This window comes from Arthrobacter sp. StoSoilB22 (assembly GCF_019977315.1).
In the GTDB taxonomy this organism is placed as follows: Bacteria; Actinomycetota; Actinomycetes; order Actinomycetales; family Micrococcaceae; genus Arthrobacter.
This window is the reverse complement of record NZ_AP024652.1, coordinates 2,059,585-2,116,034: the sequence shown is the minus strand read 5'-3', so window position 1 is coordinate 2,116,034 and position 56,450 is coordinate 2,059,585. Positions and strand designations below refer to the sequence as shown.

Annotated in this window: 55 protein-coding genes (2 of these 55 only partly in view); 31 read left to right on the top strand and 24 right to left on the bottom strand. The window is 60.9% G+C overall.

Annotated features, from left to right (window positions below; genetic code table 11):
- Both LDN70_RS09935 and LDN70_RS09930 read right to left on the bottom strand, forming a co-directional pair.
- A protein-coding gene (locus LDN70_RS09935; RefSeq protein ID WP_223942492.1) for a zinc-dependent alcohol dehydrogenase family protein crosses the window boundary here: on the bottom strand, window positions 1-166 show its start. Its footprint begins 902 nt before the window's first position; only the first 166 of its 1,068 coding nucleotides appear in the window; its start codon is at window positions 164-166; its stop codon lies off the left edge, out of view.
- Window positions 167-308: 142 nt separating this feature from the next.
- A complete protein-coding gene (locus LDN70_RS09930) occupies window positions 309-779 on the bottom strand; it encodes a pyridoxamine 5'-phosphate oxidase family protein (protein ID WP_223942491.1) in 471 nt (156 codons plus the stop codon).
- 148 nt (window positions 780-927) lie between these two features.
- On the opposite strand from LDN70_RS09930, the gene LDN70_RS09925 reads away from it, so the two are divergent.
- Complete coding sequence (locus tag LDN70_RS09925; protein ID WP_223942490.1) at window positions 928-2,643, top strand: sensor histidine kinase; 1,716 nt, start codon at window positions 928-930, stop codon at window positions 2,641-2,643.
- Between the two features lie 3 nt (window positions 2,644-2,646).
- Here the strand turns inward: LDN70_RS09925 and LDN70_RS09920 are convergent, their stop codons facing one another.
- Complete coding sequence (locus LDN70_RS09920) at window positions 2,647-3,342, bottom strand: response regulator (protein ID WP_142939388.1); 696 nt, start codon at window positions 3,340-3,342, stop codon at window positions 2,647-2,649.
- A 254-nt stretch (window positions 3,343-3,596) separates the two neighbouring features.
- On the opposite strand from LDN70_RS09920, the gene LDN70_RS09915 reads away from it, so the two are divergent.
- Together LDN70_RS09915 and LDN70_RS09910 are read left to right on the top strand one after the other, a co-directional pair.
- Window positions 3,597-4,982 (top strand): MBL fold metallo-hydrolase RNA specificity domain-containing protein, encoded by a 1,386-nt coding sequence (locus tag LDN70_RS09915; RefSeq protein WP_223942489.1) that lies wholly within the window; start codon window positions 3,597-3,599, stop codon window positions 4,980-4,982.
- Between the two features lie 99 nt (window positions 4,983-5,081).
- Window positions 5,082-5,945, top strand: a complete 864-nt coding sequence (locus LDN70_RS09910; RefSeq protein WP_166842064.1) for a universal stress protein — start codon at window positions 5,082-5,084, stop codon at window positions 5,943-5,945.
- Between the two features lie 91 nt (window positions 5,946-6,036).
- Here LDN70_RS09910 and LDN70_RS09905 read toward each other — a convergent pair whose 3' ends face one another.
- The gene (locus LDN70_RS09905) at window positions 6,037-6,480 is read right to left on the bottom strand and encodes a universal stress protein (RefSeq protein ID WP_223942488.1); all 444 of its coding nucleotides are present in this window, start codon (window positions 6,478-6,480) and stop codon (window positions 6,037-6,039) included.
- Window positions 6,481-6,605: 125 nt separating this feature from the next.
- On the bottom strand, window positions 6,606-7,808 hold the full coding sequence (locus tag LDN70_RS09900) for a GAF domain-containing protein (RefSeq protein ID WP_342211722.1): 1,203 nt from the start codon (window positions 7,806-7,808) through the stop codon (window positions 6,606-6,608).
- Between the two features lie 384 nt (window positions 7,809-8,192).
- Here LDN70_RS09900 and LDN70_RS09895 point away from each other — a divergent pair, with 384 nt between their 5' ends.
- The 9 genes from LDN70_RS09895 to LDN70_RS09855 all read left to right on the top strand — a co-directional run bounded on the left by LDN70_RS09895 (window position 8,193) and on the right by LDN70_RS09855 (window position 15,193).
- Window positions 8,193-8,522, top strand: coding sequence for a DUF3040 domain-containing protein (locus tag LDN70_RS09895; protein WP_223942487.1), 330 nt, complete (start codon window positions 8,193-8,195; stop codon window positions 8,520-8,522).
- Window positions 8,519-8,986: a flavodoxin family protein gene (locus tag LDN70_RS09890; RefSeq protein ID WP_223942486.1), complete on the top strand. Its 468-nt coding sequence runs from the start codon at window positions 8,519-8,521 to the stop codon at window positions 8,984-8,986. The genes LDN70_RS09895 and LDN70_RS09890 overlap by 4 nt, the downstream gene beginning before the upstream one ends.
- A complete protein-coding gene (locus tag LDN70_RS09885; protein ID WP_142939395.1) occupies window positions 8,986-9,432 on the top strand; it encodes a universal stress protein in 447 nt (148 codons plus the stop codon). Before LDN70_RS09890 ends, LDN70_RS09885 begins: the two co-directional genes overlap by 1 nt.
- On the top strand, window positions 9,429-10,835 hold the full coding sequence (locus tag LDN70_RS09880; protein WP_223942485.1) for a DUF4389 domain-containing protein: 1,407 nt from the start codon (window positions 9,429-9,431) through the stop codon (window positions 10,833-10,835). Before LDN70_RS09885 ends, LDN70_RS09880 begins: the two co-directional genes overlap by 4 nt.
- A 203-nt stretch (window positions 10,836-11,038) precedes the next feature.
- A complete protein-coding gene (locus LDN70_RS09875) occupies window positions 11,039-11,509 on the top strand; it encodes a pyridoxamine 5'-phosphate oxidase family protein (protein ID WP_223942484.1) in 471 nt (156 codons plus the stop codon).
- A 24-nt stretch (window positions 11,510-11,533) separates the two neighbouring features.
- Window positions 11,534-12,490, top strand: a complete 957-nt coding sequence (locus LDN70_RS09870; protein ID WP_223942483.1) for an ABC transporter ATP-binding protein — start codon at window positions 11,534-11,536, stop codon at window positions 12,488-12,490.
- A gap of 20 nt (window positions 12,491-12,510) precedes the next feature.
- Complete coding sequence (locus tag LDN70_RS09865; protein ID WP_223942482.1) at window positions 12,511-13,665, top strand: ABC transporter permease; 1,155 nt, start codon at window positions 12,511-12,513, stop codon at window positions 13,663-13,665.
- Window positions 13,662-14,828: an ABC transporter permease gene (locus LDN70_RS09860; protein WP_223942481.1), complete on the top strand. Its 1,167-nt coding sequence runs from the start codon at window positions 13,662-13,664 to the stop codon at window positions 14,826-14,828. The genes LDN70_RS09865 and LDN70_RS09860 overlap by 4 nt, the downstream gene beginning before the upstream one ends.
- A gap of 8 nt (window positions 14,829-14,836) precedes the next feature.
- Entirely contained in the window at window positions 14,837-15,193 is a 357-nt protein-coding gene (locus tag LDN70_RS09855) for a DUF5655 domain-containing protein (RefSeq protein ID WP_223942480.1), read from the top strand.
- Between the two features lie 14 nt (window positions 15,194-15,207).
- Here LDN70_RS09855 and LDN70_RS09850 read toward each other — a convergent pair whose 3' ends face one another.
- The 3 genes from LDN70_RS09850 to LDN70_RS09840 form a co-directional block, all read right to left on the bottom strand.
- Window positions 15,208-16,056, bottom strand: a complete 849-nt coding sequence (locus LDN70_RS09850; protein WP_223942479.1) for a pyruvate, water dikinase regulatory protein — start codon at window positions 16,054-16,056, stop codon at window positions 15,208-15,210.
- Window positions 16,057-18,459, bottom strand: a complete 2,403-nt coding sequence (gene ppsA, locus LDN70_RS09845; protein ID WP_223942478.1) for a phosphoenolpyruvate synthase — start codon at window positions 18,457-18,459, stop codon at window positions 16,057-16,059. It abuts the gene before it with no gap.
- 233 nt (window positions 18,460-18,692) lie between these two features.
- Window positions 18,693-19,634 (bottom strand): LysR family transcriptional regulator, encoded by a 942-nt coding sequence (locus LDN70_RS09840; protein ID WP_223942477.1) that lies wholly within the window; start codon window positions 19,632-19,634, stop codon window positions 18,693-18,695.
- 119 nt (window positions 19,635-19,753) lie between these two features.
- Between LDN70_RS09840 and LDN70_RS09835 the strand changes: the two genes are divergently transcribed.
- From LDN70_RS09835 to LDN70_RS09815, 5 genes are all read left to right on the top strand, one after another.
- Complete coding sequence (locus LDN70_RS09835) at window positions 19,754-20,746, top strand: DUF1852 domain-containing protein (protein ID WP_142939405.1); 993 nt, start codon at window positions 19,754-19,756, stop codon at window positions 20,744-20,746.
- A 20-nt stretch (window positions 20,747-20,766) separates the two neighbouring features.
- The gene (locus tag LDN70_RS09830) at window positions 20,767-21,813 is read left to right on the top strand and encodes a methionine synthase (protein ID WP_142939406.1); all 1,047 of its coding nucleotides are present in this window, start codon (window positions 20,767-20,769) and stop codon (window positions 21,811-21,813) included.
- A 2-nt stretch (window positions 21,814-21,815) separates the two neighbouring features.
- Window positions 21,816-22,388 carry a flavin reductase family protein gene (locus LDN70_RS09825; protein WP_142939407.1) on the top strand — a complete coding sequence of 191 codons (573 nt, stop codon included), beginning with the start codon at window positions 21,816-21,818 and terminating at the stop codon, window positions 22,386-22,388.
- Between the two features lie 152 nt (window positions 22,389-22,540).
- Window positions 22,541-22,984, top strand: coding sequence for a hypothetical protein (locus tag LDN70_RS09820; protein WP_223942476.1), 444 nt, complete (start codon window positions 22,541-22,543; stop codon window positions 22,982-22,984).
- 225 nt (window positions 22,985-23,209) lie between these two features.
- On the top strand, window positions 23,210-23,890 hold the full coding sequence (locus LDN70_RS09815) for a hypothetical protein (protein WP_223942475.1): 681 nt from the start codon (window positions 23,210-23,212) through the stop codon (window positions 23,888-23,890).
- Between the two features lie 552 nt (window positions 23,891-24,442).
- On the opposite strand, the gene LDN70_RS09810 is transcribed toward LDN70_RS09815, so the two are convergent.
- Window positions 24,443-25,672, bottom strand: coding sequence for an amidohydrolase (locus tag LDN70_RS09810; RefSeq protein ID WP_223942474.1), 1,230 nt, complete (start codon window positions 25,670-25,672; stop codon window positions 24,443-24,445).
- A gap of 25 nt (window positions 25,673-25,697) precedes the next feature.
- Entirely contained in the window at window positions 25,698-27,152 is a 1,455-nt protein-coding gene (locus LDN70_RS09805; RefSeq protein ID WP_223942473.1) for an MFS transporter, read from the bottom strand.
- Window positions 27,153-27,266: 114 nt separating this feature from the next.
- Here LDN70_RS09805 and LDN70_RS09800 point away from each other — a divergent pair, with 114 nt between their 5' ends.
- The 6 genes from LDN70_RS09800 (at window position 27,267) to LDN70_RS09775 (ending at window position 34,242) form a co-directional block, all read left to right on the top strand.
- Window positions 27,267-28,259 carry an Lrp/AsnC family transcriptional regulator gene (locus LDN70_RS09800; RefSeq protein ID WP_223942472.1) on the top strand — a complete coding sequence of 331 codons (993 nt, stop codon included), beginning with the start codon at window positions 27,267-27,269 and terminating at the stop codon, window positions 28,257-28,259.
- 45 nt (window positions 28,260-28,304) lie between these two features.
- Window positions 28,305-29,198: a LysR family transcriptional regulator gene (locus LDN70_RS09795; RefSeq protein WP_223942471.1), complete on the top strand. Its 894-nt coding sequence runs from the start codon at window positions 28,305-28,307 to the stop codon at window positions 29,196-29,198.
- A 130-nt stretch (window positions 29,199-29,328) separates the two neighbouring features.
- Window positions 29,329-30,699, top strand: coding sequence for an L-serine ammonia-lyase (locus LDN70_RS09790; protein ID WP_223942470.1), 1,371 nt, complete (start codon window positions 29,329-29,331; stop codon window positions 30,697-30,699).
- A gap of 441 nt (window positions 30,700-31,140) precedes the next feature.
- Window positions 31,141-32,397, top strand: coding sequence for an ABC transporter substrate-binding protein (locus tag LDN70_RS09785; RefSeq protein ID WP_223942469.1), 1,257 nt, complete (start codon window positions 31,141-31,143; stop codon window positions 32,395-32,397).
- A 145-nt stretch (window positions 32,398-32,542) separates the two neighbouring features.
- Window positions 32,543-33,385 carry a carbohydrate ABC transporter permease gene (locus tag LDN70_RS09780; protein ID WP_223942468.1) on the top strand — a complete coding sequence of 281 codons (843 nt, stop codon included), beginning with the start codon at window positions 32,543-32,545 and terminating at the stop codon, window positions 33,383-33,385.
- A gap of 341 nt (window positions 33,386-33,726) precedes the next feature.
- Window positions 33,727-34,242: a carbohydrate ABC transporter permease gene (locus tag LDN70_RS09775; protein ID WP_244296440.1), complete on the top strand. Its 516-nt coding sequence runs from the start codon at window positions 33,727-33,729 to the stop codon at window positions 34,240-34,242.
- A gap of 102 nt (window positions 34,243-34,344) precedes the next feature.
- On the opposite strand, the gene LDN70_RS09770 is transcribed toward LDN70_RS09775, so the two are convergent.
- From LDN70_RS09770 to LDN70_RS09730, 9 genes are all read right to left on the bottom strand, one after another.
- Window positions 34,345-34,797, bottom strand: coding sequence for a VOC family protein (locus LDN70_RS09770; RefSeq protein ID WP_223942467.1), 453 nt, complete (start codon window positions 34,795-34,797; stop codon window positions 34,345-34,347).
- A 45-nt stretch (window positions 34,798-34,842) separates the two neighbouring features.
- Window positions 34,843-35,592 carry an SDR family NAD(P)-dependent oxidoreductase gene (locus LDN70_RS09765; protein ID WP_110504157.1) on the bottom strand — a complete coding sequence of 250 codons (750 nt, stop codon included), beginning with the start codon at window positions 35,590-35,592 and terminating at the stop codon, window positions 34,843-34,845.
- Between the two features lie 136 nt (window positions 35,593-35,728).
- Window positions 35,729-36,763, bottom strand: a complete 1,035-nt coding sequence (locus LDN70_RS09760) for a Gfo/Idh/MocA family protein (RefSeq protein ID WP_223942466.1) — start codon at window positions 36,761-36,763, stop codon at window positions 35,729-35,731.
- A gap of 29 nt (window positions 36,764-36,792) precedes the next feature.
- Complete coding sequence (locus LDN70_RS09755) at window positions 36,793-37,983, bottom strand: MFS transporter (RefSeq protein ID WP_223942625.1); 1,191 nt, start codon at window positions 37,981-37,983, stop codon at window positions 36,793-36,795.
- A 124-nt stretch (window positions 37,984-38,107) separates the two neighbouring features.
- On the bottom strand, window positions 38,108-39,100 hold the full coding sequence (locus LDN70_RS09750; RefSeq protein WP_223942465.1) for a Gfo/Idh/MocA family protein: 993 nt from the start codon (window positions 39,098-39,100) through the stop codon (window positions 38,108-38,110).
- A complete protein-coding gene (locus tag LDN70_RS09745) occupies window positions 39,100-39,999 on the bottom strand; it encodes a sugar phosphate isomerase/epimerase family protein (RefSeq protein WP_223942464.1) in 900 nt (299 codons plus the stop codon). The genes LDN70_RS09750 and LDN70_RS09745 overlap by 1 nt, the downstream gene beginning before the upstream one ends.
- Before the next feature lie 4 nt (window positions 40,000-40,003).
- On the bottom strand, window positions 40,004-40,570 hold the full coding sequence (locus LDN70_RS09740; protein ID WP_223942463.1) for a VOC family protein: 567 nt from the start codon (window positions 40,568-40,570) through the stop codon (window positions 40,004-40,006).
- Window positions 40,567-41,562 carry a LacI family DNA-binding transcriptional regulator gene (locus tag LDN70_RS09735; protein WP_223942462.1) on the bottom strand — a complete coding sequence of 332 codons (996 nt, stop codon included), beginning with the start codon at window positions 41,560-41,562 and terminating at the stop codon, window positions 40,567-40,569. Before LDN70_RS09735 ends, LDN70_RS09740 begins: the two co-directional genes overlap by 4 nt.
- Complete coding sequence (locus LDN70_RS09730) at window positions 41,555-42,475, bottom strand: Gfo/Idh/MocA family protein (protein WP_223942461.1); 921 nt, start codon at window positions 42,473-42,475, stop codon at window positions 41,555-41,557. Before LDN70_RS09730 ends, LDN70_RS09735 begins: the two co-directional genes overlap by 8 nt.
- A gap of 207 nt (window positions 42,476-42,682) precedes the next feature.
- Between LDN70_RS09730 and LDN70_RS09725 the strand changes: the two genes are divergently transcribed.
- The 7 genes from LDN70_RS09725 (at window position 42,683) to LDN70_RS09690 (ending at window position 49,182) form a co-directional block, all read left to right on the top strand.
- Complete coding sequence (locus LDN70_RS09725; RefSeq protein WP_018778619.1) at window positions 42,683-43,330, top strand: bifunctional 4-hydroxy-2-oxoglutarate aldolase/2-dehydro-3-deoxy-phosphogluconate aldolase; 648 nt, start codon at window positions 42,683-42,685, stop codon at window positions 43,328-43,330.
- Window positions 43,330-43,872: a P-loop nucleotide/nucleoside kinase family protein gene (locus LDN70_RS09720; protein WP_223942460.1), complete on the top strand. Its 543-nt coding sequence runs from the start codon at window positions 43,330-43,332 to the stop codon at window positions 43,870-43,872. Before LDN70_RS09725 ends, LDN70_RS09720 begins: the two co-directional genes overlap by 1 nt.
- Window positions 43,873-44,184: 312 nt before the next feature.
- A complete protein-coding gene (locus tag LDN70_RS09715; protein ID WP_018778621.1) occupies window positions 44,185-45,603 on the top strand; it encodes an MFS transporter in 1,419 nt (472 codons plus the stop codon).
- Window positions 45,604-45,730: 127 nt separating this feature from the next.
- Window positions 45,731-46,543, top strand: a complete 813-nt coding sequence (locus LDN70_RS09710; RefSeq protein WP_223942624.1) for a sugar phosphate isomerase/epimerase family protein — start codon at window positions 45,731-45,733, stop codon at window positions 46,541-46,543.
- A gap of 113 nt (window positions 46,544-46,656) precedes the next feature.
- Window positions 46,657-47,445, top strand: a complete 789-nt coding sequence (locus tag LDN70_RS09705) for an SDR family NAD(P)-dependent oxidoreductase (RefSeq protein ID WP_223942459.1) — start codon at window positions 46,657-46,659, stop codon at window positions 47,443-47,445.
- Window positions 47,446-48,236: 791 nt separating this feature from the next.
- A complete protein-coding gene (locus LDN70_RS09695; RefSeq protein ID WP_502773809.1) occupies window positions 48,237-48,560 on the top strand; it encodes a hypothetical protein in 324 nt (107 codons plus the stop codon).
- Window positions 48,561-48,651: 91 nt separating this feature from the next.
- Window positions 48,652-49,182 carry a hypothetical protein gene (locus LDN70_RS09690; protein WP_223942456.1) on the top strand — a complete coding sequence of 177 codons (531 nt, stop codon included), beginning with the start codon at window positions 48,652-48,654 and terminating at the stop codon, window positions 49,180-49,182.
- 402 nt (window positions 49,183-49,584) lie between these two features.
- Here the strand turns inward: LDN70_RS09690 and LDN70_RS09685 are convergent, their stop codons facing one another.
- A complete protein-coding gene (locus LDN70_RS09685; protein WP_223942455.1) occupies window positions 49,585-50,091 on the bottom strand; it encodes a single-stranded DNA-binding protein in 507 nt (168 codons plus the stop codon).
- A gap of 15 nt (window positions 50,092-50,106) precedes the next feature.
- Window positions 50,107-50,466 (bottom strand): hypothetical protein, encoded by a 360-nt coding sequence (locus LDN70_RS09680; protein ID WP_286198881.1) that lies wholly within the window; start codon window positions 50,464-50,466, stop codon window positions 50,107-50,109.
- A gap of 639 nt (window positions 50,467-51,105) precedes the next feature.
- Here LDN70_RS09680 and LDN70_RS09675 point away from each other — a divergent pair.
- Window positions 51,106-51,690 carry a hypothetical protein gene (locus LDN70_RS09675; protein WP_223942453.1) on the top strand — a complete coding sequence of 195 codons (585 nt, stop codon included), beginning with the start codon at window positions 51,106-51,108 and terminating at the stop codon, window positions 51,688-51,690.
- 1,356 nt (window positions 51,691-53,046) lie between these two features.
- Here the strand turns inward: LDN70_RS09675 and LDN70_RS09670 are convergent.
- The 3 genes from LDN70_RS09670 to LDN70_RS09660 form a co-directional block, all read right to left on the bottom strand.
- On the bottom strand, window positions 53,047-53,772 hold the full coding sequence (locus LDN70_RS09670; protein ID WP_223942452.1) for a GNAT family N-acetyltransferase: 726 nt from the start codon (window positions 53,770-53,772) through the stop codon (window positions 53,047-53,049).
- A gap of 184 nt (window positions 53,773-53,956) precedes the next feature.
- Window positions 53,957-55,153 carry an MFS transporter gene (locus tag LDN70_RS09665; protein ID WP_223942451.1) on the bottom strand — a complete coding sequence of 399 codons (1,197 nt, stop codon included), beginning with the start codon at window positions 55,151-55,153 and terminating at the stop codon, window positions 53,957-53,959.
- Between the two features lie 272 nt (window positions 55,154-55,425).
- Window positions 55,426-56,450, bottom strand: partial view of an MFS transporter gene (locus tag LDN70_RS09660; protein WP_223942450.1) — the 3' portion only. The gene runs 367 nt beyond the window's last position; the window shows 1,025 of its 1,392 coding nt (coding positions 368-1,392); its start codon lies beyond the right edge, outside the window — the gene reads right to left on this strand; its stop codon occupies window positions 55,426-55,428.

The window sequence follows — 56,450 nt, the reverse complement described above, 5'->3', positions numbered from 1 at the left end:
GTCCCGGCTGGACCGCAGGGACGTCCCCTTTGAGGATGTGCAGATCGGTACCGCAAATGGTAGTGGTGTCTATACGCACGATTGCGTCTGTGGGATGCAGGATGACAGGATCCGGCACGTCCGCCCAGGACTTTTCTCCGGGGCCACCGTAAACGAGTGCCTTCATGGTGTTGTTCCGTCCTTGTGATGTCCGTCCACCAGGATGGCCGGACGGGCACAGTTGCTCTGCTCCAGCACGTTCCGGCATTCGTCCGGGGCGTGACGTGCGGCGGCGGCGCTTGGCTGTGTTTTCAGTCCAAACCCGGTTTTCATTCCAAACCCGCCCTGGTGGCGTCGTCGAGCGGACTCCACCACGTCAGCGGCGGGGTCACCTTGAAGCGGCGTCCGGTCAACGAGGTGGGAACGATTCGGACAAAATGGTCTTTTCGCCCGGCCTGCCATGGGAAAAGCAACAGACCGACAGTGTCCAGCACTTCCTGGGTCAGCTTGATGCTCTCTGCTTTTCCCTTGACCACGACGCTCCAGGCGACGCCCGTATTCGGGTCGACTCCGTCCGCTTCCAGTGCTACAGGCGTGGCGCTGAGGGCGGCGTGGAGCTTACTCCCCTCGCCAGTGCGGAAGACCAGCGTGCCGTGGTCTGCTTTGTAGTTGATGGGAAAGATGTCGGGGTGGTCGTGCGCCCAAACTGCGAGGCGGCCCACTGAGACGCTGCGCAGCAGCTCCCAACACTGCTTGTTGTCCAGGATCTCAGCTTCCGGAACCGTGGGTTTGTTCGTCATGGTTAGACCGTAGGTCTGGTGGCGCCGGGACAACAGGGCACAAAGGCCCACATGCGCCGTAGCCGCTTCAGAGGCGCCAGAGTAGTCTGGCATCAAAGGAGCCCTGCGGCCCCGAGGCAGGATCTCGTACGTTCGTCGAAAGGTACTGGTGAACCCATCCGAAACTCCTGAGCCCCGCAAGCCGAAGCTTGAATCGCGGATTCCGATTGAAGACCTTTTGAAGGACTTCGTTGGGCGCGCCGGGGAGCTTCTACAGGCACAGGAAAGAACGCGGGGTCTGCTCGAAGCAGTTGTGGCCGTCGCGGAGGACTTAAGCCTCGAGGCCGTGCTCGACCGTGTGGTGACCTCCGCCTGCCACTTGCTTCACGCCCGCTATGGGGCCTTGGGCGTCATTGGTGAGGACAACGCGCTCAGCCATTTCATCACCGTCGGGATAGACAGCGAGCAGGCCACCCGGATCGGCCCCCTCCCCACCGGACACGGTGTGCTCGGCCTACTCATCACCGAGCCTGTGCCGCTTCGCCTCCACGATCTGCGCCAACACCCGAAGGCCTACGGATTTCCCCAACACCACCCGCCCATGAAGTCATTCCTCGGAGTTCCTGTACGGGTGAGAGACGTGGTGTTCGGCAACCTCTATCTGACGGAGAAGGACGGTGGCGGGGACTTCACGCCGGAGGACGAGGACCTTGCCGTGGCGTTGGCAGCGGCGGCCGGTGTGGCAATCGAGAACGCCCGGCTGTATGAAGACGCCCGACGGCGGACGTCCTGGCTCGAAGCATGCATGGACGTCACAGGGAGAATGCTCGGTGGTGACCAGGTGGACCGGGCCGAGAATTCAGCGCTGAACTTGATCGCTGCCAGGGCTTTGCGGGAATCGGCATCCCATCTGGCCTTGATACTGGTCCCGTCCTCTCCGGGAGGCGCGTATGAAGTCGCGGGCACGGCAGGGGAACGCGGAGATGATTTCGCTGGCAAATCACTGCCAATGGATGCCGCCGGAGTCCATGAAGTGGGACGAGAAGGGAAGCCGCTCTGCCTCGATGACTCCACGGAACTCCTTGGTATTGCCGGGCATGCAGGGCCAGCCAAGCTCCTCATCATCGACCTCACCGCCCAAGGAGCCCATCATGGGCTTTTGATCCTGGCACGTGATCCTGGTACAGGAAATTTTTCCAAGACGGATGTGGAGATGGGTGCGGTCTTCGGTTCGCATGTGGCACTCGCGCTGGCACTCGAACGGATTCACAGGCTCCGGGAACAAGTAGTGGTGTTCTCGGACCGCGACAGGATCGCCCGGGACCTCCATGACTTGGTGATCCAAAGGCTTTTCGCCGCGGGGTTGAGTATTCAGAGCCTTCGGCGTTTTACCACTGGCGAGTCTGCTCTGAACAGGATCGACTCCGTCACCGAAGAGCTGGACACCAGCATCCGCGATCTCCGCAACACCATTTATTCGCTTCAGGCCAGTACCCACGAGCGCGAGCCGTTGAGCGGCCGCATCCTTCAGTCGATTCAAGCCGGTGCCAAATCCTTGCCCTACGCGCCGCATCTGACCTTGGCCGGCCCCGTTGACTCCCTCACCGACGAAACCACCATAAAACACCTGCTGGCCGTTCTCACAGAGAGCCTCAGCAATGCGGCGCGTCATTCAGGAGCCACGTCCGTCAATATTTCCGTGGCGGTCCACGAAGGCCGGCTGACACTTGAAGTGGCGGACGATGGATGCGGTTTTAAGGATCCGGCGCCGGGGAACGGCCTAACGAACCAGGCGCGCAGGGCAGCGGAAATGAATGGCACTTATAGCGTCACCAGCGCACCAGGCAAGGGGACGTCGCTAACATGGTCGGTCCCGCTGTCCTGATCCTCAGTGCCGGTTCCCGGCATCCTCTTCGGAAGAATGAGCCATGAAAACCGCCGCCTGGGTTCGGCGTTCGAACCCGAGTTTGGCCAAGAGGGATGAGACGTAGTTCTTGACCGTCTTCTCTGCCAGGAGCATTTCCTCTCCGATCTGGCGGTTGGTCATACCTTGCCCAACGAACTCGAGGACCCGGCGCTCCTGTGGTGTGAGGGACGAGACTCGGGGATCCTGTTTCTTCGGCTCCGTGAGGCCCTGAATGATCCTCGTCTTGACGGCCTCATCGAACAGCGACTCGCCCCTGGCAGCCTTGCGCAGGGCGCCAAGCAAATCCATTCCGCCGATTTCTTTCAGGACGTACCCGGCGGCACCGGCAAGGACGGCGCCGCGGAGGGCTTGTTCGTCGTCGTAGCTGGTGAGTATGAGACAGTTCAGCGAAGGGTCAACTGAACGCACGTCACGGCATACCTCAATTCCCGTCCCGTCGGGCAACCGTGCGTCCAGCACAGCGACGTCCGGGTGCAACGCAGGAATCCGGCGCGTCGCTTCCTCGGCGGACCCGGACATGCCGACCACCACGAAGCCTTCACCTTCCAAGAGTTCTTGGAGCCCCCGACGAACCAATTCGTGGTCGTCGAGTATGAACACGCGGATTGGTTCTCCTGGGGAATCGGTCCTGTGGCCGGATGTTTCTCGGCGATCCATGACTCTCCTGTCCGACGGTCGGTGACCGCATACTCCGGGGCCTGTGCGGGCGGCTCTGCCAAATTCTTGCTGACGGGCGCCTTGGCCACAAGGGTCCAAGGACCCTTCATCAGCACGTGACTTTTGGCCCTGTCCAGAACGGTCCAATGTGCCGACGCTGGAAGAACAAGCCCGCAGAAGCACTCGGCTAAAAGTGCAACGTCGGACATCAAGAAGGAGCCAGCCGTGCCCTGCCTTAAGGATGAAGCATCGTCATGAGCACCAAAAACCCCTCTACGCTCCGCTTTCTTGGCGCAACGGACACCGTTACCGGCTCGCGCTACCTTGTGGACTTCCACGGAACTCGAATCCTTGTGGACTGCGGGCTCTTCCAGGGCTACAAACGGCTGCGCCTGCGGAACCGGCAGCCCTTCCCAGTATCCCCTGCCTCCATTGATACCGTCCTGCTGACGCACGCCCATCTGGACTATACGGGCTATGTTCCCAAGCTGGTGAAGGATGGTTTCAGAGGTCCTGTCTACGCCACTCACGGGACGAATGAACTGTGCAAACTCCTGTTGCCCGACAGCGGACACCTGCAGGAAGAAGAGTCCAGGTACGCCGATCACCGTGGGTCCTCTATCCACACCCCTGCTTTGCCGCTCTATACAGCGGCCGATGCCGTGAAGTCGCTCAACAGCTTCCACCCCGTTGCGTTCGATGAGCCCCTCGACCTCGGCAGCGGCGTCGAGGCCACGTTCGTACCCGCCGGCCACATTTTAGGAGCAGCCCAGCTTCAGATCCGGGTGGGCGGCAACTCCCTTCATTTCACCGGCGATCTGGGCCGCGACGATGACCCCCTCATGTATCCTCCCCGGCAGCTGGAGGCAGCCAACGTGTTGGTGACGGAGTCCACGTACGGCAACAGGACGCATCCAGCCAGCAGCCCGGAAGTTGAACTCGGCGAGGTGATTTCCCGGGTGGCCAAGCGGGGAGGAGTGATTCTGGTAGCGGCATTCGCCGTTGGCCGGGCCGAAACGCTCATGCTTCAGTTGGCAAGGCTTCGCAGAAAAGGTGCCATACCGGACATTCCCGTCTATCTGAACAGTCCCATGGCCATAGACGCTTCCTATATGTACCAGAAGCATCCGGACGAACACCGCCTGCGCCCGGATGAATTCAAGGATATGTACGGGGTGGCCGTCATGACCCGGACGGCGGACGATTCCAAGCTCCTGAACCTCAGGGGTGGCCCCATGATCATCATCTCCGCAAGCGGGATGTTGACGGGTGGACGGATTCTGCATCACATCGAGGCGTACGGCAATGACCCCAACAATGCGATTGTCCTGAGCGGATACCAGGCCGCCGGCACCAGGGGTGCAGCGCTGGCGGCAGGTTCGCGTGAACTGAGGGTCTATGGGCAGGACGTCAAGATCAGGGCCGAGGTGGTCCAATTGGAAGGTTTCAGCGCACACGCCGATTCCGATGCCATCCTCCGATGGATGCATTCAGCCGCGCAAGCCCCACGAATGACGTACATCACCCATGGAGAGCCGGATGCATCTGAAGCCCTTCGCCTCCGCATCAAATACGAATTGGGGTGGAAGGCCCGTGTACCGGAATATCAAGAGACCGTCTCCATCGCCACACCGGAATAAGGACTTCCGGCCCTAACCGGTCCTATGAACCCGGTACAAACTGGCAACAAGGCCCCGGCAAAGGTCCGGGGAACTCGTCAACGAAGAACGGGCCCAGCCATGAATGAAGCAATTGTCGTAGGTGTCAACGATTCACCCAGCAGCGAGGCTGCCATGGGATGGGCCATGCATCGAGCAGCCACCTTGAAGCTGCCGGTTCAGCTTGTCCACGCCGTGGACGACCGCTGGGCGTACGATTCTGTGGGGTACAACGAATGGATCCGGGAATCCGGCATCAACTTTCTTGCAGCCGCCAAGGACCGGGCCGCCAAGATGGAACCCACCGTCAAGGTCACCACCGACCTCGTCTCGGGTGGTGCCGGTTACGCTTTGGGCAAGAGATCCAAAAAGGCCGCCATGGTGGTCATTGGTTCAGGCCATGGCTGGGCTGGCGGTTCCCTGACCGATCGCGCCTTGCAGGTTGCTGCCGTGGCGCGCTGTCCCGTTGCAGTCATCGGTGAGCACGACATGACAAACCGCAAAGGAATTGTGGTCGGAGTGGACGGTTCTGAAGAGTCCACCCAGGCCGTCGCGTTCGCTGCGGCGGAGGCCGACCGTCAGGGCCAGGAGCTGACTGTTCTCCATGCCTTCCTCACGCCGGAACCGTGGGTTACCCGCGGTGTACCCCGCACCAACTACTTTGAGGTCATCACGGAAGAGGAGCGCGTTGTACTGGCCGAAACCGTCGCCGGATTGGCAGACAAGTACCCGGATTTGGTGGTGCACCAGGTCCTCGACACCCACACACGGCCCGCGGAAGCACTGCTCGCGGCCGGGGCCACTGCACAATTGCTGGTGGTTGGCAGCCGCGGACGGGGCGCCTTCAAACGCCTCTTGTTGGGTTCGACGGCGCATGCGGTTCTCACCAAATTGCCGTGTCCCACGATTATCGCGCGCATCAGCCCCGTCAAGCACTCCGACTGAAAGAACCATCACACCCCGAACCCGGGGCACTGAAAGTGCGGACTTGCCGGCCCCCGGGCAAGCCCGCACTTTCGTGTTAAGCACTCATTCATCATCCCTTTTCGGGGGTGTGCACCACAAGAACCGGGCATTGTGCGTGTGCGACGCAGGCCGAACTGACCGATCCCATCAGTAGACCGCCGAAGCCGCCATGGCCGCGCCTGCCGACGACTACCAACTCTGCTCCGCGGCTTGCTTTGATCAGTCCTTGCCGTGGATGGCCCTGTTCCAGATGCGAAATGACGTTGTCAGGCACGTCAAAGCCGAATGCCTTTTCGACTGACTCGTTCAGGACTTGTCCGGCCGCTTCCTCAAAACCGGTGATCCCCATGGCAACGTAGCCTTCGTAAACCGGCGGGAAATCCCAATACGCAACGGCCTCAACGGTCGCCCCCAGCGGGACGGCAATGCGCTGAGCCTCGCGGAGCGCCTCAATGGATGCCTCCGATCCATCCACACCTACAACTACCCTGCCTGGCGATGTGTTCCCTACCATGATGTCCTCCGGCACTCTCTGGTGTTATCGCGCTCTGGCGTTCCTGAACTTATGACGTGCAGTCTTGCCAGAATGGCGTGAACGGCTACCGGGGAACAGGGCCGAAGGTCACAGTGGCGCGGACCTCAGCCAGCCTTATCTGCGGATCGGAGTTGTTCGATGGTCGACCTCAGCGTGCGGATCGTCTCGTCCAGTTCTTCGGTCAGGGCCGCCATCCGCTCCAACGCCGCCGGATCATCCATGAATCGCCTGAGGTTTTGAATGCCCAAACCCGCAGCAAACAAGCGTTGAATCACCAAGTCGTGCAAATCGCGCGCAATGCGTTCCCGGTCCGAGAGCACCACGCTTTGTTGCCGAAGGGCGCTCGCACGGACAAGATCCAAGGCCAACCCTATTCTGCTGCCGAAAAGCGCGCTGGAATCAACATCCGAACGGGTGTATGCGGGAGCCCCGGTACCGCGGGCCAACAGGAGGGCTCCATTGTCCGTTCCACGATGACCCAAAGCCGACACAAGCACAGGGCCCAGCTTCTCCGTCAAGTCAACGCCCAGAACGTGATGAGGGTCCTTCACCACAAGGGATTCGCCGGTTTCGATAACGGATAACACGATCTGCGAACCGGTGAGCTCCTGCCCGGCGTAGAGGCCCTGTACCCCGATCGCCGACCGGCACAGCACTCTTCCGTCTGACGCTGGGACCGCAACGACAGCAAGAATGGATTCCGACGCCCGAAGGGCCGCTTCGGCCACGAGATCAAGGTGACTGGCGCCGTCGTCGAACTCGTTTGCGATCAGCAGGCTACCTAACTCCACACCGGCCTCGAGCCACCGTTGCCTGCGGTGGCTCTCGTCGAACAGCCGGGCGTTCTGGATGGCAACCCCGGCGGCCGCCGCCAAGGCTACAGCCAACTCTTCATCGGCAGCGGTGAAATCCAGCCCGTCCTTCTTTTCCGTCAAATACAGGTTGCCAAAGACGACGTCGCGGACCCGGATGGGTACGCCGAGGAAACTTTTCATGGGGGGATGGTTCCTGGGGAATCCACTCGCCATCGGATGCTGGCCAAGGTCGTGGAGCCGTAAGGGCAGCGGTTCCCGGATCAAGTGGCCCAACACGCCGTGACCAGTTGGCAGATCACCAATTGACCTGATGCCGTCGTCGTCAATCCCCACAGTGACGAAGTGACTAAGTTGCTGATCCTCACCGATGACACCCAAGGCACCATATCTCGCATCCACCAGGGTGCAGGCTGACGTGACCACCCGGTCCAAAACGGCTTCCAAGCTCAGTTTGTCCGCCATGGACATGACCGCATCAAGCAAAGTGTTCATTTGCTCCTGGGCATGAAGCAATTCGTCGGCCCGCTCCACGAATTCGCTAAGGAGCGTATTTACACGCCCCTTCAGTGGGGACCTCCACGGTTGGTCTGCGCCCACAGGTCATGCCTCCCTTGTGCCAAGCGAGAGTACTTCTTTGCCGAGTCTAAGGGACTCCTGTGGATACAAGAACATCTCCCTGCCGGACTCCAGTAAAGGTTTAAACACTCGGTATTTGTCCGGGCTGGTGGTGCCCTGAACAATGGTCTCGCCCAGTCGCCGATAATTCGGACCGATACTCCCGGGCAAAGTCTTAGGTCCCGAAATCCGGAGTGACTTTCGGCCCTGTTTCCTGATTCCGGCACCACACATGCTGGGAGGGAAAGCAGGAGGCACACCATGGCACTTTCGGAGTTCGAGCGGCTCGAACTACAGAAAATATCGCAGGCCCTTCAGGAGGAGGACCCCAGGCTGGCAGCACTGATGAGCGTGGATGATCTGAACCGACGCCGATGGAAGGGCATAAAGCGAGGCTTCCTCGCTGCGCTTGCGGGGCTCGGACTCCTGCTGGTGAGTTTCCCACTCGGCAGTCTGGCACTGGGAGTGCTGGGCTTCCTTGTCATGGGTGCAGGAACGTACTGGGCGACCGTTTTCATAGGTGACCGCCCTCTTCGCGGGAAGCCCCGCCCCCGAACACACACCCACGAGAAGAACAAGGAACAGTCATGAAAGCACTCGTCGTTTACGATTCCGGCTTTGGCAACACCAAGGCGATCGCTGAGGCCATTGCAGCAGGCCTCAGCTCACTCAACGCGAAAGTGTTCCCCGTCGGACAGCTTCGACCCGAAGATATCTCCTCAGAGGACCTTTTGGTGGTGGGAAGCCCCATCAACGGGTGGCGCCCAACTCAGAAGACCACCGAGGCTCTATCCCGTCTTGGTAAACATGGACTCTCAGGAGTGGTTGCTGTCGGCTTTGATTCGAGGGTCAAGTTGTTCATCCATGGGGATGCGGCCAAGAAGATCACCAAAACCCTGCATGACGCCGGAGCCAGCATTATTGCCAAACCAATGGCCTTCTACGTCAAGGGAACCGAAGGGCCCCTGCTTGATGGAGAGACGTCCCGGGCAACGGCGTGGGGTAAAGAACTCCTGGCAGTTGCCAAAGCCCATGGAAGCCAGAGGAGCGCGTGATGGCAAGCTGGCTTGACCCGAGCAAGATCATTGTAGGCGTCGACGGATCCCAAGCCTCGGTGGAAGCGCTACGCCAAGGACAGCGCATTGCCCTGGCTCTTGACGCACCGCTTGAAGCGTGGGGTTGCTGGGAGATGCCGCTGGGATACGAAGGATATCTTGCGCTGGGAATTGATGGATTCGCCCATGATGCGGAGGATCGACTCAACAAGGCAGTGTTGGAGGCGTTTGGTGCTGAAAAGCCCCGGAACGTCAGTTCCCGACTTGTTCAAAGTTCACCCCGTGCCGGGCTGGTTGAAGGCAGCAAGCATGCGTCGCTTCTTGTAGTAGGCAGGCGCGGTCACGGTGGTTTTGGGGGACTTCTCCTGGGCTCGGTCAGTTCGGCTTGCGTTGCGCACGCGCACTGCCCTGTCCTGGTGGTTCACTCCCCCGAAAAGGGCTCTTGAGTGACTATTGGGCAGATGTCCATCCCGGCAGCTCCAGGCGACCGGCAGCATGGCTCGCTTCTGCCCAAGACGACGAAGCCTTCTTCACCTCCCCAACAGAGCGGTACACGGTTTCGTCACGAGCATTGGTCTCCCCCCAACTCGATGCCGTGGGCGAGGGTACGCCCCAAAGGCTTCCCTTTGACGTCGGAACCCTCAGGCTCCGGGCCACCGCGACGGAGGCAAGCCGCGAAGTGTTCATCGGCATTGCACCCCAAACCGACGTGGGCGCGTACCTTGAAGGGGTACACCGCACCGAGTTGCGTGACGTGAAATTCCAGCCTTTCCGGCCTGTTTACAGGGAAGTCCCAGGCTCATCCACTCCCGCAGTACCCGGTGCCCAGCAGTTCTGGGCAGCATCGGCTTCCGGCCCGGGTGAGCAACAGCTCACGTGGAACATAGCCCCCGGCAATTGGACGGTGGTGGTGATGAAAGCCGACGCCAGCCTCGGGGTATCCGCGGACCTGCAAGCCGGCTTCCGTTCCGACCTCATCAAACCCGCAGCAATGGGCCTGCTGTTCGCTGGCATCCTGGCCATCCTGGTCGGCGTGCCGCTGTTGGTGTTGGGCGCCGTAGGTCTGGGCCGTGGCGGCGGATCGCCGGGCCAGCCCCCCTCGAGATCTGCGGCAGCACCAGACTCTGCACCGGCGAGCGCCATGAACTCACCGCTTCAGTTCACCGGACAGTTGGACCCCGCCCTGTCTCCATGGATGTGGCTGGTGAAATGGTTCCTCGCCATCCCCCATTTCTTTGTGCTGTTTTTCCTTTGGTTCGCGTTCGCTGTCACCAGCATCATTGCCTGGTTCGCCATCCTCTTCACGGGCCGCTACCCGCTATCCCTCTTTCACTTCAACGTCGGCGTCCTCCGATGGAACTGGCGTGTGGCCTTCTATGCCTACGGCGTAGGTGGAACCGATCGCTATCCCCCGTTCAGCCTCTCCAGGACGAACTACCCGGCGAATTTGGAGGTGGATTATCCGGCGCGCCTCTCCCGGGGCCTGGTACTTGTCAAGTCCTGGTTGCTGCTCATACCGCACCTACTGATCGTGGGGGCGTTCACGGGAACGGGGACGTGGGCTTGGAGGACCGAGGACGGCCCCGCCGGCGTGATCAATGATCGCGGCGGAGGACTGTCCTTGCTGAGTCTGCTGGTGCTCATCGCCTTGGTAATCCTGCTGTTCACCGGCAGCTATCCGCGCCCCCTGTTCGGCCTTACCATGGGCATCAACCGCTGGGTCTACCGTGTGCTCATCTACGGAGCCCTCCTGCGCGACGAGTATCCGCACTTCCGCCTGGACCAGGGTGCCTACGATCCCGAGCCACTGCAGCCCCCGAATGCTGACGGAAGGGCCGACCTGCCGTGATTGGCGGCCGCATCGCCGCGGTAGCACCGGCGTCGCGAGGAAACGCACGACGGCGAGTGGTCGCCGTCGCGGTTTTGCAGCCAAGGCGGTGTCCGCTGTACGGCTTTCGCTAATAGCCGCCGCGAGGACGGCCGCAGACGTTCCGGGATCACTCGGGCCTTTGTGCCCTGTTGGGGGCCTGGCGCCGGGCCTAGGATCTCCCCATGACCGACAAAAACCTAGTGCCTGAGGCAGAAGTACTTGAATGGGACGATTGTTGGAGGCTCCTAAGTGAGGCCAACGTCGGGCGGCTTTCTGTGATCGTCGACGGCCACCCGGATATCTTTCCCGTGAACTTCGCCGTAGAAAACAACACGGTGGTTTTCAGGACCGGACCGGGAACCAAGCAGTGGGCCATGGAGGATGACGCCGTGGTAGCCATGGAGGCAGACTCCGTCAGTGCCGAATTCGGAATTGCGTGGAGTGTGGTGGTGAAGGGCACAGCTGAGGATGCAGGGTCCGAAGGCCCTCGACTTGATGAGATCAGGCGCGCCCTTTTCCCGTGGCAGGGAGTGGGTCAGGACCACCTCTTCAGAATTGTTCCGGCCTCGGTAACCGGGAGACGATTCGACCTTTCAGCGCCGATGTCGCTTCAAACTCCACTCAACGACGCACCACGGGCCGGCTTGGAATAGCGCGGTGCGCCCTTGAAGAATCAGGTGGCACCGCCTCGCACCGGAACAGTCTTGTCAGCAGACCGGCTCGTCAAGAAATTCGGTGACCTGACCGCCGTCGACGACGTCTCCTTCGCCATCGGCCCCGGTGAGACTTACGGCCTCCTTGGCCCGAACGGTGCCGGGAAGACCACCATCATCAACATGGTTGCCGGTCTGATCCCTGCCGATTCCGGATCAGTTGATGTGGCCGGTATCAGGATGGACCCAGGGAGTGTCGCCGCGAAACGCAACCTGGGGCTGGTCCCCCAAGAGCTCGCTATCTATCCGGATCTGACGGCACGCGAGAACCTGAATTTCTTCGGCCGGCTCCAGGGTCTTGGCCGTAAGGAGTTGTCCTCCAGAGTGGACACGGTTTTGGATCTCCTTGGCCTGACTGAGCGTGCCGGCGAACAAACCAAAAAGTACTCCGGTGGCATGAAGCGTCGTCTGAATATTGGTATCGGTTTGCTCCACCGCCCCGGTCTGCTGATCCTTGACGAACCGACGGTGGGAGTTGACCCACAGTCACGCAACTCAATTCTTGAAGCGGTGGGAAACCTCTCAACGGAGGGCACCGCGGTCCTCTACACCACCCATTACATGGAAGAAGCAGAGCGCCTATGTGACAGGATTGCCATCTTGGACCAAGGCCAGGTCCAGGCTGAAGGAACCAGGGACGAGCTCATCACGCTCACCGGCGGAGTGGACCGGATTACTCTCATGGGGACCGGCCGGACCACGGCAGCAGCTCAAGCACTGACGTCGCTCGACGGTGTTCACCGCGTCACTGATTACGGAGGAACCGAACTGATACTCACCGTCACGGACGGTGCAGCTCTCCTCGCAGGCATAGTAACTACCGCAGCCCGATCAGGAATGACCCTGGCATCGGTATCCGTGACACGTCCGGACCTCGAATCGGTTTTCCTGCATTTGACCGGCAAAGCGCTCAGGGACTGACCGTGCGAGCACTATGGACCATGGTCGGCAATGATCTACGTCAACGGCTGAGGGACAAGTCGGTGCTCATCTTTTCGCTGATCGTCCCCTTGGCATTGATGGGCGTGCTGAGCTTGGCTTTCGGTCGACTGGGTACCGGCAGCGTCGACCTGCAACCAGCCACTGTCATAGCAAGCGTCGAAGACTCCGGCCCACTCGGTGCTGCGTTGCTCGAATCGCTGGCTTCAGTCGAATCCATGAAGGTCACCGTACGTCAGGTGTCATCGGAGGCCGTGGGCCCGGAAACCCGCACTACCGGTGCCGCCTTGGGCATCGTCATCCCGGCCGGCTTCAGTTCAGCCTTGGCTACCGGGCAACCGTCCGCCCTGCAACTTATCGAAGGCAGCGGGTCCGTCCTCGAGACGAGTGTTTTGATCTCAATCGTGACCGGAATCGTGGACCAGTTCACCGCTGCGTCGGTAACGGAGGCAGCGGCGAGACTGGGTGGAGTCCCCCCTGATGCTGCGGCAGGCATTGGACGAATCGCGGTGACCGGCGACCCGATCCTCCATGTCACGGAAGGAATCGCGCCAGCCGGGCAGTTGTCGCTTCGGGCCGGCTTGGTGGCCGGTCAAACGGGCTTGTTTCTATTGTTCACGGTGGGGTTCGGGGTCCTAGGACTACTGGCGGAAAAGGAACAGGGAACACTCGCCAGGATCAGATCCACCGCCGCACCGCAGTGGACCGTCGTCGCCGCCAAAGCTCTTGTCGGTTTCTCGTTGGGAGTCGTCGCAAGTGGCGTGCTGCTTGCCAGCGGCACGCTCCTCTTCGGCGTTAACTTCGGCTCCCCGGCCGTTGTGGGCTTGTTAGTCCTCGGGGCAGCGGCGGCGGCCACCAGCCTAACCTTTGTCGTGGCCAAAATGGTTCGGACAGCAGAACAGGCCAATGTGGCGCAATCCATTGTTGCCATGGTGCTGGGTATCGCGGGAGGCGCCTTCTTCCCCATCCAAGCGTCAGGTTTCATGGCGGTCCTGATGGATTTGAACCCGGTGGGTGCATTCATCCGGGGCCTCGGAATCTCTGCCGGTGGCGGCGGCGTCGCAGAAATCGCCGTGCCTTTGGTGACGATGTGGGGATTCGCGGTTATTTGCGTCATGGTCTCCCTCTTCCTGCCGGACCGCGGAGCCAAGGCATGAAAGCGATCCTGGCCATCGCCGGCGTGGAGGTGCGGCGCTTCCTGCGGGACCGCTCCAACATCTTTTTCGTCTTTACCTTCCCGCTCCTGCTGATTCTGTTATTGGGCACCCAGTTCGGTTCGAGCCGCGCGGAAACCCGGGTTAGCCTCACTGGTGGATCCGGGACGGCGCTTGAGTCCGTTGTGACGGAACAATTGGAAGCCGACGGCCTGCAGGTGGAATCTGTCACCGCCCAAGTGATGCACGAACAGCTGGCGCGCGGAAGGGCCGACGTCGGGCTCGTCATCCGCGACGAAGCCGCCGCCGCGTTCGACGACGGACGCCGTGCGGAGCTGCAGATTCTCACTGCGTCGCAAGCATCAGCCCAAGCAGCACTACAGGAAGTCAGGGGTTCCCTGGGCGCCATCAGCATGCGGCACAGCCAGCTCGCAGCTTTGGAGCAGGCCGGACTGCCGGCCGAGGCAGCGGAGGCTGCCGTGGCGCAGGCGCAGGAAGCTTTCCAGCCACCCCGCGTAGAGATCCTCGACACCGACAACACCGCGCAGGAGTTCCGTGGACTTGGGGTTTTCGAACTCGGAGCGGTGCAGCAGCTGCTGCTGTTCATCTTCCTCAGTTCCCTGACCGGTGCCGCCACGCTGATCCAGGCCCGCCGTTACGGCGTCATCCCGCGTACCATGTCAGCACCCGTATCCAGCGGCCAAACGATTGCCGGGCAGGCAGTGGGAAGATTCGGGATTGCATCAGTCCAAGGTGCGTACATCCTGGTAGGTACGGCCCTGCTCTTCGGCGTTGATTGGGGCAACCTCTGGCTCACGGCAATGGTCTTGATAGCCTTCAGCGCCGTCGCCGCGGCAGCCGCCATGATCATCGGCTCACTGTTGGATCACGACGGCGCCGCAACAGGTATCGGAATAGGTGCAGGTCTCGTGCTGGCTGGCCTGGGAGGCTGCATGGTGCCACCCGAGTTCTTCGCCGAACCCCTTCAGAGCATCTCGTGGCTGACTCCACATCGGTGGGCCTACGACGCCTTGGCCGCCATCCAACGGCGGGACGCTTCCTTCACGGACATCCTTCCCGCTCTCGGCATCCTGGCAGCGATGGCCGCTATTTTCCTTATGTTTGGCGCGTGGCTCCTACGACGCAGCCTCCAAAGGGCGCTATGAGACCAGTTTTGCCCACGGACGCAGAGTCGTTTTTTGATGGATCTCCTCAAGGCCTCGCCATCTGCCGGGCCGTCCTTGCCGTTGTGGGTGGACTCGGTGATTTTCGGGTCAACGTATCCAAGAGCCAGATCGCCCTTCGGCGGCATCGTGGATTCGCCTCCTTGTGGCGGCCTGACAAGTACGTCCATTCGAGGGTACCGGCGGTGTTGTCGTTGGCTTTGCCCTACGAGCTCGGCTCCCCACGGTTCAAAGAAATCGTTCATCCCGCTCCTTCCGTGTGGATGCATCACTTGGAACTCCACGATCCAAGCATGGTTGATGCCGAGGTGAGGCAGTGGATCAGGGAGGCCTTTGAGGCGGCATAGCGCAGTAACGCCACTCAGTGATGCAACTGCATGCGCTGAAGGACGGTGGCTGATATTTCTTCCACGGACATGGACGCGGAGTTGACGTAAGGGATGTTGTTGGCCTGGTACATGTCCTCGGCATTGCGCAGCTCAAAGGCGCACTGATTCAGTGAGGCGTAGTTGCTGCCCGGGCGGCGTTCCTGCCGGATCTGGCTGAGGCGGACGGGCTGTGAGGTCAGCCCGAAACATTTGCTCGCGAAAGGCAGCAACGGTTTCGGGAGGGTCATGGTGTCGAAGTCTTCCTCCACCAGGGGGAAGTTCGCGGCGAGGATGCCGTGCTGGAGGGCCAGGTACATGGTGGTGGGAGTTTTACCGCACCGCGACGGGGCGATGAGTATCAGTTCGGCGCGTTCGAGCGCCCGAAGCGACTGACCGTCGTCGTGCTCTATTGCGTACTCAACAGCTGCCATGCGGGACTGGTACCGCACCGCGTCACCGAGCCCGTGGGCCTGTCCGGGCTGTCCGCTCGCGGACGCGCCCAGTGCCGTCTCGAGTTGGCCGATGTGTGTGCCGAACAGATCGAAGAAGAGGCCCCGGCTTTGGGCCAGCACGGCACGGATGTCCTGGCCAACCGCCGTTGAAAAGATGATCGGCCGAGGCCCCGAGCCGGCCATCCTGTCGATCGTTGCCACCACCTCGCGCGCCTGCTCGACGGTGGTGATGAACGGGATGGTTTTTCGCTCCAGCCGCTGGCCCGGGAACTGGCTCAATAGCGTGTTTCCCAGTGTTTCGGCGGTGATGCCGGTGCTGTCCGAGAGGAAGAACACCGTGGGGTTGGACGCGTGGTCCTCCCCCACGGTGTTTCTTTGCAGATCCTCCATTTAGACGGAGGTCTCGCTGCTGGTTCGTGCCAGGCGAAGCCAGGTTTCGGTAACGGCGTCGGGGTTCAGCGAAATGGAGCTAATACCCTGATCCAGCAGCCACTCGGCGAAGTCCGGGTGGTCGCTGGGTCCCTGCCCGCAGATGCCAACGTATTTGCCCCGGGCGCGGCAGGCAGTGATGGCCATTTCCAGAAGCTTGGTGACTGCGGGGTTGCGCTCATCAAAGCCTTCAGCGACCAGCGCGGAGTCCCGGTCCAGCCCGAGTGTGAGCTGGGTCAGGTCGTTGGAACCGATCGAGAAACCGTCGAAGTACTCCAGGAATTCATCGGCCAGAAGGGCATTGGCTGGAAGTTCGCACATCATCACGATCTCCAGCCCGTTCTCGCCCCGGCTGAGCCCGTTGGCAGCGAGGAGCTCAGTCACACCTCTGGCTTCGTCCAAAGTACGCACAAACGGGACCATGAGCTTGATGTTGGTCAGGTCCATGTCGTTGCGGACGTATTTCAGGGCTTCGCACTCGAGTTCGAAAGCCTGCCGGAAGGACTCGGACAGGTACCGGGATGCGCCCCGGTACCCGATCATCGGATTTTCCTCTTCGGGTTCGAACGCCGGCCCGCCCAAGAGGTTGGCGTACTCGTTGGACTTGAAGTCGGAAAGCCGGATGATGACCGGTTCCGGAGCAAAGGCAGCCGCGATGGTGGAGATGCCTTCGGCAAGGCGCTGCACATAGTAGTCTCGGGGCCCGGCATATGCGACCGTCTTTTCCTGGATCTGGCGCACCGTGAAGTCATCGAGTGTTGCCGGGCGCTCGATTTCTCCGGCAACAGCCAATAGCGCGTTCGGGTGGATCCCGATCTGGCGGTTGATGATGAATTCGAGCCGGGCCAATCCAACCCCGTGGTGAGGGAGGCGGGCGAAGCTGAAGGCCTGCTCCGGTGTGCCGACGTTCATCATGATCTTCACCGGCGCTTCGGGCATGGTGTCCAGGCTGGTTTCATGCAGGGTGTAGTCCAGCAGGCCTTCGTACACCAAGCCGGCTTCGCCTTCGGCGCAGGATACCGTCACCGGGGTTCCGTCCTTCAGGATCTGGGATGCGTAACCGGTCCCCACGACGGCGGGGATGCCAAGTTCACGGGCGATGATGGCAGCATGGCAGGTCCGCCCGCCACGATCAGTGACAATCGCGGCAGCCTTCTTCATGATTGGTTCCCAATCAGGGTCAGTCATGTTCGCCACCAGGACGTCGCCCTCCTGGAAAGATGCCATCTGATCAATCGAGCTCAGTACCCGGACCTGGCCGGCACCAATCCGCTGACCAATGGCCCGGCCCTCCACCAGAACCGTCGAGCGTTCGGCGAGGGTGTACCGGGACGTCGTCCCGGCAGCCTTGCGGGACTCCACCGTTTCCGGGCGGGCCTGAAGGATATAGAGTTCCCCGTCGGCTCCGTCCTTGCCCCACTCGATGTCCATGGGACGCCCATAATGCGCTTCAATGGCCAGTGCGTGGCTCGCCAACAGTTCCACCTCGGCATCCGTCAGGCTGAAGCGGCTCCGCAGATCCCGCAGCACAGGTACAAAGTCCACAGTCTTTCCGACCTCCCCCGAGTCGGTGTAGACCATCTGCACAGCCTTCTCCCCCAGGCCCCGCTTCAGCACAGCCGGCCGACCCGCCGCAAGGGCAGGCTTGTACACATAGAACTCATCAGGATTCACCGCGCCCTGGACCACCGCTTCGCCAAGTCCGTACGAGGAAGTGATGAAGACGGCGTCGTTGAACCCTGTCTCAGTATCCATCGTGAACATCACCCCCGAGGCGCCAATGTCCGAGCGGATCATGCGCTGGATTCCGGCCGAGAGTGCCACCTCCGCGTGGGTGAACCCGTGGTGGACGCGGTAGGCAATGGCCCGGTCGTTGTACAGCGACGCGAAAACGTCCTTAATGGCGACCAGGATATTCTCCACGCCACGGATATTGAGGAAGGTCTCCTGCTGGCCGGCAAACGATGCATCCGGCAAGTCCTCGGCTGTGGCACTTGAGCGCACCGCCCACGAAACATCCCCACCGTGCTCCGCGGTCAAGCGATCAAACGCGGTGCGGATGCCCGTCTCGAAAGCGGAAGGGAAAGGCGTCTGCCGGATCAGGTCGCGGATCTTCTGCCCTACCCGCCCCAACGCGACGACGTCGTCGCTGTCAAGACCCTCCAGGATGCTTTCGATGCGGGCATCCAGGCCTGATTCGCTCAGAAACCGGCGATACGCATCGGCCGTCGTAGCGAAACCGTCCGGAACCTTGACGCCGGCGGAAGCGAGGTTGCGTACCATCTCGCCAAGGGATGCGTTCTTGCCTCCGACTTGGTCGAGGTCGGACAGGCCAAGCTCAGAAAACCAGAGAACATCAGTCATAGGTCGTGCTCCTTAGTTGACACACGCGTCGTTGCGTGAATGTCGATATGGAAAGGCTCGCTGCTTTATGACCGACCCTGCAAATGGATGTGACAAGGACAACACAGAATGCATGTAATGAAAGGTCATTGAACGCGCCCTACGCCAAAACCAGCACCCCCGGTTCCCACAACTACGTCCAGTCACTGAGTGGCAAAGAGCTAAGTGGCAAAGACTCACCCGCTCAACAGCGGTCAGTCGATCAGCGCGACGCCAAACTCAGCGACGACGGCCCGCAACTCCCTGAGGTAATGCTGCGCTTGGTCGGTGAGAGGAATCGCAGCGTGGCCGATCCAGCCGATCTCGATGCGTTCGTCAACATCCAGCGGGATGGCGACGATCTCCGGGTCGAGTTGCCCGCTGATGATGCCCGTCGAGATCGTGTAGCCGTGGAGCCCGATCATGAGGTTGAAGATCGTGGCACGGTCAGAGACCCGGATCTCCTGCTTACTGGACAAGGTGGAGAGAATCTCCTCGGCGAAATAGAAGGAGTTGTTCGCACCTTGGTCGAAGGTCAGCCGCGGCAAACCGGCGAGATCATCCAGAGTCGCACGCTTCTTTAAGGCCAGCGGGTTTTTCCGTGAAATGAAGATGTGCGGATCGGCAAGAAAGAGCGGTGTGAACGCGAGCCCGGATTCCCGGAGCAGCTTGTCGATGACCTTCCGGTTGAATTCGTTCCGGTAGAGGATGCCTATCTCGCTGCGGAGCGTCCGGACATCCTCAATAATGTCCCAGGTACGGGACTCACGCAGGGAAAACTCGTATTCAGCCACATCGGAGGCCTTGACCATCCGGACGAAGGCGTCCACCGCGAACGAGTAGTGCTGCGTCGACACCCCGAGCAGACGTCGCCGCGGTGGCCTACCAAGGTAGCGCTGCTCGAGGAGAGCGAACTGCTCCACCACCTGCCTCGCGTAGCCCAGGAACTCCACCCCGTCGGCGGTGAGCGTGACTCCGCGGGCGGAGCGGACCAGGAGCTCACGGCCCACCCGGGCCTCGAGGTCCTTCATCGCTGCTGACATGGTCGGCTGCGCTACATAAAGAAGATCTGCAGCCGCGGAGATCGAACCCTCGGCTGCAACTTCAATGAAATAGCGGAGTTGCTGCAGGGTCAGTCCGCTCGAGAGTTGGGGCATAGGAAAAGTCTATATGAACGCATAGTAACGCCTAGTTACCCGATACCCTCGGGATGATTGCACCATGGATACATCACCTTCTGAAAGGCCGTCTCCGGCCATCAACGGATTGGCAGCACATGGCAGACGACTTCACCTTCAGCATCACCACGACTCCCTTCGACGAGGACTACTCACCGTCCGAAGGCTCGCGGATTACGACGAATTTCGCCAACCTGGCACGGGGCGAGCACCGCCAGGAGAACCTCCGCAACGCCTTGACCATGATTCGGCGCCGCTTCAACGACCTCGCAAGCTGGGACAACCCGGACCGGGACCGTTACACGCTGGAGCTTCAGATCGTTTCCGTGCAGATAGAATTCACGGCGGAAGGTACGGATCAGCAGTTCCCGCTGTTCGAGGTTCTCGACATCCAGATCGTCGACCAACTGAACGGGGTCCGCCACCAAGGGATCGTCGGGAACAACTTCTCCTCCTACGTCCGTGACTTCGACTTCAGCGTTGTACTGCCAGCGGCAGCAGCCGAGGCAGGCAAGCCCACCGTCCCCGGGGACTTCGGCGATCTTCACGGCAAACTCTTCCAGCAGTTCCTCGATTCCCCGGCATGCCAGGAGCGCTTCCCGCAACCGCCAGTGGTGTGCATCAGCGTCTCCACCAGCAAGACGTACCGGCGAACCGAGAACCGTCACCCCGTCCTGGGCGTTGAGTACCAGCAGGACGAGTTCTCGCTGACGGACGCGTACTTCGCGAAGATGGGACTGCAGGTTCGCTACTTCATGCCACGCGGCAGCGTTGCGCCGCTCGCCTTCTATTTCCGCGGCGACCTTCTCAACGACTACTCCAACCTGCAGCTGATCGGCACCATCAGCACCATGGAGACGTTCCAGAAGATCTACCGCCCGGAGATTTACAACGCGAACTCCGCCGCCGCCGTCGTATATCAGCCCAGCCTGGGCGAACAGGATTACTCGCGGACCCAGATCGCCTACGACCGCGTCGAGCGCAGTCAGCTCGCGATCACCCAGGCGAAGTACACGGAGGAACACTTCATCACGCCCCACAAGGATCTATTGGACCAGTGGACCGCAAAATACCCCGCCCTCGTCAACTGACCCACGGAGAATCGCCAATCATGAACACACTTTTGCCCACAACCCTTGTGGGAAGCCTGCCGAAACCATCATGGCTCGCACAGCCGGAGACTCTGTGGTCTCCGTGGAAGCTGGACGGAGATACGCTGCTCGAGGGCAAGCAGGATGCGCTGCGCATTGCCATCCACGAACAAACCCGACGCGGCATCGACATCGTCAGCGACGGCGAGCAAACCCGCCAGCACTTCGTCACCACCTTCATCGAACACCTCAGCGGGGTCGACTTTGAACAGCGCAAGACCGTGCGCATCCGTGACCGCTACGACGCGAGTGTGCCGACCGTCGTCGGACCCGTGCGCCGCGAGCGGCCGGTATTCGTCGACGACGCGAAGTTCCTCCGCGCAACCACCGACAAGCCGATCAAGTGGACCCTCCCCGGTCCAATGACCATGGTGGACACTCTTTTCGATGACCACTACAAGAGCCGCGAGAAGCTGGCCTGGGAGTTCGCCACGATCCTGAACCAGGAGGCGAAAGAACTGGAGGCGGCCGGGGTGGACATCATCCAGTTCGACGAACCCGCGTTCAACGTCTTCCTTGACGAGGTCAAAGACTGGGGCGTGGCTGCGCTCGAGAGAGCGGCAGAAGGACTGCGCGCGGAGACCGCCGTGCATATCTGCTACGGCTACGGGATCAAGGCGAACACTGACTGGAAGGCGACGCTCGGCTCACAGTGGCGGCAGTACGAGGAAACATTCCCGCTGCTTCAGAGCTCAAGCATCGACATCATCTCGCTGGAATCCCAGAACTCCCACGTGCCCATGGACCTCATCGAGCTCCTCCGCGGCAAGAAAGTCATGCTCGGGGCAATCGACGTCGCAAGCGAGACCATTGAAACGCCGGAGGAGGTGGCCGACACCCTCCGCAAAGCCCTGCAGTTCGTCGATGCGGACAAGCTCATCCCCAGCTCCAACTGCGGCATGGCACCGTTCCCCCGCGACGTCTCACTGGCCAAACTGAGCGCCCTCAGCGCAGGAACGAACATCGTTCGCGAGGAGCTCACACGTTCCGCCCCCCAGGTGTCATAACCATGTTTCACGCCTACCCCCCAGACACTTGGGTCCAGGCTCCGGCGCAAAGCTTCCCGTCCTCCCTCTCGGCCGACGACTTCAAAGCCCTGTTCCGTGGCCACCCGGGAGGTGTCGCCGTCATCACGGCCGATGCCGGCGAAGGACCCGTGGCACTGACAGTATCGTCGGTGGTGTCAGTCAGCGCGGCACCTCCGTTACTGATCTTCTCGGTCTCGGCACTGTCCTCTGCATCCGAGGCGCTTTCACGCGCCGAAACCGTCGTCGTGCACCTGCTGGACGCGCACGACGTCGACTTGGCCAAGTTCGGAGCGACCCCCGGCGTCGACCGCTTTGACCAGACGCACCGCTGGTCGACCCTTGCAACCGGCGAGGCGGTGTATGACGATGTCCGCGCCTGGGTGCGCTGCGCCGTCATCAATCGCATGGAGGTGGGGACCTCCACCATCATCGCCGTTCATGCCCTGGAGTCCCGCGTGATGCGTGAAGTCCAAGCGGGCGAACCCGGCGACGCTCTGGTCTACCACAACCGCACATGGCACCGTCTGGGCGAGCACTCCAGGCACGACGGCTGAGCGCCGCGCCAACCATGTGGCGCGCATTAAGTTGAACGAGGACGACGGCGGGACGGTACCTCCCGCCGTCGGCCTCTTTAGCGTCATAACGGCACCGTACCGGCTCGGTTGCAACCCTGTTCTGCACTCATGCGACGAGGGACGATAGCACTGTGCCAACGATAAAGAAGTGGGAATTCAAGCGGCTGCTTGACGAGCTCTCAGATGAACAGTATCGCTTGGTCATTCAAGCACTTCGGGACGCGGGGCTGACATGGCCGGGCTGGACCGACCGCCTCAGCCCGACGATCGATCCAAAACCAGCCGAGCCGTTCAGATTTCATATCCCCTTGATGCGACTCGTCTCGGCACTCGATCTGGTCAGGACGGGGGCGGACTACTCCTACTACACAGGCGCCATCAAAGGCGGCATCTGGCTGCAACACCTTCAAGACGGCGTAAGAATGTGTTCAAGCAACGACTTCACCGCAGCCACCTGCGACCTTGAAGCAACCGTTGACGTCCCAGGAACTGCTGTCATGACTCACGCGAGTTCTGGCAGATTGTCGATGCATTTCGGAAAGGGCTGCCTCCGGCCGCGCGTGCATCCGCAATAGCAACGATCGAGCGTGACGGAGAAATGCGAGCACGCATCAGCGTTGGTGGACGGTCCCACCTGGCTGCAATGCCGCCCCGCACCATTGACGAACCTGAGATCCCCCCCGCGAGCGGATGCCTCGGTGAGGGTGCATTCAGTTGCAGCCTTCAAGCAAGCGGTGCCTTTCGCATCAGCTTCTGCTGGGAGCAACACGACCGGTCCGGACCCCCGGGAACCAAATCAAGTGGCTATCCGAACTGTGGATGACTGCCTCATCCTGGACGCCATCGACCAGTACTCCTACGCCCAGTCCGCCGTCCTCGCCCGCCACGACTCACCCTTCACCAGCTCGCTGAATAACCGCTGGCTTCAGGACGTCGCCCGAGCGATCAGCAGCGGCGAAATCCACCTCGGTGAAACAACAACGCCGACAGGCAAGAAGCTCGTCATGATTGGTGGAAGCCACTGGGCCGCTTGGACAAGCGAGATCGCTCCCTGGAAAGCAACCCATAATCCTGCCGACTGCAATATCACCGCGTCGGCGACGTTCAAGAGCAAGGAAGTCCTCTCTTACCTCTCCGAGGCAAAACGCCTAGCCGAGTCCTCGCGAACCGGATATCAAAACGGAATCGTGAGAGTGCGCCTAGAGCAGGATTTCCTACACATCTCTTCAGCCAGCGGACAAGAGACCGCTCATACCGGTTCCATCCGCGTCGACGCGCAAAGCAATAATCAGCAACCCGCGACCACATGTTTGGCTGTTCAGCGACTGCACGGCGCACTGCGACGCTTCAACCAAGACGTAACCTTCCACCTCACTGACACCACAGCGGTTTACCTCACCACTCCGGGATTACCAGCCCAGCGACCACCCTCCCGCCCTCTGGGCGATACCCCACACGAAAGCGCCGGAACATTAGCCTAGTCGTCGGGCGGCCAAGTGCTCGCTCAGTACCTGGGGCCCCTCGCCATGGCAGTTGGCAACCCACATCACGGACTACGGGCAGATGTCATGTGGTTCAGACTTGATCCCTCCTTGAAGAAGCAAAACCACGGGACCCAACCAGCCCACGAAAACTTAGCACCCGGAACCGAAAGAGGGCCCCTAAGGGGCCCTCTCAGTGAATAATCCGTCCACACTCCGCAGCCAACAAGGCCCTGAGCAGGGAAAACACGTGCCCGAGGTGGGACTCGAACGGAATTCCGGGGCTTGGAAACGCTGGGAAGTGCCGGAAACATGCGGAATCCGGGCCAGTCCGGCGGAAGAACGGGCCAGCCCGTGGCGGAAAGTGTGGAGATTGTCCCCACTGCTCATTTACATCCGATTAGCCCGGGGTCTGGTAGCAGGGCGCGGCAACTTCGTACATCTTGCGTCAAACGAAGCCGCCCCTCCGTTGCGCTGAGCACGGCCCGACCGCGACGAGGTGGCGCCCCTTAGCGTTTCGACTAAGAGACGCCACCGGTCAGCCTTCGGAAATCAGGCTTCCAGCGTCACTCTCGTGGCCCCGGGGACCCGCGCATCCTGGAGTTCCAGCAGTTCTGCCCGGAGTGAGGTGTCCAGAGCCGCATCCAGAACCGTGAGTGCCAGGACGGTGGCGCCGTCGAGGATGGCTTCGTCCGCCTCGGGTGAGATGGCGGCGGCGGTGAAGTCCGGGTGGTGCGGGACCGCGGCGCTGTTGCGGACCACCACCATGCCGTGCACGGACGGGACTACCTGGGAAACGTTGCCCATGTCGGAGGAACCGCCCCCGAAGATGGGCGTCGTGTCCACGGGCCTTCCGACGGTTTCCATGTTGGCGTCCCATGCTTTGCCCAGCCCGACGTGGGTATTGAGCGGGGCGTAGGGGTGTTCGGTCTGCCGGTGCGTCCATGTGCAGCCGGTGGCGATGGCTGCACCTTCGAAGCACGCGAGGACGCGCCGCTTGAGGTCCCGCCACACATCCACGTCTCCCGCGCGGACTTCCACCTGGACGGTGGAGTCGCCGGCGATGACGTTGGTGGCGCCGCCGCCGTGCGAGATGAACGCGTTGGTGTTTGCGTTCTCCGGCAGGTGCTGCCGTAGGACGGCCATGTTCATCAGCGCCAGACTCGCCGCCGCGCCTGCGTTGATGGCCTTGTCCGGGGCTCCGGCTGCGTGGGCTTCGCTGCCTTTGAACTGCACCTCGAAGCGCTCGACGGCGGCCATGCCGATGGCCGCCGCGCTCCGCTCAGTGCCCGTCATGCCATGCACCATGAGGGAGAACGCGGCGTCCTCCCACGCTCCGGCCTGAAGCAGCGAGACTTTTCCGCCGCCGTGTTCCTCAGCGGGAGTGCCGAGGAGTTTGATCCGCAGTCCGGCGGCGTCGGCCACGGGCTTAAGGGCCAGCGCAGCGCCGACGCCGGCTGCTGCGATCATGTTGTGCCCGCACGCATGGCCGACTTCGGGGAGGGCATCGTATTCGGCACAGATGACCACGGTCAGTTCGCCGGTGCCGTAGACGGCCTCGATCGCCGTCGGAACATCATAGGCGCGTTCGGTCACCCCGAAGCCGCCGTCGCGGAGGACAGCGGCCACGGCCGCTGCTGACTCATGTTCTTCCCAGGAGATCTCTGCCAGTGCATGGACCTTGTGGCTAAGTTCAAGGATGGAAGGCCCGACGGCGGCAGCGGACTCGCGTACGGTGTCGCGCAGGGTCTCCTGGGAGGTGGTGTCGATGGAAACGGTCATTGTTGATCCTTCGTGTCGAGGTGAATTAGTTGGCAGGTTCGAGGACGTCGTCGGCATTCGATGACGATGTGGTTGATTCGACCGGTGTGGTCGGGGCTTGGCGGATGAACAGAACGGCCACGGCGAAGAGGACGCAGACTCCAGCGCAGATCCACCAAACGGCGTGGAAGGAGAGTTCGGTGGCCGCCCGCGTTCCGGCTGCAGTTGGTGTGGTGAGTGCTGCCATCAGCAGCGCGAAAAGTGCTCCGGCGACTCCTCCGGCGGCGGTGCGGGCCGTGTTGTATAGTCCCGAGGCGATACCTACTGAATCGGTTGCTGCGCGCTGGACCACCAATGTGGGGAGCGTACCGCTGACCAGCCCGGAGCCGAGCCCGGCCATGACGAGCCATACCGCGAAGGTCACCAAGGTACCCGGCGCAAGGATCATCAGGACATATGCGATGGCGCTGAGCCCTCCCCCAAGCGCGACACTCCGTGGGCCGCCGATCAGGCGGGATGCCCGGTCGCTGAATGAGGCACCCAGGAAGGCTGCAAGCGCCATGATGCTGAGCATTGTTCCCGCGGCAGATGCCGCAGCACCGAAGCCGAATCCCAGCGTGGCCGGATCGGAGCGCAGGTAGACGGAGATGGGTGCTTGCGCGCCGAACAGTTGCGCGCCATAAAGGAAGGCGACGACAATCGGGAGACCAATGCCGCCACGAAGGAGCATGGTGAGGTCTACCAGCGGGTGTTCTGTCCTGCGGGCTGACACCACCCAGCCGGCGAGGAGGGCGATGCCGACCGCCATCGCGAGGGCCGTGTTCATCGGGGGCCACGTTGAGAGATTTGAAGCGCCTCCCAGGAGAGCAGCCAAGCCACCGCCAAGCAGTGCAGCACCGAGATAATCCACGCGGCCTTTGCTCCGCAGCGGGCTTTCCTTGACGAAGAACGCGATGCCGGGGACGCACAGGGCCATGAAGATCGCTGGCATCAGCAGAGTGATGGAGAGGCTGTCCGTCGCGTCGAGGACAAATCCGGCCAGGAAACCGCCGATGGTTGCGCCGAGGGTCAGCGCGGCCACGAGCCTGCCGATGCTTCGCCCGGAGCGTTCAGAGTCGCGTTGATGGACGATGGCGAATTCCAAGGGGAGGAAAACGGCCAGCGGTGCTTGGATAGCACGCCCCAGAAGGAACAGTTCGTAGTTTGGGGCGAAGGCAACCAAAACGGAAGCCGCGGCAACAATAGCCGTGGAGATCATGAGTATCCGCTTGTGGCCGTGGATATCACCGAGCTTGGACAGCAAAGGGACCACCAACACTGTCGCCAGCAAGTAGGCGGCGCTGATCCAATTCAGCGATGCTGCCGAGACTCTGTGGTGTTCACCAATGGAAGAGAACAGAGGATTCAGCCAGCCCTGAAGAATGCCACTGCCAAGCTCCATGACCACCAGGAAACCGACGGCTCCTGCCGCGGTGGTGGATTTCTGCGCTGTTGTACGCATGTGCGCTCCGATGTGATGAGAAGTGAACGGGATCACAACATCATGGAAGTTCCGTGTTTCCACTTGATGAAATTGCAGCTTTTCGTGGATATTCTGTTGTCTATGCCGGAAAACATGCTTGATCCCCTCGAGGAGCGTCTCATCCATGCTCTTCAGATCGAAGGCCGGGCGCCATGGAGTGAACTGGCGCCCGTGATCGGAGTCGACGCCGTAACGCTCGCCAGACGCTGGGACTCCCTGAGGGAACGCGGGCTCGCATGGGTCACCGGAATCTTCCCCGGCGGAGCATCGGCACTGGTGGACATCACGTGCAAACCCCAGCAAACCGGCGAAGTGGCCCGCCAATTGGCACAGATCCCGGAAGTGCTGACCCTCGACCACACCTCCGGCGGACGGGATCTGTTGGCCACGGTCCTCGCCGACACCCCACTCTCCATCTGGGACTCAGTCACCAACCGCATCGGAGGCTTGGAAGGCGTCAGGAACACCCAGACGCATCTCGTTACCGAAGTAGTCATGGAGGCCTCCGACTGGAGACTCCGCGCCCTCACACCGCAAGAGGCAGCAAGGGTCCCCCGCCCCCGCCCACCACGGGCAAGAGCGCCTCGGACCGTGCACCCGGACGTCGAGGCAGCGCTACGCCATTGCCTGGCCGAAGATGGGCGACGCCCCGTCAGCCGGATTGCCACAGAACATGGACTCAGCGAACAGCGCGTCGCGGATGGGCTGGCCCGCATGCGCGCCGATGGCATGCTGCGGATACGCACGGACGTCGCACGCACGGTCACGGGTTGGCCTGTCTACGCCTGGTACTTCATGCAAACCGCCGCCAAGCACGTTCAGCAGATGAAAGGGCTTATGGCTAAGATTCCTGAAGCCCGAACGGCGCTGGCCGTCGCGAGCCAGTACAACTTGGTGGTGGCGGTCTGGCTGAAGGAAATGTCCGATGTCTTGCGCTTCGAGGCTGCCATGGAAGCTGCTGTGCCGAGCGCCCGCATCGTTGACCGCAGCGTGGTATTCAGGATGAGCAAGCACCTCGGCCGGCTCATTGATGAACAAGGGGCCGCGACGCGGGGATTCGTCCACCCGTCCTCGGAAAGCAGCTAGTGTATCGGCTCTACAGTTAAGTGGTCCTAAACTCCGGGAGGTCCCGTGCTCGATATCCGACGCTTGCAAATCCTCAAAACCCTTGAGGTTGAGGGAACCATGACGGCCGTTGCCGCCAAGCTCCATATGACAACGTCGGCGGTCAGCCAGCAGTTGGCCGTGCTGGAACGGGAGGCCGGACTGGCGCTCCTGATCCGCGCCGGCCGTAAGGTGCGGCTGACGGAAGCCGGGGTCATGTTGGTGAAGCATTTTGGCCGGATTGCGGCGGAAGTTGAGGCGGCCGAGGCAAACTTAAAGAAGCTTCAAACAGATGTCCGCGGACACCTCGCCATCAGCGCCTTCCCCAGTTTTTGCAGCACGGTGCTGCCTGCCGCCGTCATGTCCCTTCAGGCCAGCTACCCGCGTCTCGACGTTACCGTGTCCGACCTCGAGCCGTTCGAGAGTGTGGCCGAGTTGAGGGAAGGGCACATCGATGTCGCAGTGGTCGATGACCTGCACAACATCCAGGATGAGGGGCTCGTGAAGACTGTGCTGGGCCGCGATGAAATTATCCTCTGCCTGCCCCAGGATCGGGAGGCGCCGGAGGCAGCGACACTGGCCGATTACGCCGATGAACGCTGGATCCTTGACCAGGAAGGCAGCGTTTTTGAGCAATTCGTTCTTCGAACCTGCCGCGACGCCGGATTCGAGCCAAACGTCGTAGCTCACTGTCGGAACCTGATGGCAACCCTGGGATTGGTGCGTGGCGGCCTCGGCGTCGCACTGATGAGTGAATTGAACCTCGGCCGGGAAACGGACGACCTGGTGGTGCGTCGCGTGCATCCAAGCTGCGGCCGCAACATCATTGTCTTGCACCGGGCGGCCAGCCGGGAATCGCCGGCGGTAGCCGCCGTCGTCGACGAGCTGCGGAAAGCGACCGACGCCCGCCCGAAAGCTTGACGCGCCTCGGCGATTAGGCAAATTGTTAAGTTGTGCTTGACGTTTTGTTCAAAAGTTTCCGATAGACGCTGACCGCATTCGCACCCAAGCTGGTAGCAGACCCACACCAAACCTGCTCCGGAGGTATGCCATGGCTTTAAGTGCCCTTGACCTTTTCTCAATCGGAATCGGCCCCTCGTCGTCCCACACTGTGGGGCCGATGCGCGCCGCCCGCTCGTTCGTCGAAGAACTGGAGAGGGAAGGAAAGTTCGACGCCGTTGACCGCGTTCACGCCGGACTGTTCGGTTCCTTGGGGGCTACCGGGCGCGGGCACGGCTCGGACAAGGCGGTCATCCTGGGATTCATGGGCGAGTCGCCGGAAACCGTCGACACGACGACGGCAGACAATGTGGTGAACGAAGCTACTGAGGCCGGGAAGATACTGTTTGCAGGGCGCCGAGTGATCACGTTCAACAGAACCAAGGACGTGGTGCTCCACCTGCGCAAGTCATTGCCGGCGCATCCCAACGGAATGCGGTTCCAGGCTTCCGACAACCAGGGAACACTGCTGAGCGAACGCGTTTACTACTCCGTGGGCGGCGGATTCGTCGTTGACGAGAATGACGTTGGGAACTCGCATCCCGAGACGATACAACTCCCCTACCCGTTCTCCAACGCCAAGGAACTGTTGGCCCACTGCGACCGTGAAGACCTTTCCATCAGCGAGATCATGCTCGCCAACGAAAGCGCTTGGCGCAGCGAGGAGGAAACCCGCGCGCAGTTGATGCACATCTGGGAAACCATGAAAGAGTGCGTGTCACGCGGCTGTAGCCGAACGGAAGAACACCTGCCCGGGAACCTGATGGTCCGCCGTCGTGCGCCCCGGCTGCTGGCGGACTTGCAAGCGAAAGACGACACCAGCGATCCCTTGCGTGCAGTGGACTGGGTGAACCTGTTTGCCCTGGCGGTGAACGAAGAGAACGCCACGGGTGGGCGCGTCGTCACCGCCCCCACCAACGGCGCTGCCGGAATCATTCCAGCGGTGCTGCACTACTACATGATGTTCACACCCGGAGCCAAGGAAGAAGCAGTGATCCGATTCCTCCTCACCGCAGCTGCCATAGGTGTCCTGTTTAAACAGAACGCCTCCATCTCCGGCGCCGAAGTGGGCTGCCAAGGGGAAGTCGGCTCAGCCTGTTCCATGGCAGCGGGCGCACTGTGCGAAATCCTGGGCGGCACACCCCAGCAGGTGGAGAACGCCGCCGAGATTGGAATCGAGCACAACCTCGGGCTGACCTGCGACCCCGTTGGTGGCCTGGTCCAGATCCCGTGCATCGAACGCAACGCCATGGCCAGCAACAAAGCCATCAACGCTGCCCGGATCAGCCTGCGCGGAGACGGCGTCCACCACGTCTCGCTTGACACCGCCATCAAGACGATGCGCGAGACAGGAGCAGACATGAAAAGCAAGTACAAAGAAACGTCCCGCGGCGGCCTCGCCGTTAACGTGATCGCTTGCTAAGGCCCGCAGTGGCCTCCCCTGACGGATCGACGGCAGGCGGAGGATCCCAGGTCAGAGCCCCGATGCTCACCATGGGTGACGGCACTTCCGGCTGGAACTTCTGCACGTCGGCAAGGCGCCCTATTCAATCCTGATGCCAACGGTGTTGATCAGGAAGGTGACGTCCCGTGCCATGGGTAACGGCAGCCCAGATTGAGCCGGGGTAGTCCGTTCCAGATCCATATCGAATCTTTCCTTGACAGAGCCATCCCGCGGCCCTAAATTTAGTGCAACCGATCTCAGCAACCGATCTCAGTTCTATTTCTGAAAATGCAACCGATCTCAAAGGAGAGATTCGATGAACCAATCGGATTCTCCCCACCGTCGAAGTCCCGCATTTAGCACGCGTCGCTTGAGCACGGCATGCTCCCACATCAGCACACCCATTCACAGGAGAAACTCATGATCAAAAAGCGATGGGGCTTGGCGCTCGTAACAGCCGTTGTGGCCGGCCTTGCCCTCAGTGGCTGTTCACCGTCAGCTTCGGAACCCAAAGGTCCCGTGACTCTGAACTACTGGGACTTCCTCGATCCCAGCCAGGCTAATCCGCGTTCAAAGGCACTGAAGGAAAACATTGCCAAGTTTGAGGCGGCCAACCCGGACATCAAGATCAACCTCTCCGTCGTTTCGTTGGGCGACATGTTGAACAGACTGCCTCAGGCAGCGGCAGCAGGTCAGGCCCCTGATGTCTTCAAGATGTTCACTCCCGTCGTTCCGCAGATGGCATCTGCCGGCGTCTACTCCCCTCTGCCTGAAGCCGCCTCGAAGGTAACTGATTGGCTTCGTCCCACCGACACTCTTGCGGGGCCCGACGGCAAGCCGGTTGCCGTGCCGTACGAATACCGAACCTGTGCCCTGTACTACAACCAAAAGATCCTTAGCCAGATCGGCGCGACCGTCCCGACCACATACAACGAGGTTGTTGAAGTTGCCAAGAAGGCTGCTGCCGCTGGCTTTACCGGATTCGGGACGGGCTTTTCGGACACAGATAACTCGGCCATCATCAGTACCTTCTTTAACTGCTTCATGTCCCAGGTGGATCAGGAAATCTGGAACAAGGATGGTCAAGCTGATTTCGCGACAGCCAAAGGCAACGAGTTCGGTGACTTCCTGGCCAAGCTCAGGGACGCAAAGGCTCTTGGTAGCAACGTCGTTTCTGACACGTACGGCACGGTAGCTGACGGCATGGCGAGCGGCACTGTCGCGATGGCGGTCCTGGGCACAGAACGAGCGGTTTCCTTCGGCTCGCAGAACAAGGACCTCAAGTGGACGGCCCTGCCGATGGCGAGTACCGGCGACACGACAGGGACAACCATTGGATGGACCTTGGGCATCGGAAACGGCAGTAAAAACACCGAAGCTGCCTGGAAGTTTATCGAGTACATGACCGGGCCGGAAGCCGGTGCGCTGATGGCAACCGGCGGTGAGGTACCCACCCGTGCCGCCACCTACCAGCAACCGTTCTTCTCCACTCCAGAGGCCAAGACCGTCAACGACATCGCGGCCTACGTCAAGACCAACAGTGAACCACGCACGTATTCCAACACATGGACCGCGCTTGCCACTGGCCTCTCCCAAGCCGGGCAGAAGCTGACTCTCAACGGCTCATCAGGCAGCGACTTTATTCGTTCCGCCCAGGACGCGGCCAACAAGAAGTAGCCGCCCGAAATAGGGGGAGTCTGGGAAATCAGGCTCCCCCTGGAAGGGACAGATAATGTCAACCGAAAGCCCCACCCGCAGCCCACGCAATACCGCAACGTCTCCCTTGGGCGCCCCAAGTTTTCGCCGGGTCCGTCGGGATCGAATGGTATGGCTCTACGTCCTGCCAGTCAGCGCCGTCTTCCTCTTTGTGTTCGTGGGGCCGCTCATCTACACAGCGTGGACGGCCCTACACGAGACGTCGTATTACCAGATTGGCAAATTCTCGGGACTGAATTCCTTTGTCCGATTGTTCTCAGACTCCGATCTGCCAAGCCGCATCTGGACAACCTTGGTTTTCTCGCTCGGAGCCTTGGTTATCGCACTCCCGGCGGGGCTGCTTTCTGCCATCGTGCTCAACAACCTCCACCGCTTCAAGCGTTCGGTCCGGAGCCTCTTCCTCCTGCCTTGGTTGATGTCACAGGCCACTGCAGGAACAATCTGGCTCTGGTTCCTCAACCCCAACTATGGTCCGGCATCAGCGATCACCAAGTCCCTCGGGTTCGGTCCCACTGACGTGTTCTCATCTCCCACCAGTGCGTTGGTTGCAGTAACTCTCATGACAGCCTGGTGGTCCTATCCGCAAGCCATGCTCCTCTTCCTGGGCGCCCTTCAAACGATTCCGGAGGAGCTCCGGGAAAGCCTCAAAATGGACGGCGGCGGCATCTGGCACCAGTTCGTGAACATCACGCTGCCCTACTTGCGCAACACCATCGTCTCCGTCGTGATCGTCCTTCTCATGCTCTATGTGCAGATGGTCACCATCATCCTCGTCACCACACGAGGAGGCCCCATCGGGTCTACAGAAACCTTGTCCATGCGGGTCTACAACCAGATGTTCGACAAGTTTGACCTCTCGGGAGCCTCAGCAACGGCAATCCTGCTATTCGCCGTCAATATCGCCCTGACCCTCGTCGCCATTCGCTTCCGACGGAAGGAAAGCTTGTGAGCATCACAACTCCGCGCCGCCAACGACGCCTGGCCAGTTTCATTAAGGCCGTTCCGGCTTGGGCGTACATCATCCTCTCCGCAGCGGTGGTACTCCCCCCGGTCGCATGGATTGTGTCCACGTCACTCAAGACCGGTTCAGGCACACTGGAATTCCCGCCAAGATGGATACCGGCCCCATTCTCATCCGAGGGATATGTCGGCCTTCTGACCTCGACCAACATCCGCTTTTTCGCAAACTCCCTCATTTATGCTGGCGGCTCGATCGTTCTTGCTCTGGCCATTTGCATCCCTGCAGCGTATGTAGCCACAAGGTATCGGAGCCGCCGCATGGAAACTCTGATGACTGGGATTCTGGTCCTGTCCATGGTCCCGGCGATCGTGGTCTTTATCGCGCTGTACTCCATGTTCGTCAAAACCGCCTTGATCAACACCTACCCCATGATGATCATCGTCTACACGGCAATCATTTGCGGACAAACCATCCTGTTTCTACGAAATTTCATTGAGAACATACCCGTCGAAATAGAGGAAGCGGCGGCCATCGATGGCTGCTCCCGCATGCAGATCTTGTGGCGGATCATTCTCCCGCTCATCCGCCCCGGTATCGCCGCCGTGGCCATCTTCATCTTCGTCTTCGTCTGGAATGACTTCCTTGTCGGCACTGTACTGGCCACCACAGAAGACATGAAAACAGTCCAGAACGGCATAGTGCGATACATAACCACAGGCTTCGGGAGCTTCTGGGGACTCTTCGCCGCATTCATCGTCGTTGCCTTCATCCCTGTTCTCTCAATCTTCCTGGCATTCCAGCGCTGGTTTGTGGCCGGCATGACCTCCGGTGGTGTCAAGGGGTAACCCGGCGCACCAATCCGCCGCACTCTCCCGCAACATACAAAAAGCAGGCCCTGTGACCGTCACCGACGGCTCACGGGGCCTGCTTCTCTGCCAGCGAGCGACTTACGTGTCCTGGCTTGGGCGCCATTCTGGCGGCTGAATCAACTCAACGCGATTTCCGTCAGGATCGAGGAGGTAAACCAACCACCCGCCGGCAATGGGGCCCGAGGTCGGGGCAACGGGTTCGGATACCGCGCTGTAACCAAGCGCCGTCATCCTGGCGTAAACCTCTCGAACGTCAATGTCTGTAAAGGCCAGGTGAGCTGTGCCCGGTTGCGCCCGTGATGGATCGACTGCTGGCAATAGCGGCTCGGCATGTGCCAGTTCCAGCCTGAAGGATCCGTCGCCGGTAGCGAGAAGCATGGCTCTGACGGTCACGTCAGGACGGCCGTAAAGTTCTCCGATATATGGTCCCGACGTCCAGGCATCCAAACGGGCCAGTCCGAGGCCATCCACGTAGAATCGCTCGCTCTGCTCCATATCCGTGACGTGCAGGGCAGTGTGGTGATGTCGCATTAAGTGTCTCCTTCGTAGGTCAGGGACCCGTCTCTGTCGGGTGTTTCAGGTTCCTATTCCCAGATGTGCCCCGCCGGCCACGTCCAAGGACACCCCCGTGATGTAGCGGTTGTCGGGATCTGAAAGGAACAGGATGGCCCGGGCTACTTCATCGGGTTCAGCGAACCGGCGCATCGGCAGCTGCGCTGCCCTCTTCGCTCGGTTGGCTGCAGCGTCCGGACCGGAATCCCGGGCAAATTGTGCCCACATGGGTGTGTTCACCGGTCCTGGTGCGATCGCGTTTACAGAGATTCCATTGGGTCCGAGCAGTTCGGCAAAGGACCACATGATGTGGAGGACGGCGAGCTTGCTCGCGTTGTAGGGCAGGTAGTTGAGGCGTGATTCTTTGGCCGCAACTGAGGACAGGACCACGATGGAGCCGGCCGTGCCGGTCTCAAGCATGGATTTTGCGGTCTCCCGGACCATGGTGAAGGTCGCGGTGGCGTTGATCCTCAGGATGGAGTCGAACTCTTCGGTGGTTGTTTCCATGATGTCCGGGGTGGGGCCGAGCACTCCTGCTGCATGGATGAGGACATCAACACGGCCGTGTTGGGCTTGGATGTCCTGGATGACCGTAGCGCATTGTTGTTCCGAGGTGATGTCGAGGGGGTAAAACGCCTCCAAGGACTGGTCCTCTTTGGGTGAACGATCGGCGCCGATGACCCTGGCTCCGGCGGCTATGAGTGCGGTGACCGCGGCGTCGCCGATTCCTCCGCTTGATCCGGTTACCAGGACCACTTGGTCTTTGAGGCTCATCGGTTCTCTCCGTTCCGGGTGCAGCTCGAGCGCAGTGCTCGTGCGGTCGGAGTGTGAGGTGCTGGTTTCATGTTCATTTTCCTTACTCGATAATGCTCGGTTCGGCGGGTCGACCTTCGATCGGTTCGATTGGTGCTTAGGGGGCTGGCACCTCCGGAGCGCCGGAGGCCGAGGCCGCCTGAACGGCGTCGGCGATTTCCGTGGCGCGGAGCGCCTGGGCAAACGTAACGGCAGGCGCGTCACCCCTGCAGAACCTCACGGCTGCTGCTGCCTGGCGCAGGAAGAGGTCCGAGGGCTCGAAGTTTTTCTCCTGTTGTCCGCCGTCACGGTTCCACACGTGAAGGGAATCGTTTGACCACAACATACGGCCGCCAGTGGCCAGAACATCCACGGTGAGGCTCCAATCTCCCTGGTTGAGCCCTTGGGGTTCCTGCCAGGGAGACCAGTAAGTCTGCAGAGTGAACACCACGCCAGACGGGAATTCGAGCGTGGAAAGGACGTGTTCCGGTACCGGAGACCCGTACAGGCTGCTGCTGACGCTTGTGGCAAGGACTTTTGGGTCACCCTCGAACCACGAAGAGACCAGTTCGATGGCATGAATGCCGTTTACCACCGCAACGCCGCCCTCACCCGGATCAGCGCGCCATGAGTCGATGGTCTCCTTGTGGGCGACCGATCGAACGTTGACAGCGATCACGTCGTTGTCTCGGATCCACTCGGAAAGGAGTTCGACGGCGGGGTGCTGATGGAGTGTATACCCCACCATGAGTCGTTCGTTCACTCCTGTGGCGGCGGACACGACGGCGGCACCTGCTGTATCTGCCGCCACGGGCTTTTCCGTCAGCACCCGGAATCCCCTGTTCAGCAAATCTGCACAGATTTCCGGTTGCAGAGTGGTGGGTAGCGCGACGACGACCAAGTCCAGTTGATCAGAATGAAGGTCCTGGATGCCGGGCACCACGCGCGCGCCCAGCTCGTCAGCCAATGAAACCGCCCGTTCGTCCTTCTCCACAAGGTGGGTGACGTTGGCGCCCACCTGGGCGAAAGCCCGGGCATGACGGGATCCTGCCCACCCGGCCGCGCCCACCACGGCGACGCGCGGGGGCCGTGTCGCCGTCGTCATGATGTCGGAGGCGCAAAGATCAGGCCCAGGGCCATAAGCGGTGCTCATGTAATCTCTCCTTTGAGTTGGTTCGGAAATTAGTGAATCGGTTGCTTGGAACGGCGGCACCAGACTGTGGTGTCTTCAAGCATGCGTGGTTTGTTGACCATGATGGCCCCTGCCACAAGCACCAGGAGCCAGACACCGAGCATGCCGAACGAGGGCAGCCAACCATCCCCGGGAGTGTGCAGGAGCGCGAAAAGGAACGGGCCGACGCTTGCGAGGGCATAGCCGGTTCCTTGGGAAAACGCAGACAGACTTCCTGAACCGGACTGCGTTCGTGTTCGCTTATTGATCATGATGAATGCAAAGGAATAGGCGCCCTGGCCCAGCCCGGCAATGACGACCCACAAGGCTGCCGAAGCTGGCGGCGCCATCATGATTCCGCCGTAGCCTAAGGCGAAAGCTACGACAAACAGGACGGCAACAGGTAGTGGCCGGGACATCCTCACAACAACCATGGGCACAATCAAAGCGACCGGCAGAGCAAGAATTGAATAGAGCGCCAGCATGGATCCGGCAGTTTCCTGGCTCAGTCCTCTGTCAACGAGGACAGCCGGGAGCCAAGTGAGCGCCGCAAAAGTATTGCTGGAACAACCAGCAAAAACCAATGCTGTGCCCCAGCCGATAGCTGATCGCCACGGTCTGACTCCATTCGCAGAAGGCAACTGCCTGCCCTCCGCTGCATAGTCCCCCGAGCGGGCAACGGCGGTCCTTCTGGCCACAAGAAGAATCAGCCACGGGACCGCAGCCAACGCGCTGAGGGCAGCCCAGATACCGATGGAGAAACGCCAGCCATAAAGAGCGTCCAAGGGAATGGCGAATTGGGCGGCCACTGCCGTGCTGACACCCAGGAGTGTGACGTGGATCGCTGCGAGAAGCCCGATTCTGTCTGGGAAGTACTTCGCCAGGAGAGGTGGAGCCACGACATTGACCAGACCAATCCCGAGCATGGCGACACAGGTGAACACCAGGAATGCCAGGACATTCCATCCCACTGCGCGGCCTAGCTGACCCAATGTAGTTAGCAGGATCGCAATCACCAGGAGGTGCTCCAGCTGGAGGCGCCGCAGGAGCGGAAGGGCAGCGAAGCCCACCACTGCGAAGCTGGCGGTCGGCAGCATTCCGAGAATTCCTGTGGTCAGGGCGTCAAAGGGAAGGTCCGTGCCAATTCGGCCCAAGAGCGGAGACGCCGCCGAAACCGCTTCGCGAGCGCTAAAAGCAACCAGCAGGATGCCGGCAAGGGCGGTGAAACGCCCACGAAGTGGCCGCTTCCCCGCTCCGAAGACATCCGATGCATCCCTACGAGCACGAAGGAGAGCGATGGTGACACCTCCTTACGTGAGTAAAGATTCAGCTTGCGTTGACTGCGTGGCTCGCCCATTCGCGCCCCGTTTGCTCCTCTGTGGGCAGGCCGGCCGCGGCGAGGATCTGGTCCAGCAGGCGCTGGGTGCGTACTGCTTCGCGGCCTGAAGTCAGCGGCTGGGCCCTGTCGGCCACCCGGTCAAGGAAATGGTGAACGGCGGCTGAGAATCCGAGGGTGTCTGTCGCAGTAGCCCAGCCATACGCTTCGGCGCTGAGTTCCCGTGAGGTAGTGACGCCGTTGATGGTGGTGGAAACTGTTTCGGGCGCCCTGACTTCGACGGTCTTCCCGTCACCGTAGGCGTCCAGTTTCTCGTTCCATGCTCCCGCTGTTCGGGCTGCCATCAGGACACCGGTGTTACCGGTGCTGAAGCGGATAGTCGCTGCGATTCCGTCTTCTTCCCAAGGATCTTCACCAGCAGCGTGGGCGGCCACGTGCTCAGGTTCGCCCCCGCAGTACCAGCGCAGGAGATCGACCATGTGGATGGCGTTCTCGAACGTTGCACGGTATTCGGATCCAGGGCGGTTCTTCTGAGCTACGCAGAAGGTGGCGCCTTTGTCGCCAAAAGCCTCCCGGCCGGCCGTGTAGACGGGTGCATAGCGCCGATTGAAGTCAACCATGAGTATCCGTCCCCGCTCGTCGGCGAGGTCTGCCAGATGTTCTGCCTCATCTGTCGCTGGGGCAAGCGGTTTCTCGCAGAACACGTCCACGTCGCGGTTGAGGCAAAGCTCGACGGCGTGGGCGTGCTCGGAGCGCGGGGTCAGCACGAACACTGCATCCAGTTCCTGCGCGGCCAGCATCTCCTCCACTGTCTTGTAGGCGGCGTTGAAGCCCCAGCGCCGCACCAGGCTGCTGGGATCTTCGCGCCGGGAGACCAAGGCGGCCAACTCGACGTCGTCCCGTTGGACGAGGGTGGGCAGTTGCGCGATGGTGGCGATGTTGCCGGCGCCGATAACTCCGACGCGGAGGCGGTTGGTGTTCATCAGGCGTTCCTTACTTGGGCCAAATCAGTGAGCATTGAGCGCAGGACCGCGGCGGATTCCCGAAATCCGTCCTCGGGGGTGGGGAGATCTTGCGGGTGCCAGCGGTATTCGAGTTCAATGCTCAGTACATCGTCGTAGCCGTGCTTCAGCAGTGCGGCGAGAATCGGGGACCACGGTACAACGCCGCTTCCGACCACACGTGACCGGACTGCACGCTCTGAGGCGTTGACCCTGGCCGTCTCCGAGGCTCGGAAGGTCGCCGTCGGGTCGGTGAAGACGAGGTCTTTGACGTGAACGTGGCCGATCAGGTCACCTTGGACGGCGAAGGCTTCTTCGTAGCTTTCGTCGTGCGTGAAGGTCAGGTTGGCCTGGTCGTAGAGCACGCGGACGGACGGCTGGGCAATTTCCCGGACGAGTGCCGCGGTGTCAGCTGCGGTCTGGGTCATCGTGCCGAAGTGGTTCTCTACGCAAAGGCGGACGCCAGCTTGATGGGCTTCGGGTGCGAGGGTCTCCAAGGCTTTGCGCAATTGCCCCCACCGCGCAGCGTGGTCGGTGTCTCCGGGGTGCCAGGAGCCGGCGTAGACGCGGACCCTGTCAGCCCCGAGGAGTTGTGCGGCATCTATGGCTCCACGGAATTCGTCGACAGCTTTGCGCCATTCGGCATCGTCCAGTGAGTTGATGGCGGTGGTGTACGGCGTTAGTCCCACGATGGGTATGCCTTCGCCTTCGGACGCTTTGAGTGCCTCCGTCGCGGAGTGCCGGTCCCCTAAGGGCAAGCCGGACTTGTAGTCGTCCTGGTAGATGACTTCGGCCGCATCGAGCCCTGCGGCCCGGAAGAGACTAAGTGCTTGGGGAACCGTGTGGTTCGGGGTGCCGAGTGTGTGACCCGCTAGCCGCATTGTTCTATGTCCTTTCTGAAGTGTTTGGAGGTGCTGTCCAGTCCGTGGGACCGACCAGCCGGGGAGGGGCCGGGACGCGGGATCGATCCACGATTTCCATCAGCAGGCCCCAAGGGGTTACGAAATAGGTCCAGCGGTTGCCGGCTACGCGCGGGCTATCGCCGGCAACTTCCTTGCGCTCACCGAGCACACGTACTCCAGGCGTCTCCTGCAGCACGGCAATGGCTTCATCGACGTCATCCACAACGAAGCACAGGTGGTGCCCTCCGGCGTCGCAATGCCTCGGTGGCGTCTCCCGCCGCTCAGCACTGCTCCACTCGAAAAGCTCGATATTGAGATTCGGTGGCAGCCGCAACATGGCGAGCGTGAGCTTGGCATCTGCCGGGACTTCAAAGTTCGTGGGCATGAACTCTTCGTCCGGCCCGCGTTCGGAGCGGTATAACTCTTCTGCTCCAAGAACGTCTACGAAGAAGCGAATGCCTTCTTCAAGGTTGGGAACCGTCAAACCGACGTGGTCCGTGTGCTGGAGCCCCGGCAGGCGCCGAAGCCTCTGCTCCTGCGCCCCGCTCATTTGCGGAGCTCCGAGGTGGAGCCGCGGACCAGAAGTTCGGGTTCGAGGACGATATGGTCCACGGAACCGTCAACATTTTGTTTTTCAGCCAGTTCGATGGCGATGTGTCCCATGTCTGCGATTGGCTGCCGCACAGTTGTCAGTGGTGGGTTGAAGCGGGCACCTAGGGCGAGCCCATCGAACCCGATGACCGACACGTCTTCCGGTACCCGAAGGCCACTTCGCCCGAGCGCCGAAATCACCGCGAAAGCCACCATGTCGTTGGCTGCAATGATCGCTGTGGGTGGATGGTCCATAGCCAGGAAATGCTCCGCACCGCGCGTGCCCGCATCGAGGTCTGACCCGCTGTCGAGCACCACAGGTGTGCTGCCGCTTTGGGCGGTGAGCTCCAGATAGGCGTCCATCCGGTCCTGGGCCGTGTGTGTCCCGGCGATACCGGATACGTATCCGATCGAGGTATGCCCCAGGGAATGCAGGTGATCCAACGCCAGCATGATTCCTTTGCGGCTGTCGACGGTAACCGTTGGAACGGAGTCGTCGCCTTCCACGCGGTCAATCACCACGACCCTGTGGCCGAAGGCAAATCGCTTCAGCGCCTCGGTATCGACCTTTGTGGAGGGGGCCACAATCCCGAACGGGGCGTACATCGCCTGCATGGCCGTGAAGTAACCGTCGGATTTGGCAGGGTCGCCGTTGGTGACGCAGAGCATGAGTTGGTAGCCGCGCTCGTCAGCTGCTTGTGTCATCGTCTTGGCAAGTTCCGCGAAGAACGGGTTCGTAATGTCAGGAACGATCAGAGGGATGATGTTGCTGGTCTTGCGACGAAGCGCCTGTGCCAGCGGACTCATGGTGTAGCCAAGTCCCTCGGCGACCCGAAGGATATGCTCGCGCGTTTCACTCTTCACTGCCTCAGGGCGTGAGAACGCCCGGGAGACCGTTGACCGGTGAACCCCGGCGGCTTTAGCGACGACGTCGATACTCAAGTCAGGCATGTTCCCTTCCTCCGTGCTGATCGTCATAGGCCTGCCAAATGGGGCGCATGACATCTTCGAGCTGGGCCAGCGTTGTCAGGCCCTGGAATCCATCTTCCAGCGTCCGGGCGACACTTCTGACAAAAGGATCGTAGAGTGGGTCGCTGTCGACATTAATCTTGTCGACTACCGTGGTGCCGTCCGTCGACGTGAAAGTAGCTGTGCCGTCGGAATCAACGGCGGCAAATCCCGCTTCGCCGACCGATGTGAAGCTGCAGTACCGCTTCAGCGGCGAGCCCGGGAATGCGTAGCCGACTTCCACGATGGTTTCGCGGCCCTCGGGCGTAGTGAGGATAAGGCTTGCGTGATCCTCAATATCCTGGCCGTGAAGAACCGATGAGAGCCGGGATTGCACCTGCAGCTCTGATTCGCCGGTGCCCCGTAGAAACAGGTCAACAAAATGAGGGGCCAGGTTGGCCAGGCAGCCTCCCCCAGCCTTGGAAGGATCGAGCATCCAGGGATTGGCATTGTGGAGGTACCGGGATGGCGGACCAGCAATGAACGAGGACCGTTGATAACTTGGCCGGCCTGCCTTGGCGAGCCATTGGTCCGTCGGGCCGCCACGCTGCACCAGGGGCACCGTGGCCGGTACGCCAGCTGCTTCGGCGGCCTGACGCACGGTGGCCAGCTCGCCAAGGGAGGTGCCCAATGGCTTTTCCACGACGAACGGAATTTTCCGCTCGATCAGGGCCATGCACTTTTCTGCCATTCCCTCGTGGGGACCAAACACATAGGCGAGTCCGACGTCGGGCAAATCCACCAGTTTCTGCCAGTCAGCTTCAACCGGCGCTCCCCAGCCGTCTGCCAGTTTCTGCACCTGCACACGGGAGACATCATCGTCGCCTACTGCGATCATGTCGTGTTCTTCGGCCATGGCCTGTGCGCAGAGTGGAACATGCCAATGGGATGCACCAAGAATAATTGTTCGTACTTTAGTCAACCGCAATACCCCCTTGTATGAGATCGGTTGCTGAGATCGGTTGCAATAACACTATGGATGGTGGGAGAGTTTGTCAACGAAACATCAATAGAGCCGGGTTTGGCTGGAGCAAAAGAGCCACCCGGCCAGAGAGAGGCCATCATGAATAAGAAACTTCGTACCCTGCAGACCATCGACGAGTCCGGTGCTGTCCTTATTGTGCGGCTTGAGAGCGCCGAGGTTGCCGAGAAGGTCGCGGAGGCTGCCATCGAGGGTGGCTTCCGGGCATTGGAGATCACCCTGTCGATTCCCGGGGCCGTCGAGGTGATCCGGCGCCTGGCCGCAAAGCATGGACCAAGCGGAGTGGCGGTTGGTGCGGGAACGGTTCTTGACGAGCACTCCGCGTACGAATGCATCCGCGCTGGCGCCGAGTTCCTCGTCAGCCCCCAGTTGAACCCTGCGATGATCCGGACCGCGAACCGCTATCAGGTGCCAACCATCAGCGGAGCCTTCACACCCACGGAATTCGTTGAGTCCGCCGAGGCAGGAGCTGACATCCTCAAGCTCTTCCCCACCGAGGCCGGCGGGGTGGCCTACGCAAAGGCAGTGCTCGCACCTCTGGCGCACCTGCCGATCATGCCTGCAGGTGGCGTCACACTGGAAAATGTTGGCGAGTGGTTCGCCGCAGGCGTGGCGGGCGTCGGCGTGGGCAGTTACGTTACCAAGGCATGGCAGCCTGACGGGGACTTCACCCGCGTCACCGAAGCAGCCCGAGCCTTCCTCGCAGCAGTAGCAGAGGCACGCGGATAATGTCTCCCCAGGTCTTCATCGTCATTGGACCAGCCGGCTCAGGGAAAACAACCATCGCGCAACAAACGGCTGAGAAGCATCAAGCGGCTTACCTGGACAAGGACCGGGTGAGCGGCCGCTTCGTCGAATTCGCACTGACCGCCACGGGGCATGACCCAACCGACCGCGAGTCAAACGACTACTATCGCGCCAATCTGCTGCCCCTTGAGTACGAGACCCTCATGGATGTGGCAGGAGTAAACCTGCGCCTCGGCCGCTCCGTAGTCCTCGATGCCCCCTTCGGGGCCTATTTTGACGATCCGGGCTACCTGACCCGTGCGGTAAATGACTTCCACTGGCCCTCTCCCGAGATCACCGTGATACGAGTCCGGGTGCCCCAAGACGTCCTGCGTTCGCGACTCATCAAGCGTGCTTTGGAGCGCGATAACTGGAAGCTCGCACACTGGGATGACTACTGGGCCACGTACGGCCGCCTCGAATGCACCTGGTCAGGTGTGGAGTTTCAGGACTTCGACAACGAGGCACCGCTTTCCCTCGATTGACGCAGCCTCGCGACGGGCCCTGAGTGGCGTTGGCATGGGACGAAACGTCGCTATTGTGCATTGACAAAGATCACATTCCATCCGTATTGTTGAATGCAACCGATCTCAGCAACCGATCTCATTCGGAGCCTGGAGGTTTGTGAAAGCTTTCTTCGCTTATTGGCAAGCAGCGCCGCCCGCCCCGCACCGGCCGCCTCCCCTGGCATTTCGTCAACCGGTCGGACGCACTAACAGGCGGCCCGGCCCCGCACACCAGGTGCCCAGATCCAGCACTATAACCACAGCGCTAAACGTGAAAACATGGAGAGTTCAATGAAGACCTCAAAAGAAGCAGTCGGCAGTCCCGACACTTCGGGGCGTCCCGAAACGTCCAAACATCCGCGCCGCACCCTGAACCTGATTGCAGGCACGATCGGCCACTTCGTTGAGTGGTACGACTGGTACATCTACGGCCTGCTCGCAGCGGTATTCTCGTCGCAGATATTCCCCAGCGACTCCCCGTTCGCCTCCCTGATCGCCGCACTCCTGACGTACGCCGTCGGGTTTGTTGTACGGCCTCTTAGCGGCATCATCATCTCGCCACTGGCTGATCGTTTTGGACGGCGGCTCATCCTGACTCTATCCGTGTCCGGGATGGCGCTCGGCTCACTCATCATCGGCCTCACACCATCATTTGCGAGCATCGGCTATGCGGCACCCGTCCTCTTCCTGGTTGCCCGCGTCATCCAGGGCATTTCGGCCGGCAGCGAGGGCCAAAGTGCCATCGCGTTCATGGTCGAACACGCTCCAGCGAACAGGCGAGGCTTGTTCGGTTCCTTCACCAATATGGCAAGTGGCCTTGCAACCCTGGCAGCTACGGGCGCCGCAGCGATGGTGACGTCATCGTTCTCCACCGCCGATCTCGCCGCATGGGGATGGCGCATCCCCTTCGTTGTGGGCGGCTTCCTCGGCATCGTCGGCCTGATCCTGAGGGCCCGGGCTGAAGAGACCCCCGAATTCGAAGCAGAAGCCCTTGTCGACCAGAAGTCCGCTGCGGCGCGCCTGATGGATCTGCTTCGCGAGCACCCGAAGGCCCTGCTTCAGGCAGCAGCACTCTCCGCACCAGCCGTGGCCTACTACACCTGGGCCACCTTCCTTCCCACGTACGCCAAACTCACCAGCGGCCGGGACCTCTCCTCCACACTCGCCGGAAGTGTTATCGGGCTGGCCCTGCTGGTGGTTATCGTGCCGACATGCGGCGCACTCTCTGATCGACTCGGCCGGCGCAAAATCTTCCCAATCATCGGCGCCATCGGCATGATCGTTCTCTTCTACCCCTTGCTCCTGCTCCTCAACCAGCCGGGATTCTGGGTATACGTCCTGGTATCGGCCTCCGGGTGGGTAGTTCTCGGCATCTGGCAGTCGGTCTATCCGACCATCCAGGCCGAATTGTTCCCGGCCTCCGTCCGGGTATCAGGCATCGGTTTCGCGCATCAGATCGTGATTGCCGTCTTTGGTGGAACCGCACCTCTGATCGCTGCCGCATTTGTCGGAGCCGGGCAGCCGATGCTCGTCGCTGTCTACATGATCGTCGTCGTCGCATTGTGCCTTGTCGTCTACTTCACACTGCCGGAGACCGGCAACCGCGGTGACCGTTCCACTGTGGCACTGGCAGACCCTGAGGTACTCGAAGGCGAAAAGTTGGTTTCGGGCACGACCTCGATGGTCGACGTCTCCCGGCACTCCAAATAGACGGTCGGTTCGGAGCTGCGGCAGTTCGGCCGCAGCTCCGCGGCAGCTCAGAATTTATAGTGAGTTATGAAGGGAAGCTTCTTTCTCCATGGCGCGGAACTGAGAGGACTTCTCACACGTGAACAGCATGATTATCAATACGTTTTCATATCTTTGGTCAGCGACGGCGATCGATGCGATAGCCGAGCTTGTCGACAACGGCTACAAAACGTTCGAGGTTCCAGTCAGTTCTCCGCACTGCTGGCCGGATGAGTTAGCAACCTCCGAACGCATGGCCATCCAAGACAGGCTCAGCCGGTACGGTGCGGAAATACGGTCCTTGAACGCTGGCGGATATGACATCAACCTGGCCAGCCCCGGGGCCAGCATGCGCCGCAAAAGTATTGATCACATCAAGTCGGTAATTGACTTGGCGGCCGCTTGGGACGTCGCTGAGGTCGTGATTTCCCCCGGCACCCGCCGTCCTATGATCTCGCCCTCGCTCGAAAGCGTCCACGCATGGATGTATGAAAGCCTGGAAAGTCTCATCCCGGTGGCCAAGCAGGCTGGCACACGATTGCTCTTCGAAAACACCCCCTACTGCTTCACTCCCACAATCCAGGACTTGGCAGGTGTCGTCAGCACGATCAACGACGATTCTGTCAAGATCGTCTACGACGTCGCCAACGCCGCCTTCATCGGAGAAGATCCCGTCGCCAGTCTGCGGGAGCATCACCAGGCCATCGGACTGGTGCACATTTCCGACACCGGCGTGGACACTTGGGGTCACGACCCCATCGGCACGGGAGTCATTGACTGGGCTGGGCTGGGCGATGCCGTCAAGGACACATGCGGCGTCGGGAATGTCGTTCTGGAGATCATCCGTGAGGACAATCCAGTCCACGAATTTGCGAAAGCGATGCAGGACCTCAAGAACCACGGATGGGAACTGGAGAGTTAACTCCTTCCGCCGGAAACCGGGCTCCACCAAGAATTTATTCGAGCACGGAAGAAACCAGCATTATTGAGGTCTAATTTATCAATGCGAAAAAACCTGAAAGAGGAGTTTGTGTAATGAGGGCTTTGGTCAGTGGCGGAAGCAGCGGAATCGGCGCTGCAGCATCCCTGAGACTCGCGGAGGCAGCCCTTGCGCGCGGGGAGCAGCCAATGATTGCAGTCTGCGGACACGAATCAAACAGCAGCCAAGAGCGTGTTGTTCGTTCAATCCAGGCTGTGGGAGGCACCGCCATCGCACTGGCAGGTGATTTCGGCGACCCCAACGTGCCGAGCCAGCTGGTCAAAGCTGCCGTTGCAGAATTCGGTGGCCTGGACGCGTTGGTAGCCAATGCCGGAATCGCCAACCCTGGACCCATATGCGACGTCTCCCTTGAAGACTGGGACGCAATGTTCTCCGTCAACCTGCGCGGCCCATGGCTTCTCGCCAAAGCAAGCTACCAGCACCTGAAGGACAGCCACGGCGCCGCCTGCTTCACCTCGTCAATGTCAGGTCAACAACCACACGCGGGATCCGGTGCCTACAGCCCAAGCAAGGCCGCGCTGACAATGTTGGCCCAGACACTGGCATTGGAATGGGCACCCGACGGCATCCGCGTCAACGTAGTCTCCCCCGGCATGACCCATACCCGGATGACCGAAAAAATGTATGAAGATCCCAAAATCAAGAAGGCACGGGAGGAAATTATCCCTCTCGCAAGAATAGGAGATCCGATGGACATCGCCAACGTGATCGAATTTCTCGTAAGCCCACTATCCGGCTACGTCACCGGTCAGGATATTTGCGTCGATGGCGGCTTCTCCAAGTCCATTCTTAGCCATATCCCCGGACGACCCAGCTCGAAATAGCAGGCCTGAAGGCGGTCATGGGCCCGCAGTGGCTACCTGCGGCCCATGACCTTCAGACGGCCGAATCGTCTCCAGAACAAACACGGCAGGCAATGAGGTGCCGAAACTTATCCCGCCCCGGCTGGTGACTGACAGTGGCTCGCGGGATACCGGCGTTCGCGAGGTGGCCGGCGGCGGAGCTTATTGATGGCCGTTCGAACTTCAGTTAGCAATACACGAGGAGGCACCTTGTATATGGCAAAAAGCATATTGGATGGCACGGAATGGACCGCAACAGAATTTGCCGGGCTTCTTCCGGAAGAGCAGAATGCCACCCGTCAGGAATTGGCATGCCTTTCTTGTGACGGACGGGCCGTGTTCCGAGCGGGACAGCAGCGTCAGCCGTCGTTCGCAGCCCGGCACCGGCAGGACTGCCGATTGGTTGCCAGGCCGTGGAGCGCCTTTAGATTCCTTGCAGAAGCAGGACGAGGTACTTAGCGGGCCGTACGCATGGTTCCGCAGATTGATCACCACACTTCGCCGGCTGTTTCGAGCACTGATGGCGTGTCACCTCTGGAAACACTGAGAAGTGACGGAAACATACGAATTCCGGGCCAATCCGGTCGGTGTACGAGGCAGCCGGCGACCGAAAGTGTGGGCATTGTCCACAGTTCTTTTCTGCCCATTCCTCAACTCGGCGCCGAGCCCCCAACGGCCTACCCAGCCTACTTGGCATGAAGGCACCGGCTAAAGCTTGCTCCCGACCTGTTCACCCGGCTCAAGCGACCATCCTAACCGACGGGGCGAGGCAGTTGAGGCGCTTCGCCGACCTCGGCTACCAGCATGAGTACTTCACCCAGCTCGGCTCGGATATCCCGGCTCACGTCAAAATGCCGGCGGTCCACATGGCCGCTTCCCAGCTCAAGCGCTGGATCGACGGTAGCCTCCAGCAGGGCATCTCACGGGAACAGTTGGCCTACTACCTCGACGAGTTCACCTTCCGCTTCAACCGAAGAACAACTAGAAGCCGAGGCCTGCTGTTCTACCGGCTCCTCCAACAGTGCACGAACACCGACCCCGCAACCCTGAAGAACCTCGTCATCCACTTCCCAGCCCAGCCGATCATGCCCGAATGAACGCCGGGACGAAGGCAAACGGGGCCCGGGGTAGACTCCCTGTTGGAAACGCGCGGGGACGGCCTCCGCCGCACGCTAGGGGGCACGCCACATGGGCCAAGAACCGCAGCCACAGACCGACCAGTCCGGTATAGTAGAGCGGCTCTACGTGCGTCCGTCGCGATCGGCGGGCGTGCCTGTCCTTACCCGCCACGGCGCGATGAGATCACGGCATTGGCGCTTCTGGTTGGGGCTTTTCGAGGTACTCTCGGGATTGCTCACCTGCTGGGTCACCGTTACGAGCGCCGCAACGGGTATCGGACACTTACAGGACATGGCGGCTTCAGGCGTAGAACCCCCCGCAGAGTGGATCGCGTACGTCTTCGCCGTCACCTTGGGCTTCGGCGTGGTGTCCATCGCGGGCGTGGTCATCGGGATCTGGAACCTCGCCACCCTAAGAAGAACGGCCCGATCGCCACTGATCGCGGCCATATTGGTCTCCGCGACGTCAATCGTGCTGGCGATGGTCTTCATCGACGGGTCCCCGTTCGATCCGGTGAAAATCGGATGGACCTTCCTGCACGCGGTAGTCAGCCTCTGGACCATCGGCATCCTTCGGCTCAAGAAGGTCACCGCCCAGTAGACCCTGGTCGGCGAAGAGGTACCACGACGAAGGTCAGCTCCGCGGTCTCGGATGCAGGGGTCGCGATGTCCTTGGTCGTGGCCGATTGAACGGACCGCAGAGCGGCACCCATTCGAATTATCGAACACCTCTAGCCATGCCAGTTCTGTTCGGGTTGGCGATTACCATCGTCCTGCGAGCGGTCCCATGTTCAGCCACTGGGCTGAGTAGCCCAGCCACCCACCCCTGAGTGGCGCGTCAGCCCAGTTTACGATCTTCTAAACACCTCGCACAGGTGCAGGAGCACCATTGCGCCTTCAGCCAAGCAGATACCCAATACATATGTTCGAATGTGGATCCCACTCACAAAAGAAGAGCCCACGCCTCGACGAACGGGCCGTGGGCCTGTACGGCGAAGACAGGTCAAACCGTCATGTCATTCACCCGAGCTCCGCCTAAAGGGGACGCGACCACTGGCCCCTTGGTGGTGACGTTGTACGCGGGCCAGCCAGTCGCCGTCGTGGCTTGTGGACCCGTCGCTTCCACAGCCGCCTCGGGCTCGGAGACTGCACGGGCCGAGCGCTGATACGTCGCGGTGCCAAAGCGAAGGTCCGGTCCAATAGTGTCAGCAATGATCCGCCGTGCCTCACGCCGTTCGCCGTCCTTGTCGTACGCACGGAACTCAAGCTCTCCCGACACCGTCACAGGGTCGCCTTTCTTCAGAGAAGTAGAAGCGTTCTCCGCGAGCATCCGGAACGCAGACACGTTGTGGAAGACCGGCTCGCCATCTCGCCAGGTGCCATCTGGGTTGGGAATTCGCTGGTTCACGGCAACGCGGAGCTTCGCGTGCGGAGTTCCGGATTCCCCGATGGTCAGTTCGGGATCTGCGACCAGCTTCCCCGCGAAGGTGATAGGGATCTTTGTGTTCATGATGGGTTACCTTCCTTAGTCGACGGGCCTCTCCCGACGGACATCTGCGATGCTCATGGCCCAGCTATCTCGGGACCGTTCAATGACGCGTTCGGTCCTGGGACGCTGGCCTAGCTCGGACTCGCCACGATGCTCGCCAACCAGTGACCACGTCTTCTTGCCTCTGCTGCCAGCATCAGCAGGTGCAGTCTGATTCGCTGGCAGGAGCTTGCGCTGTCCGTCGGCCAAAATCAGTTCCTGCATCGAGACCGTCCGCGGCGCGATCACCCAGAGTGCGTGCTCTCCACGCAGAACCGTCCGACCATGCCTGACCCACTCTTTGTAGCCGGCCACCAGCGTCGGCTCTTGGGTACCGCGCTGCGCCATCTGCATCATCAGCAGGGCGACATTGCCCCCGGAACAGCGCCACAGGTTGCGGAGTCGTCGAGCAGAACCTGCCAACGCATGGGCGACTCGATGCTTCCTCGAGCGCTGTGTGAAGTCCCTTGGTCAGTTGGGCTATGCGCTCCTCGGGCGACAGTCAAACGCTCGACGTCGGCACAGGGGCTTACGATTCACCGCTTGCGTCCGCATTCAGTTCAGATATTGAGGCCACGACAGCCATCCCCCGTGTTTCTAGACAGCCCCTAGAAGGGATCACCTGCCCGTGTCGAGCGAATATCGCAACGGCATGACGACATCAGCCGCGGTTCTGATGGGTGCTCCCTAGCTGTACTGCCCAGGGATGTCCTTGCGCATCTGCCAGTGGTGATGGTCCGGAAGGATCGACCTTGCGGACTGGATAGCAAGAGCACTCTACCGACAGGAAGTCGTCGCATTTGGCCCAAACGGAACACTGGGCTCCCTCAAACCTGCCCTTGACGTGTCACGAAAACGTCCTTAAGTGCACTAACAGATAGCGAACTACCAATGTTCGCCGCCGGAGATACCGATGATGCTATCCACCACGCCGACTGTCGGTTCTGAGGTCAGTACGGTGGCGTCCCGGAAATCAAACAAAACACCTAGTGAGGAATGAATGCGCAGATCGAGCAGATTTGGGAGAAGATGAATCGCAAAAAACGTGTTGTTGCCGTCTTGGGTTTGGGGCTGGTCTCTACGCTGATGGCACCCGTACCGGCAATGGCTGCCTCGCACCAGGCCGTACCTGAGGGAATTTTGCAAGCCAACACATCCGACGCTAATGGAGCATTCGTCTCCTCGTCGTTGGAAACGATCCAAGGGCAGAAGGTCATCCGATTGAGCGCTGTCCGTGCAAAGTTCGAAGTCGCTGCGGATGGGACGCTCAGCGCCAGAGACGTCCGGGGCAACGTCTTGGAGACGGCACCTGCCAAGGCCAGTGTTGGAGGCGTCGATTACACGTTGTCGTTCAAAGTCTCTTCGAACCGAAAACAGGTAGACGTCTACTTTCAGCCCGCCGGTGATGCATCCACCGTGGTCCCAAGGCTCATGATAAACCAAGGGTGTGCGCTTAACAATCTCCTTTGGGGGTTGGGGACTGGGGCGCTCACCGGGGCCGGGGCGGGCATTCGTGGGATCTTTATCGGTGGTCTGACCGGCGCCATCTTCTCGGGAATTCAGAGTGCAACCAGCTGCTGAAATGCCGGAACGAAACCCGACCGTCATGAAGCGGCCAGTGCTTTGGCTTAGTCTCGGGCTACTTGTAGGGCTGACAACCCTCGGGATCCGAAGCCTGCTCGGAGACTCCCAGAATGTTCCGAGTGCGACGCTGACTGTGCTAATCCCAGTGATCGCTGCACTCTTCGCATCACTCATCGTGAGGAACCAAAGGGACTAACGGAAGGCCGTTCTGCCCGATTGAAATTGCGGCGCGGCACGGTCTCCGCCCCGTCCGATCCGATCTACGGGGTCACTCATATAGCGAGAGGCCAACGACCGCCAATGGAACACCTAAGAAAGGAGGTCAAATGATCTTTCCACCCCGCACGCGCAGGGTCCACCAGCCACGACCATGACCCCGCTCCCCCACAAGAAAACAGGCGACCCGCGGCGCCAGGCACACCCCGCGGCCCGTGTCAGAGGGACCTGACCGTACAGAATGTACACACATTAAAGCAAAAACCCCCTCTGACGAGGGGGTTTGCTGTGCCCGAGGTGGGACTCGAACGGGATTCCAGGCCCTGAAATCGCGAGGAAGTGGCGGAAACATGCGGAATCCGGGCCAGACCGGTAGGTGTACGAGCCAGTCCAGGGTGGAGAGTGTGGACATTGTCCACACTCTAATGTAGGCCGCACGGTAGAAGTCTACCGCTGGCTTAGATCGCAGGGGTGGAGGAAGGTCGTCACTGAGATCTCCTTCCACCCCTAGATCGTCAGCTGCAAAGACAGGATTGTTGTAACGCCAATTCCTGGGACGAGGACAGCCAAGGGAGTCTGACTGTTGGTCCTTCGGCCCGCTGGTACCCAGCTTCGGTTGCGCATTGCTTTAGGTCTAGCGGATCCTCATGGAATCCTCTCATCAGTACAACCGCAAGCCGCTGCTCTACTCGAGTCAACTACGAGTTGGACGCGCAATCAGATGGACCCGCTCGATACATAACCCGTAATCGCGGCTCCACATGCGTCCGCCCAGCCGGGCCGAGCTCCGGCGCCCCTTTGATGACCACAGGCTAAAGGTCTGAAGGAAAGCAGTGACTGGCACTCACGCAAAAAACTCTCATCTAATGAGAGATTAAGTCGCTACGCCGCGCCGTGGCGCACAGTCGCCCGCTACGGATGATCGGCACTTGGTCGTCGAAACATGGCTCTGACCTGCGGAAACTTACGAAAGCAGATCGAGACGAGTTCTCTCATCGACTTCTACTCGTCCCACTCTAACGCCGATATCGGATCATATGTCGCGCTGATGCGCCCAATCTGTCAAGTTTTGTTTCAAGAGCTTATTGCCCCGCTGTCCGCAAAGGCGCTTTAGGCCCTCACCTGAGGCGCGCAGCGTTATTCACGACTGCCTGTACTGATCTCCCTGGGGGAGCGCATGTCTGACAGGGAGCGCCTTTGACGGCCGTCGGCGTCGAAATTGCCGGGTTCGAGCCAGTCCCGGAATGCCTTGCCGAGCTGGGGCCATTCGGAGTCGATGATGGAATACCAGGCAGTATCCCGGCTGCGCCCTTTGTACACAACAGCCTGCCGAAAAATGCCCTCGAAGGTGAAGCCGAGTCGTTGTGCTGCGCGTCGCGAAGGGGCGTTGAGACTGTCACATTTCCATTCATAGCGTCGATAGCCGAGCCCCTCGAACACGTAGGACATCAACAGAAATTGTGCCTCGGTGGACAGTGGGGTCTGCTTGAGCCGCGGCGAAAATGCTACGTAACCAACTTCGACGACGCCGTTGGTTGGATCCTGACGCATCAGCGCAAGCGACCCCACCGCCTTGTCGGTGTTGGGGTCGACAACTGCAAAGTGCATCGGATCGTCCGCTTGCGTCATGGTCACTACATAGTTTTTGTAGTCCTCTCGGTTAGCGAACGGTCCGGCGGGCATGTAGGTCCAGTCCTTGCCATCAGCATCAAGAGTGTAGGCCGCGTACAGGTCGTCCGCGTGGTGGTCAGCACTGAGCGGCTCCACGCGGCAGAATCTTCCTTCGAGCGTGACCCGCGCGGGTACCGGACGAGTGGTCCAGCCGGGCACAGGCTGGCCGATGGGCTGTGCATCTTCGTTCATTTGAGTAGAAATCCTTTTCTCTTGATTGGAGGACCGTGTTCACTGACACCGCCCCCTTTTGCGTCCTGGTTTTAGTTGTTCAGAAGGTGCCGCCCTCATTGCGGCTCTCTCCCGGAGCGGATGCCTGCGGGTCGGACTCAATAACTCCTGCAGGGGGATCTGTTGCACACCTAAACGGCCAAACTCACCTGATGATACGGTTCCTCCCGCAAAGTACGGCCACGACGCACAGAACGAGCATTAGCATGGCGGTGACGGATAGCGGGAGTGTCCAGTTGCCGCTGAGATCGCGGAGGGCACCGAATGCCACCGGCCCGGCGGCGGCGATCGCGTAGCCCACGGATTGGGCCATTCCCGAAAGCGAGGCGGCCTGGTGGTGGTTCCCCGTCCGAAGGCTGAATAGTGACAGCGCAATCACAATGAGACTCCCGCTGCCCAAGGCTCCGACCACCACCCACAGAAGTGTGAGTTGCGGTGCGAGGCAGAGCCCGGCATACGCGCAGAACGCGAGCAGGCTGCTGCCAACGGCGATCGGACGCTGATCGGACGTATGGTGCAGCACCGCCCCTGCGGCAAGGCTTGCCAGCACGCCAACCAGCAGGAACACCGAGGTGTGCAGGCCGGAGGTGGCCGCAGAAATCCCCTGTTCATGCTCGATGCTGGGAAGCCAGGCGACCATGACATAGAACCCCAGCGACTGCAGCCCCATGAAGAGCGCGACCTGCCAGCCCAGCGCTGACCTCCACGGGGAGCGAAGCTCAATGGTCTGGCCTTGGACCTTCGCCGCGATCGGCCTCGGGGACAACAGCTTCGGGAACAGAATGGCCAGGGCGATCAACGCCAACCCTGCCCAAATCCCCAGTGCCAACCGCCACCCGTACGTGCCGGCCTGGGCAATAGGAACGACGACGGCGGCACCGGACGCGGCGACGGCACCTTGGACGGCAGTGTAAATTCCGGTCACCTGGCTGACACGCGCAGGGACGTCCCTCTTCACCAGCGAGGGCAGCAATACATTCAGGAAGGCGATGCCAGTACCGATCAACACGGTACCGGTCCAAACCGCCGCTTCCACCCCAGTGGATCGGCCGATGATTCCTGCCGAAAGCAGCAACAGCGATACCCCCAGCGCCCGGTCCAGACCCATCCGGCGTGCCAGGGCCGGGGCGACAGGGGAGAAGACGGCGAAAGAAATCAACGGCAGCCCGGTCAGCAGGCCTGCGGTGCTGCCGGACCAGGCGAATTCTGCACCGATATCGGAGAGCACCGGACCCACGATCACAAAAGCGACCCGCAGGTTCACAGCGATGAGCAGGATGCCGAGGAATGCGGCACCAACCCGTGCCCTGCGTATTGTTACTACCCGTTCAGCCACCGGCATGCGCCCTGCTCCTGCTTCCAGATTGTGTATCCACGCTTTCGCCTGTAATCGCGGTCGACTTCATTGTGGCACGCCCCTTGGATCGGACTCCCGCGCGTGCCCTGGTCGAGAGCAAGGGTGTGGGCCGGCAATCTTGCCTGGCCCACACCCGGTGTATCATTTGCTATCCGGCGAAGTGCTTCTGAGCCTGGACGACCCAGGTATAGCCGGCCACGAAGACGATGTTGTCAGCCATTTGAGTGTTTCCCTTATTTAGATGAAGCACGTTGGGGCTACGCCCGGGTCCCGGTGGCGTCGGTGGAACGGTCCCCGGCGACACGATGAGTGAGACGTCGTGTCTCACGCCGGGTCACAGATGGAGCGATCAGCGCGGAGACGATCGAGATCAGGGCCAGGCCGACGAGGTAGGCCGCGATAGGAGTCCACGACCCGCCGAATGCTGACAGCATCCACGTGGCGATCAGCGGCGCCGTACCGCCCGCAAGTGCACTACCGACCTGAGAGGAAAGGCTGATGCCTGTGTAACGGACTCGAGTGGGGAAGAGTTCGGACAAGAAGGTGCCGAACGTCGCAGTCACTGGCGGCCAAACCACTCCGAGCCCGATGATGACGGCGACGTACACAGCCCAGTCCATCCCGATGTCCAGAAGCAGGAAGAATGGAACCATAAAGGCGCCGGTGGCTATCACGCCGAAGAGAAACGTCCGTCGACGTCCGAAACGATCGGAGAGAGCACCCGACAGCAGGATCGCGAAGGTGCTGACGAAGGCGCCGGCGGTAATGGCGTTGAGGACGGTGGAACGGGAGAAGTCAAGGGTGCCCGTGGCATAGCTCACGACGAAGGTGGCGAAGATGTAGAAGGGCGCGACTTCGAACGCTTTCCCGCCGATCGCGACGAGCACCGAACGCCAGTGGTCACGAAGCACTTCCGCGATGGGCAGCTTCGCGACGTCGCCGGCCTTCTTAGCATCCTGGAACGCCGGCGTTTCCCCCAGGCCATTGCGGATCCAGAGTCCGACGAAGACGAGCACGATGCTGGCGATGAACGGCAACCGCCATCCCCATGCTTCGAAGGCACCCATCGGCAGCTGGCTCACCACGGCGAAGGCGGCGGTCGCGAGGAGCATCCCGATCGTGGCCCCGGACTGTGGCACGGACCCGTAGAACCCTCGCCGGCGCGCGGGAGCGTTCTCGAAGGCGAGCAGCAGAGCACCGCCCCATTCACCGCCGATGGCCAGACCCTGAATGACGCGGCAGGCGAGCAGGAGAATCGGAGCCAGGACTCCGACCTGGCCGT

What these genes read in the sequence shown, in the direction of transcription:
- LDN70_RS09930 (WP_223942491.1), bottom strand. Translation starts at nt 779, where the DNA reads ATGACGAACAAACCCACGGTTCCGGAAGCTGAGATCCTGGACAACAAG.
- LDN70_RS09920 (WP_142939388.1), bottom strand. Translation starts at nt 3,342, where the DNA reads ATGGATCGCCGAGAAACATCCGGCCACAGGACCGATTCCCCAGGAGAA.
- LDN70_RS09915 (WP_223942489.1), top strand. Translation starts at nt 3,597, where the DNA reads ATGAGCACCAAAAACCCCTCTACGCTCCGCTTTCTTGGCGCAACGGAC.
- LDN70_RS09910 (WP_166842064.1), top strand. Translation starts at nt 5,082, where the DNA reads ATGAATGAAGCAATTGTCGTAGGTGTCAACGATTCACCCAGCAGCGAG.
- LDN70_RS09905 (WP_223942488.1), bottom strand. Translation starts at nt 6,480, where the DNA reads ATGGTAGGGAACACATCGCCAGGCAGGGTAGTTGTAGGTGTGGATGGA.
- LDN70_RS09900 (WP_342211722.1), bottom strand. Translation starts at nt 7,808, where the DNA reads ATGAACACTTTGCTTGATGCGGTCATGTCCATGGCGGACAAACTGAGC.
- LDN70_RS09895 (WP_223942487.1), top strand. Translation starts at nt 8,193, where the DNA reads ATGGCACTTTCGGAGTTCGAGCGGCTCGAACTACAGAAAATATCGCAG.
- LDN70_RS09890 (WP_223942486.1), top strand. Translation starts at nt 8,519, where the DNA reads ATGAAAGCACTCGTCGTTTACGATTCCGGCTTTGGCAACACCAAGGCG.
- LDN70_RS09885 (WP_142939395.1), top strand. Translation starts at nt 8,986, where the DNA reads ATGGCAAGCTGGCTTGACCCGAGCAAGATCATTGTAGGCGTCGACGGA.
- LDN70_RS09875 (WP_223942484.1), top strand. Translation starts at nt 11,039, where the DNA reads ATGACCGACAAAAACCTAGTGCCTGAGGCAGAAGTACTTGAATGGGAC.
- LDN70_RS09865 (WP_223942482.1), top strand. Translation starts at nt 12,511, where the DNA reads ATGGTCGGCAATGATCTACGTCAACGGCTGAGGGACAAGTCGGTGCTC.
- LDN70_RS09860 (WP_223942481.1), top strand. Translation starts at nt 13,662, where the DNA reads ATGAAAGCGATCCTGGCCATCGCCGGCGTGGAGGTGCGGCGCTTCCTG.
- LDN70_RS09850 (WP_223942479.1), bottom strand. Translation starts at nt 16,056, where the DNA reads ATGGAGGATCTGCAAAGAAACACCGTGGGGGAGGACCACGCGTCCAAC.
- ppsA (WP_223942478.1), bottom strand. Translation starts at nt 18,459, where the DNA reads ATGACTGATGTTCTCTGGTTTTCTGAGCTTGGCCTGTCCGACCTCGAC.
- LDN70_RS09840 (WP_223942477.1), bottom strand. Translation starts at nt 19,634, where the DNA reads ATGCCCCAACTCTCGAGCGGACTGACCCTGCAGCAACTCCGCTATTTC.
- LDN70_RS09835 (WP_142939405.1), top strand. Translation starts at nt 19,754, where the DNA reads ATGGCAGACGACTTCACCTTCAGCATCACCACGACTCCCTTCGACGAG.
- LDN70_RS09830 (WP_142939406.1), top strand. Translation starts at nt 20,767, where the DNA reads ATGAACACACTTTTGCCCACAACCCTTGTGGGAAGCCTGCCGAAACCA.
- LDN70_RS09825 (WP_142939407.1), top strand. Translation starts at nt 21,816, where the DNA reads ATGTTTCACGCCTACCCCCCAGACACTTGGGTCCAGGCTCCGGCGCAA.
- LDN70_RS09810 (WP_223942474.1), bottom strand. Translation starts at nt 25,672, where the DNA reads ATGACCGTTTCCATCGACACCACCTCCCAGGAGACCCTGCGCGACACC.
- LDN70_RS09805 (WP_223942473.1), bottom strand. Translation starts at nt 27,152, where the DNA reads ATGCGTACAACAGCGCAGAAATCCACCACCGCGGCAGGAGCCGTCGGT.
- LDN70_RS09800 (WP_223942472.1), top strand. Translation starts at nt 27,267, where the DNA reads ATGCTTGATCCCCTCGAGGAGCGTCTCATCCATGCTCTTCAGATCGAA.
- LDN70_RS09790 (WP_223942470.1), top strand. Translation starts at nt 29,329, where the DNA reads ATGGCTTTAAGTGCCCTTGACCTTTTCTCAATCGGAATCGGCCCCTCG.
- LDN70_RS09785 (WP_223942469.1), top strand. Translation starts at nt 31,141, where the DNA reads ATGATCAAAAAGCGATGGGGCTTGGCGCTCGTAACAGCCGTTGTGGCC.
- LDN70_RS09780 (WP_223942468.1), top strand. Translation starts at nt 32,543, where the DNA reads ATGGTATGGCTCTACGTCCTGCCAGTCAGCGCCGTCTTCCTCTTTGTG.
- LDN70_RS09775 (WP_244296440.1), top strand. Translation starts at nt 33,727, where the DNA reads ATGACTGGGATTCTGGTCCTGTCCATGGTCCCGGCGATCGTGGTCTTT.
- LDN70_RS09770 (WP_223942467.1), bottom strand. Translation starts at nt 34,797, where the DNA reads ATGCGACATCACCACACTGCCCTGCACGTCACGGATATGGAGCAGAGC.
- LDN70_RS09765 (WP_110504157.1), bottom strand. Translation starts at nt 35,592, where the DNA reads ATGAGCCTCAAAGACCAAGTGGTCCTGGTAACCGGATCAAGCGGAGGA.
- LDN70_RS09760 (WP_223942466.1), bottom strand. Translation starts at nt 36,763, where the DNA reads ATGAGCACCGCTTATGGCCCTGGGCCTGATCTTTGCGCCTCCGACATC.
- LDN70_RS09750 (WP_223942465.1), bottom strand. Translation starts at nt 39,100, where the DNA reads ATGAACACCAACCGCCTCCGCGTCGGAGTTATCGGCGCCGGCAACATC.
- LDN70_RS09745 (WP_223942464.1), bottom strand. Translation starts at nt 39,999, where the DNA reads ATGCGGCTAGCGGGTCACACACTCGGCACCCCGAACCACACGGTTCCC.
- LDN70_RS09740 (WP_223942463.1), bottom strand. Translation starts at nt 40,570, where the DNA reads ATGAGCGGGGCGCAGGAGCAGAGGCTTCGGCGCCTGCCGGGGCTCCAG.
- LDN70_RS09735 (WP_223942462.1), bottom strand. Translation starts at nt 41,562, where the DNA reads ATGCCTGACTTGAGTATCGACGTCGTCGCTAAAGCCGCCGGGGTTCAC.
- LDN70_RS09730 (WP_223942461.1), bottom strand. Translation starts at nt 42,475, where the DNA reads ATGGCCGAAGAACACGACATGATCGCAGTAGGCGACGATGATGTCTCC.
- LDN70_RS09725 (WP_018778619.1), top strand. Translation starts at nt 42,683, where the DNA reads ATGAATAAGAAACTTCGTACCCTGCAGACCATCGACGAGTCCGGTGCT.
- LDN70_RS09720 (WP_223942460.1), top strand. Translation starts at nt 43,330, where the DNA reads ATGTCTCCCCAGGTCTTCATCGTCATTGGACCAGCCGGCTCAGGGAAA.
- LDN70_RS09715 (WP_018778621.1), top strand. Translation starts at nt 44,185, where the DNA reads ATGAAGACCTCAAAAGAAGCAGTCGGCAGTCCCGACACTTCGGGGCGT.
- LDN70_RS09710 (WP_223942624.1), top strand. Translation starts at nt 45,731, where the DNA reads ATGATTATCAATACGTTTTCATATCTTTGGTCAGCGACGGCGATCGAT.
- LDN70_RS09705 (WP_223942459.1), top strand. Translation starts at nt 46,657, where the DNA reads ATGAGGGCTTTGGTCAGTGGCGGAAGCAGCGGAATCGGCGCTGCAGCA.
- LDN70_RS09690 (WP_223942456.1), top strand. Translation starts at nt 48,652, where the DNA reads ATGGGCCAAGAACCGCAGCCACAGACCGACCAGTCCGGTATAGTAGAG.
- LDN70_RS09685 (WP_223942455.1), bottom strand. Translation starts at nt 50,091, where the DNA reads ATGAACACAAAGATCCCTATCACCTTCGCGGGGAAGCTGGTCGCAGAT.
- LDN70_RS09680 (WP_286198881.1), bottom strand. Translation starts at nt 50,466, where the DNA reads ATGATGCAGATGGCGCAGCGCGGTACCCAAGAGCCGACGCTGGTGGCC.
- LDN70_RS09675 (WP_223942453.1), top strand. Translation starts at nt 51,106, where the DNA reads ATGAATGCGCAGATCGAGCAGATTTGGGAGAAGATGAATCGCAAAAAA.
- LDN70_RS09670 (WP_223942452.1), bottom strand. Translation starts at nt 53,772, where the DNA reads ATGAACGAAGATGCACAGCCCATCGGCCAGCCTGTGCCCGGCTGGACC.
- LDN70_RS09665 (WP_223942451.1), bottom strand. Translation starts at nt 55,153, where the DNA reads ATGCCGGTGGCTGAACGGGTAGTAACAATACGCAGGGCACGGGTTGGT.